At 54.5% G+C, this 57671-nt stretch carries 47 protein-coding genes (1 of these 47 cut by a window edge); 29 read left to right on the forward strand and 18 right to left on the reverse strand.

Annotated features, from left to right (window positions below):
- Positions 1-91 precede the first annotated feature (91 nt).
- Positions 92-691 (forward strand): L,D-transpeptidase, encoded by a 600-nt coding sequence (locus tag ACR0MQ_RS17915; RefSeq protein WP_010442519.1) that lies wholly within the window; start codon positions 92-94, stop codon positions 689-691.
- Positions 692-830: 139 nt separating this feature from the next.
- Positions 831-1013, forward strand: a complete 183-nt coding sequence (locus ACR0MQ_RS17920) for a hypothetical protein (protein WP_010442520.1) — start codon at positions 831-833, stop codon at positions 1011-1013.
- Between the two features lie 76 nt (positions 1014-1089).
- Here the strand turns inward: ACR0MQ_RS17920 and hemH are convergent, their stop codons facing one another.
- Positions 1090-2139, reverse strand: coding sequence for a ferrochelatase (hemH, locus tag ACR0MQ_RS17925; protein WP_170775875.1), 1050 nt, complete (start codon positions 2137-2139; stop codon positions 1090-1092).
- A 55-nt stretch (positions 2140-2194) separates the two neighbouring features.
- Positions 2195-3025, reverse strand: a complete 831-nt coding sequence (locus ACR0MQ_RS17930) for a methyltransferase domain-containing protein (protein ID WP_170775877.1) — start codon at positions 3023-3025, stop codon at positions 2195-2197.
- On the opposite strand from ACR0MQ_RS17930, the gene ACR0MQ_RS17935 reads away from it, so the two are divergent.
- Genes ACR0MQ_RS17935 through ACR0MQ_RS17950 form a run of 4 tightly spaced genes read left to right on the forward strand, consistent with a single transcriptional unit; the run spans position 3006 to position 5351 of the window.
- A complete protein-coding gene (locus tag ACR0MQ_RS17935; RefSeq protein WP_480609919.1) occupies positions 3006-3770 on the forward strand; it encodes a double zinc ribbon domain-containing protein in 765 nt (254 codons plus the stop codon). The two genes, ACR0MQ_RS17930 and ACR0MQ_RS17935, sit on opposite strands and share 20 nt — an antisense overlap.
- 37 nt (positions 3771-3807) lie before the next feature.
- Positions 3808-4065, forward strand: coding sequence for a glutaredoxin 3 (gene grxC, locus ACR0MQ_RS17940; RefSeq protein WP_010442524.1), 258 nt, complete (start codon positions 3808-3810; stop codon positions 4063-4065).
- Positions 4065-4895 (forward strand): carbon-nitrogen hydrolase family protein, encoded by an 831-nt coding sequence (locus ACR0MQ_RS17945; RefSeq protein ID WP_170777146.1) that lies wholly within the window; start codon positions 4065-4067, stop codon positions 4893-4895. The genes grxC and ACR0MQ_RS17945 overlap by 1 nt, the downstream gene beginning before the upstream one ends.
- A gap of 15 nt (positions 4896-4910) precedes the next feature.
- Entirely contained in the window at positions 4911-5351 is a 441-nt protein-coding gene (locus ACR0MQ_RS17950; protein ID WP_010442526.1) for a MarR family winged helix-turn-helix transcriptional regulator, read from the forward strand.
- A 261-nt stretch (positions 5352-5612) separates the two neighbouring features.
- Here the strand turns inward: ACR0MQ_RS17950 and ubiG are convergent, their stop codons facing one another.
- Positions 5613-6359, reverse strand: coding sequence for a bifunctional 2-polyprenyl-6-hydroxyphenol methylase/3-demethylubiquinol 3-O-methyltransferase UbiG (ubiG, locus tag ACR0MQ_RS17955; protein ID WP_170775881.1), 747 nt, complete (start codon positions 6357-6359; stop codon positions 5613-5615).
- A gap of 48 nt (positions 6360-6407) precedes the next feature.
- Here ubiG and pip point away from each other — a divergent pair, with 48 nt between their 5' ends.
- The 6 genes from pip (at position 6408) to infB (ending at position 13696) form a co-directional block, all read left to right on the forward strand.
- Positions 6408-7385 carry a prolyl aminopeptidase gene (gene pip, locus ACR0MQ_RS17960; RefSeq protein WP_170775883.1) on the forward strand — a complete coding sequence of 326 codons (978 nt, stop codon included), beginning with the start codon at positions 6408-6410 and terminating at the stop codon, positions 7383-7385.
- The gene (locus tag ACR0MQ_RS17965; protein WP_480609922.1) at positions 7382-8200 is read left to right on the forward strand and encodes an ABC transporter substrate-binding protein; all 819 of its coding nucleotides are present in this window, start codon (positions 7382-7384) and stop codon (positions 8198-8200) included. Before pip ends, ACR0MQ_RS17965 begins: the two co-directional genes overlap by 4 nt.
- Before the next feature lie 160 nt (positions 8201-8360).
- A complete protein-coding gene (gene rimP / locus ACR0MQ_RS17970) occupies positions 8361-8951 on the forward strand; it encodes a ribosome maturation factor RimP (protein WP_170775887.1) in 591 nt (196 codons plus the stop codon).
- On the forward strand, positions 8951-10564 hold the full coding sequence (gene nusA / locus ACR0MQ_RS17975) for a transcription termination factor NusA (protein ID WP_010442532.1): 1614 nt from the start codon (positions 8951-8953) through the stop codon (positions 10562-10564). Before rimP ends, nusA begins: the two co-directional genes overlap by 1 nt.
- Positions 10565-10586: 22 nt before the next feature.
- Entirely contained in the window at positions 10587-11210 is a 624-nt protein-coding gene (locus ACR0MQ_RS17980) for an RNA-binding protein (protein ID WP_170473632.1), read from the forward strand.
- Positions 11211-11218: 8 nt separating this feature from the next.
- Complete coding sequence (gene infB / locus ACR0MQ_RS17985; protein ID WP_010442534.1) at positions 11219-13696, forward strand: translation initiation factor IF-2; 2478 nt, start codon at positions 11219-11221, stop codon at positions 13694-13696.
- Positions 13697-13758: 62 nt separating this feature from the next.
- Here the strand turns inward: infB and ACR0MQ_RS17990 are convergent, their stop codons facing one another.
- From ACR0MQ_RS17990 to ACR0MQ_RS18010, 5 genes are all read right to left on the reverse strand, one after another.
- Complete coding sequence (locus ACR0MQ_RS17990) at positions 13759-14589, reverse strand: alpha/beta hydrolase (protein ID WP_480609925.1); 831 nt, start codon at positions 14587-14589, stop codon at positions 13759-13761.
- Between the two features lie 3 nt (positions 14590-14592).
- A complete protein-coding gene (locus tag ACR0MQ_RS17995) occupies positions 14593-15474 on the reverse strand; it encodes a tryptophan 2,3-dioxygenase (RefSeq protein ID WP_480609927.1) in 882 nt (293 codons plus the stop codon).
- A 63-nt stretch (positions 15475-15537) separates the two neighbouring features.
- On the reverse strand, positions 15538-16566 hold the full coding sequence (gene tdh, locus ACR0MQ_RS18000; RefSeq protein ID WP_480609969.1) for an L-threonine 3-dehydrogenase: 1029 nt from the start codon (positions 16564-16566) through the stop codon (positions 15538-15540).
- A gap of 14 nt (positions 16567-16580) precedes the next feature.
- Positions 16581-17765: a glycine C-acetyltransferase gene (locus ACR0MQ_RS18005; RefSeq protein WP_170775893.1), complete on the reverse strand. Its 1185-nt coding sequence runs from the start codon at positions 17763-17765 to the stop codon at positions 16581-16583.
- Positions 17766-17874: 109 nt separating this feature from the next.
- Positions 17875-18438, reverse strand: coding sequence for a helix-turn-helix domain-containing protein (locus ACR0MQ_RS18010; protein ID WP_170775895.1), 564 nt, complete (start codon positions 18436-18438; stop codon positions 17875-17877).
- A gap of 117 nt (positions 18439-18555) precedes the next feature.
- Between ACR0MQ_RS18010 and ACR0MQ_RS18015 the strand changes: the two genes are divergently transcribed.
- On the forward strand, positions 18556-19731 hold the full coding sequence (locus tag ACR0MQ_RS18015) for an acetyl-CoA C-acyltransferase family protein (RefSeq protein ID WP_480609930.1): 1176 nt from the start codon (positions 18556-18558) through the stop codon (positions 19729-19731).
- Positions 19732-19828: 97 nt separating this feature from the next.
- Here ACR0MQ_RS18015 and ubiB read toward each other — a convergent pair whose 3' ends face one another.
- Both ubiB and ubiE read right to left on the reverse strand, forming a co-directional pair.
- On the reverse strand, positions 19829-21358 hold the full coding sequence (gene ubiB, locus ACR0MQ_RS18020; RefSeq protein ID WP_480609932.1) for a 2-polyprenylphenol 6-hydroxylase: 1530 nt from the start codon (positions 21356-21358) through the stop codon (positions 19829-19831).
- On the reverse strand, positions 21359-22111 hold the full coding sequence (gene ubiE / locus ACR0MQ_RS18025) for a bifunctional demethylmenaquinone methyltransferase/2-methoxy-6-polyprenyl-1,4-benzoquinol methylase UbiE (protein ID WP_170473657.1): 753 nt from the start codon (positions 22109-22111) through the stop codon (positions 21359-21361).
- 86 nt (positions 22112-22197) lie between these two features.
- On the opposite strand from ubiE, the gene mutM reads away from it, so the two are divergent.
- From mutM to recF, 6 genes are all read left to right on the forward strand, one after another.
- Entirely contained in the window at positions 22198-23049 is an 852-nt protein-coding gene (gene mutM, locus ACR0MQ_RS18030) for a bifunctional DNA-formamidopyrimidine glycosylase/DNA-(apurinic or apyrimidinic site) lyase (protein WP_480609934.1), read from the forward strand.
- 66 nt (positions 23050-23115) lie between these two features.
- Entirely contained in the window at positions 23116-23892 is a 777-nt protein-coding gene (locus ACR0MQ_RS18035; protein ID WP_480609936.1) for an enoyl-CoA hydratase, read from the forward strand.
- 229 nt (positions 23893-24121) lie between these two features.
- A complete protein-coding gene (gene rpsT / locus ACR0MQ_RS18040; protein WP_010442545.1) occupies positions 24122-24385 on the forward strand; it encodes a 30S ribosomal protein S20 in 264 nt (87 codons plus the stop codon).
- A gap of 541 nt (positions 24386-24926) precedes the next feature.
- Positions 24927-26303: a chromosomal replication initiator protein DnaA gene (gene dnaA / locus ACR0MQ_RS18045; RefSeq protein WP_170473663.1), complete on the forward strand. Its 1377-nt coding sequence runs from the start codon at positions 24927-24929 to the stop codon at positions 26301-26303.
- Positions 26304-26525: 222 nt separating this feature from the next.
- Positions 26526-27647 (forward strand): DNA polymerase III subunit beta, encoded by a 1122-nt coding sequence (dnaN, locus tag ACR0MQ_RS18050; RefSeq protein ID WP_010442547.1) that lies wholly within the window; start codon positions 26526-26528, stop codon positions 27645-27647.
- Positions 27648-27686: 39 nt separating this feature from the next.
- Positions 27687-28784: a DNA replication/repair protein RecF gene (gene recF / locus ACR0MQ_RS18055; protein ID WP_170775904.1), complete on the forward strand. Its 1098-nt coding sequence runs from the start codon at positions 27687-27689 to the stop codon at positions 28782-28784.
- Here the strand turns inward: recF and ACR0MQ_RS18060 are convergent.
- Positions 28781-29347 carry a carboxymuconolactone decarboxylase family protein gene (locus tag ACR0MQ_RS18060; protein WP_170775906.1) on the reverse strand — a complete coding sequence of 189 codons (567 nt, stop codon included), beginning with the start codon at positions 29345-29347 and terminating at the stop codon, positions 28781-28783. The two genes, recF and ACR0MQ_RS18060, sit on opposite strands and share 4 nt — an antisense overlap.
- Before the next feature lie 98 nt (positions 29348-29445).
- On the opposite strand from ACR0MQ_RS18060, the gene ACR0MQ_RS18065 reads away from it, so the two are divergent.
- Both ACR0MQ_RS18065 and gyrB read left to right on the forward strand, forming a co-directional pair.
- Positions 29446-30018, forward strand: a complete 573-nt coding sequence (locus ACR0MQ_RS18065) for a TetR/AcrR family transcriptional regulator (RefSeq protein ID WP_170775908.1) — start codon at positions 29446-29448, stop codon at positions 30016-30018.
- A gap of 102 nt (positions 30019-30120) precedes the next feature.
- Positions 30121-32538 (forward strand): DNA topoisomerase (ATP-hydrolyzing) subunit B, encoded by a 2418-nt coding sequence (gene gyrB, locus ACR0MQ_RS18070; RefSeq protein ID WP_170473682.1) that lies wholly within the window; start codon positions 30121-30123, stop codon positions 32536-32538.
- 214 nt (positions 32539-32752) lie between these two features.
- Here the strand turns inward: gyrB and ACR0MQ_RS18075 are convergent, their stop codons facing one another.
- Genes ACR0MQ_RS18075 through ACR0MQ_RS18095 form a run of 5 tightly spaced genes read right to left on the reverse strand, consistent with a single transcriptional unit; the run spans position 32753 to position 42053 of the window.
- Entirely contained in the window at positions 32753-35710 is a 2958-nt protein-coding gene (locus ACR0MQ_RS18075) for a type I restriction endonuclease subunit R (RefSeq protein ID WP_480609939.1), read from the reverse strand.
- A 15-nt stretch (positions 35711-35725) separates the two neighbouring features.
- Entirely contained in the window at positions 35726-36997 is a 1272-nt protein-coding gene (locus ACR0MQ_RS18080) for a restriction endonuclease subunit S (protein ID WP_480609941.1), read from the reverse strand.
- Entirely contained in the window at positions 36997-38832 is a 1836-nt protein-coding gene (locus tag ACR0MQ_RS18085; protein WP_480609943.1) for a DUF262 domain-containing protein, read from the reverse strand. The genes ACR0MQ_RS18080 and ACR0MQ_RS18085 overlap by 1 nt, the downstream gene beginning before the upstream one ends.
- Before the next feature lie 3 nt (positions 38833-38835).
- The gene (locus tag ACR0MQ_RS18090) at positions 38836-41163 is read right to left on the reverse strand and encodes a type I restriction-modification system subunit M (RefSeq protein ID WP_480609945.1); all 2328 of its coding nucleotides are present in this window, start codon (positions 41161-41163) and stop codon (positions 38836-38838) included.
- A 47-nt stretch (positions 41164-41210) separates the two neighbouring features.
- The gene (locus ACR0MQ_RS18095; RefSeq protein ID WP_480609947.1) at positions 41211-42053 is read right to left on the reverse strand and encodes a hypothetical protein; all 843 of its coding nucleotides are present in this window, start codon (positions 42051-42053) and stop codon (positions 41211-41213) included.
- A gap of 59 nt (positions 42054-42112) precedes the next feature.
- On the opposite strand from ACR0MQ_RS18095, the gene ACR0MQ_RS18100 reads away from it, so the two are divergent.
- From ACR0MQ_RS18100 to ACR0MQ_RS18135, 8 genes are all read left to right on the forward strand, one after another.
- Positions 42113-42823 (forward strand): hypothetical protein, encoded by a 711-nt coding sequence (locus ACR0MQ_RS18100; RefSeq protein ID WP_480609949.1) that lies wholly within the window; start codon positions 42113-42115, stop codon positions 42821-42823.
- Positions 42820-44517: a Mu transposase C-terminal domain-containing protein gene (locus ACR0MQ_RS18105; protein ID WP_480609951.1), complete on the forward strand. Its 1698-nt coding sequence runs from the start codon at positions 42820-42822 to the stop codon at positions 44515-44517. Before ACR0MQ_RS18100 ends, ACR0MQ_RS18105 begins: the two co-directional genes overlap by 4 nt.
- Before the next feature lies 1 nt (position 44518).
- Entirely contained in the window at positions 44519-44773 is a 255-nt protein-coding gene (locus ACR0MQ_RS18110) for a hypothetical protein (RefSeq protein ID WP_480609953.1), read from the forward strand.
- 47 nt (positions 44774-44820) lie between these two features.
- The gene (locus tag ACR0MQ_RS18115; protein WP_480609971.1) at positions 44821-45744 is read left to right on the forward strand and encodes a TniB family NTP-binding protein; all 924 of its coding nucleotides are present in this window, start codon (positions 44821-44823) and stop codon (positions 45742-45744) included.
- Positions 45744-47606: a TniQ family protein gene (locus ACR0MQ_RS18120; RefSeq protein WP_480609955.1), complete on the forward strand. Its 1863-nt coding sequence runs from the start codon at positions 45744-45746 to the stop codon at positions 47604-47606. Before ACR0MQ_RS18115 ends, ACR0MQ_RS18120 begins: the two co-directional genes overlap by 1 nt.
- Positions 47607-47650: 44 nt before the next feature.
- Positions 47651-48136 carry a hypothetical protein gene (locus ACR0MQ_RS18125; protein WP_480609957.1) on the forward strand — a complete coding sequence of 162 codons (486 nt, stop codon included), beginning with the start codon at positions 47651-47653 and terminating at the stop codon, positions 48134-48136.
- 236 nt (positions 48137-48372) lie between these two features.
- On the forward strand, positions 48373-51240 hold the full coding sequence (locus tag ACR0MQ_RS18130; RefSeq protein WP_480609959.1) for an Hsp70 family protein: 2868 nt from the start codon (positions 48373-48375) through the stop codon (positions 51238-51240).
- Positions 51241-51327: 87 nt separating this feature from the next.
- On the forward strand, positions 51328-51597 hold the full coding sequence (locus tag ACR0MQ_RS18135; protein ID WP_480609961.1) for a hypothetical protein: 270 nt from the start codon (positions 51328-51330) through the stop codon (positions 51595-51597).
- An 11-nt stretch (positions 51598-51608) separates the two neighbouring features.
- On the opposite strand, the gene ACR0MQ_RS18140 is transcribed toward ACR0MQ_RS18135, so the two are convergent.
- Positions 51609-57518 carry a DEAD/DEAH box helicase gene (locus ACR0MQ_RS18140; RefSeq protein WP_480609963.1) on the reverse strand — a complete coding sequence of 1970 codons (5910 nt, stop codon included), beginning with the start codon at positions 57516-57518 and terminating at the stop codon, positions 51609-51611.
- A protein-coding gene (locus ACR0MQ_RS18145; protein ID WP_480609965.1) for a hypothetical protein crosses the window boundary here: on the reverse strand, positions 57515-57671 show its 3' portion. 2801 nt of this gene lie beyond the right edge of the window; 157 of the gene's 2958 nt are visible here — the last part of the coding sequence; the start codon falls outside the window, past its right edge; its stop codon occupies positions 57515-57517. Before ACR0MQ_RS18145 ends, ACR0MQ_RS18140 begins: the two co-directional genes overlap by 4 nt.

A 57671-nucleotide genomic window follows, 5' to 3' on the forward strand; every position in this document is an offset into this window, starting at 1 on the left:
CGTGATTCTGCCGGTTTGATTTGCGACTGAAGCATTCTGGCCATAAAATATCACAGAAATTGCATTTGCTCATAACAAAGGACCGCTCAACATGGTCAAGAAAACTCTTTTGTCTCCGACGCGTCGCGGCTTTCTGGCGGCTGCCACTGCCAGTTTGGCTTCGCCTGCGCTAGCCCAATACATTCCGGGTGATCCGTTGCGCCCTGCGCCCGAACCTGAGCCTCAGGTACGACGCAATGTATCCGGATTCAGGGCGCTGGATTGGCAGCCTTACTTTTCCAATACCAGAAACGGCGCCATTCTGGTCGATACGGTATCCCGAGCGCTGCATTATTGGTCAGATGATCAATCCGTATACAAACTGTACCCCTCGTCAGTGCCATTGACCGAAGAATTGACCCGTCGTGGGCGCACCAGTGTCATCCGCAAAGTCGAGGGTCCAAGTTGGTCACCGACGCCATCGATGAAAAAACGCAACCCCGAATGGCCTGATTATATCCCGCCGGGACCTGATAACCCATTGGGAACGCACGCTTTATATCTGAGTTGGAAATATTATCGCATTCACGGCACCCATGATACACGCAAAATCGGCCGTCGGTCTTCGAACGGATGCATTGGTTTGTTCAACGAAGATATCGCTGAGTTGTTCTCAATGGCCAAGGTCGGTACGCAAGTGTTGCTAATTTGACGACATTTTCGCGCACGAACCTGCCATTTACGTAAGTTGCAATTGCAATCCATGGGGATAGCTGATTAGAAAAACTCACGAGGTAAGTCTTAGATGTGCGGTTTCGCTATTGGGAATCGCGCAAATTCTGGAGGTTAATATGAAGAAACTCGTTCTCGCTGCTGCTCTGACTGCTGCTGCTTCGACCGCATATGCTGGCAACCTGGAAGAGCCGGTTGTTGAAGCACCTGTTGTTGTCGAAGAAACCCAAGGTTCGTCGCAGGGCATCATCCTGCCGCTGATCCTGCTGGTTGTAGTTGCCGCAGCTGTTGCAGCAAGCTAAGTCGACGAGACTTTATCAATTTAAAAAGGCGGTGGTGCAAACCACCGCCTTTTTTTGTGTTTGGTTAAGTGGGCCGTCATTCCAACCAGCCGCGCAAATTGTCTTGGATCACCTTGCTCAGTGCGGCGATATGCGAATCATCATCGTTGAGGCACGGGATATAGGTGAACGATTCGCCGCCCGCGTGTTCGAAGCTTTCCTTGATCTCTTCGTTGATCTCTTCCAGCGTTTCGATGCAGTCGGCAGAGAACGCTGGCGCGATAACGGCGATATTTTTCTTACCTGCCCGCGCAAGATCGGCCACATGATCGACGGTGTAGGGTTTCAGCCACTCTTCCGGCCCAAATCGCGATTGGAAGGTTGAGACAAGCTGGTCATCTGACCAACCCAAACGCTCTTTCAGAAGTCTTGAGGTTTTGACGCACTGGCAATGGTAGGGATCACCTTGCTGCAGATAGCGTTCCGGCATGCCGTGATACGAGCACACGAGGACATCCGGTTTGGTCTCCATCACTGCGTAGGCACGCTCGACCGAACTTGCCAGTGCGTCGATGTAAGAGGGTTCATCGAAATAGGCCGGCACAGTTCGGCTGGCCGGCTGCCAGGTTTCTTTCATCAAAGCACGGAAGAATTGATCGTTCGCTGTGGCGGTCGTAGCCCCGGCATATTGCGGGTAGAGCGGGAAGAAAAGTATGCGATCACAGCCTTCTTCCACCATCTGGCGCACCTTTGAAGGGGTCGAAGGATTACCGTAACGCATGCAGAATTCGACCATGACCTGATCGCCGTACTGTTCGTGCATCGCGTCGCGTATCTTGGCGGTCTGGTCCTTGGTGATCGTCATCAAAGGGCTTTCACCCTTGTCGTGATTCCAGATCGACTTGTACGCTTCGCCCGAACTGAAGGGGCGTTTGGTCAGGATGATGCTTTGCAGAATGGGCTGCCATTTCCAGGCCGGGTAGTCGATCACGCGCTTGTCTGACAAAAATTCGTTCAGATAACGCCGCATGGGCCAATAGCTATAATCATCAGGTGTGCCCAAGTTGGCCAGCAGGACACCGACACGTCCCGTTTTAACCTTGGGATGCTCTGCGGGCGCGTGGGTAGGACGAGTGGCATCAAACATGTGAAGCTTCCTGAATTTATGTGTCTGGCCTGAGATAACGGGAAAAGGCCGGTCGTCAATCGGGCAGTTTGCCCTCATCCGTGCCCAACGCATCAGCAAGGCGCATTTGGGCCGATCCCGGACGCAAAGGTTTGGGCTGACTGTCATCAGGGGACCAGCCTGTCAGGCAGACCAGTTCGTAAGTTCCCCTCAAACGGCCTTGGGAGGTTGCGAAATGAGCGGCATAGATTTCCTGCGCTTTCTCGAAAACAGCCCGCCGGGTCGGTTGCTTCAGACGATCTTGCAGCGCATTGGTTTCTCCCATAGCGCGCAAATCATGCATCAGATGGTTAAGGTCGCGATATTCGGCAGATAACGTTGCCTTGTCTGCAACGGGCAAAGCCAAACCAGCCCGTAGCAGCAACGCGCCCAGATCACGTAATTCTGCCATCGGTGCAATACGCGGGCTTAGACCGCCCGTAACCTCTATCTCCGCCTGACCCAGCGCCGCACGCAATTCCTGAAGGGTGTCACCTCCCAAGCAAACGACCAAGAGCAAACCATCGGGCTTCAACGCACGATGGCATTGGATTAATTGGCCAACCGGGTCGTTTGCCCAATGCAGCGCCATCGCGTGTATAACCAGGTCATGCGCGCTTGGCGTCAGGTCCAGAACCTCATCATCCGGGATGAACCGGGCCTCGGTCCATAATCCTTCCCAGATGTGTGGGAACGGGGTCACGACGACAGGCGCCTTAAAGGTTTTATTAACCATCGATAGACGATCCTGCACCTCGTCAACAGCGGCGCGGTGCAGAAACAGCGCCTCATCCTGCGCGCGGCTGCGGTGGAGCGCGAGGGCAGCGCGGTCAAACAGAGAGGGTGCAGTGTCGGACGGCAGTTTCATAAGCCGCAAGTATCGCATTCGTCGGGGGATTCAAACCGTTGTCGAGATGATCTATCCCCCGCGTTGCCTTTCATGCGGTGCGCTGACTGAATCCGACTTTGGCCTCTGCGGTCCATGCTGGCGAGACACACCATTTATCGGCGGCGCAGTTTGCGAAAGTTGCGGCGTGCCGGTCCCCGGCGCACGGGATGGGCATAGAATCGAATGCGACGACTGCCTCACAAAACCACGCGCTTGGCAGGACGGTCGGGCAGCTCTGATGTATCAAGGGGGTGCCAAATCGCTGATACTGGCGTTGAAACATGGGGATCGTACGGAATTGGCGCGCCCGGCTGCCCGCTGGATGGCACGAGCCGGATCCGAGGTGTTTCGCCCCAACATGTTGATCGCGCCAGTCCCGCTGCATTGGTCCCGAATGATCCGCAGGCGATATAACCAATCTGCATTGCTTGCGCATCATCTGGGCCAGGAAACGGGTCTGGCCGTATGCCCTGATCTCTTGGTTCGAACCAGACGCACGCCTTTCCTGGATGGCAAAACAGCGGTTGAACGCGCGGCAGCACTCGCCGACGCCATAGCTGTACATCCGAAACGGGAACGTATGACACAGGGCCGCGATATTCTTCTGGTCGATGACGTTATGACCTCGGGTGCGACACTGGAGGCCTGCGCGAGTGTCTGTCGTGCTTCAGGAGCAAATCATATTTTCGTGTTGGTACTGGCGCGCGTTGCCAAGGATGCCTAATTCGCCCAAGAATGTGCGAAACCCAAAGGGACGGAATATGAAGCCGGTAGAAATCTACACCTCGCCGCTGTGCGGCTTTTGCCACGCTGCCAAACGGCTGTTGAAGCAGAAAGGCGTCAAGTTCTCGGAAGTCGACGTGCTGATGCATCCCAAACGCAAACCCGAGATGATCCAGCGGGCGGGTGGGAAACGCACTGTCCCGCAGATTTTCATCGGCCAAACTCATGTTGGCGGTTGCGATGACCTCTACGAGCTTGAACGTCAGGGCAAGCTGGATCGCCTGCTCGCGGCCTGATGCAGACCGCTCTGCTGCAAATCACTTCGTCGGACGACCCGGTCCAGAATCTGGACATGGTGCGCGCCATGATGGCCGAGGCTGCAGAGCGGGGCGCGCGCTTTCTCCTGACGCCCGAGGTGACGAACTGCGTCTCGACCAGCACTACTCGGCAGCGCGAAGTTCTGCAGCATGAAGAGGATGACATCACCCTGGCTGGCCTGCGCAAGCAGGCCGCTGATTTGGGTGTTTGGCTACTGATCGGCTCTTTGGGGATCAAAACCCACGATGCAGATGGCCGCTTTGCCAACCGTAGCTTCATGATCGACCCGCAGGGGCAGATCGTGGCGCGATACGACAAGATCCACATGTTTGACGTGCAGGTCAGTGAGACCGAGACGTTCCGCGAATCGAAGAACTATCGCCCCGGCGAGAATGCCGTGATCGCAGATACAGATTTCGGGAAAGTTGGTATGACGATCTGCTATGATATCCGCTTTCCGCATCTTTATGCAGCGCTGGCGCAGGCTGGAGCACAGATTCTAACCGTCCCGGCAGCGTTTTCGCCGGTCACAGGTGCTGCACATTGGGAATCCCTGCTGCGCGCGCGGGCGATTGAAACCGGCTGCTGGGTGCTTGCCCCGGCGCAGACTGGCGCGCATCCAAAGACGCGCGGCAAGACCCGATATACCCATGGCCACAGCATGGTCGTGGCCCCTTGGGGAGAGGTCGTCATCGACGCAGGCACCGATCCGGGCATTCACTTTTTCGAATTGCATGATAGTTCTGTGTCCGAGGCGCGCCGGCGTGTGCCCTCATTGACTCATGTACGGCCTTTCAAAGGTCCCTGATCCAGAACCGGGCTTATGACGGACGAGAAAAATGCCCTGGCGGTCACGCTGTTCAGCGAAATACTGACCGCAGACCAGCTATTGCGCAACCGGCTGAGCCGGGTGCTTCCCAAGGGCATGGAAATCTCACATTTCTCGGTGCTGAACCATCTGGTCTTTGTCGGAGATGAACGCAGCCCGGCGCAGCTGGCCAACACGTTCCACGTCACGCGCGGAGCGATGACCAACACCTTGGCCAAGCTGGAATGGGCTGGATACATTCACATACGCCCCGACTGGGACGACGCCCGCCGCAAAATGGTCGCGATCAGCCCAGCCGGCCGCCGCGCGCGCGATCAGGCGATTTCCTCGATTGCCCCGCTGATCAACCGCGTGGTCGGAGAGCTGGGGCTGGAGCGGGTGCGGAGTACGTTGCCGGTACTGCGGGATTTGCGGTTGCAGTTGGAGGGGGAGTGAAGAGCGCAACTATTTGGTTTTCGAGACAACCGACTCTCAAAGATCTACAGCGCCCATATCTTCAAAGGTGTTCATACGATCAATGAGCCTTGTACCCAACTCTGTGGGGCTGCGTGTGAATATTGATGGGCACGTTTGAAAGCTGCTCTCGCCTGTAAATCGCGCCCCAATTGCGAAAGAGCGATGCCGCGCTCAAGTTCCATCTAAATAGCTTTTGAAGAGTTAATTTTTGTCAGCATTTGGATGGTGTTTACACCCATCCTATCCCGCCTTCACACTCGCCGTCACATAATTCACGCTCAAATCCCGGTCCGAGATCGACCAGCTCCACAGGATCGGGTTGAAGACAAAGCCCTTGCGGTCCACCGGCTCCAGTCCGGCCTGACGCAGCAGGTCGAACAGCTCATCCGGCGTGATGAACTTGTTCCACTCATGCGTGCCACGGGGCAGCCAGCGCATGACGACCTCGGCCCCGAAAATCGCCATGGCATAGGATTTCGGGTTGCGGTTGATGGTCGAGCAGATCAGCAGCCCGCCCGGTTTCAACAACTGCTGCGAGGCGGTCAGGAAACCCAGCGGATCGGCCACATGTTCGACCACTTCCATGTTCAGCACCACGTCGAACTGTTCGCCTGCGGCTGCCATATCCTCGGCGGTGGTGTGGCGATAATCGATTTGCAACCCCGATTGCTCGGCATGGATGCGGGCGACGGGCAGGTTGCCCTCGGCGGCATCGGCTCCGACCACTTCAGCCCCAAGGCGCGCCATCGGTTCGCTCAGCAAGCCGCCGCCGCATCCGATATCCAGCAGGCGCAGGCCCTCGAACGGACGCGGGTCCTTAAGATCCCGGTCAAACTCCCCAGCAATCTGTTGGGTGATATAGTCCAGACGGCACGGATTCAGCATGTGCAAAGGTTTGAATTTCCCATGTGGGTCCCACCATTCGGCGGCCATCGCCTCGAATTTTGCGATCTCGGACGGGTCGACCGTGTTCGGATGCGCTTGCATTCCTGTCTCCGTGTGCTCTTTTACGCTTAAGGACTATATAGGGCCGTAATGGATAAGTACCCGGACCAAAAGCGCGCAGTTCAATATCTTTACCCGCCGATCGATCCGTTCGATCAGCGCGTCGTTGATATGGGCGATGGGCACCGCATTTATGTGGAACAATGCGGTAATCCCAATGGGATACCGGTCGTGGTGCTGCATGGTGGGCCGGGTGGCGGTTGCAGCCCCGCGATGCGGCGCTATTTCGACCCGGATGTCTACCGGGTGATTCTCTTTGATCAGCGCGGTTGTGGCCGTTCAAGGCCCACGGCCTCGGTCGAAGACAATACGACCTGGCATTTGGTCGCGGATATCGAACGGTTGCGAACGCTGTTTGGTATCGAGGACTGGATTGTCTTTGGCGGCAGCTGGGGTGCAACACTGGCTTTGATTTACGCGCAGACACACCCGGATCGGGTCAACCGTTTGGTGTTGCGCGGCGTGTTTCTGGCGACACAGGCCGAGCTCGATTGGTTTTATGGTGGCGGTGCGGGCAAGTTTTGGCCGGAACAGTGGGCCAAGTTTGCATCCCTGCTGCCCGAGGCCGAACAGTCTGACGCGATCAATGCCTATCACAAGCGCCTCTTTTCGGGCGATCGTGCGACCGAGATCCTCTTTGCGCGCGCTTGGTCTCATTGGGAGAACGCTCTGGCCTCAATCCACACCAACGGATCGGTTGGGGAAAGCCCCGGGGAATACGCCCGTACCTTTGCACGGCTGGAAAATCATTATTTCAGGAACGGCGCGTTTCTCGAGTATGATGGCCAGATTCTGGACCAGATGGACCGTATCGCACATATTCCCGGCCATATCGTGCAGGGAAGGTATGATATGATCTGTCCACCGCAAGCGGCCTGGAACCTGGCGCAGCGATGGCCTGGCGTTGACTTGAAAATGGTGCGCCAGGCAGGGCACGCCTTGTCAGAACCGGGTATAAGCGTTGAGCTGGTCCGGATTATGGACCGCGTGGCGGAGGGTACGGCATGACCAGGATTGACCGTCGTGCATTGTTTGCCTCGGGTGCTGCCGCCGCCTTGCTGGCGGCGACGGGCGGGTCGCTGGCGGATACACCAAAGACAGGTGGCAAGCTGCGGCTTGCGGTTCCGCGCGATGAGAGTTTGGAAATATTAGCGCGCGGGGCCGTGTTCGACACCCTGACCGAAGTCGCATCAGATGGGACCTTGCGCGGCGAACTGGCAAAAGCTTGGCAGGCAGAAGAACACGCGCGTGTATGGAGCTTTGATCTACGCGACGACGCGATATTCCATGATGGATCCGCCATGCATGCAGACGATGTAGCGGCGGTATTTTCAGACATCGGACGCGCGGAGGCCCTAGCCCCTGATCGCGTTAGGTTTGAACTGGCCGCGCCCAATCCTGGTTTGCCCTTCTTGCTTGCCGACAGTCGGTTTGTCGTGACACGTGACGGGCAGGGAGTTACCCCATTGAACACGGCAACGGGCACGGGGTGCTATCGTGTAGAACGGGCCGAGGATTCTCGCCATTTCCTTGGGCGCAAGGTGGCGGGCCACTACAAAAATGGCCACGCGGGTTGGGCTGATGCGTTGGAAATCATTGTGATCCCTGATGCGCGTGTGCGGGCCGAGGCTTTGCGGGATGGCTATGTGGATATTGCTGCCCTGCCCGAAGGTGATGAGCTAAAGGATCAACGCGGCCTCAGATACCATCCAGGTAAGACCGACATGGCGCTGGCGGTGGCCGCGCATGTCGGCATGCCGCGTCAGATTGGCAAGGGGTCGCTGGACGATGGGCGCATCGCCGAGCGGTGGTGGCTGGCCTAAATCCGATCACGATTTTCGCCGGGGGTTGCAGACTCGGAAAAGCCTGCGTATATGCAAATACAACAGCGGCGCGTTGGACTTCTGGTCTGGGGCTCCACCGGAAATTTCGACGGGCCGCGCGCCCGTTTTTTTGTGCCCGATGACAGGGTAGAGAACCTGAATGACAAACGACCTGATAGCCAAAGCAGCCATTGACCGGCGACTGGCCGAGATCATCACACCCGTGATCGAGGATCTGGGGTATGAGCTGGTGCGCATCCGCCTGATGAGCGGTAAGACCACCACGATGCAGATTATGGCCGACAAGCCCGATGGCGGCATCGAAGTAGATGACTGCGCCGAGATTTCGAACGCAGTGAGTGCCACGCTTGACGTCGAGGACCCGATTCTTGATGCCTATACGCTTGAAGTGTCCAGCCCCGGCATCGACCGCCCTCTGACCCGTCTCAAGGATTTCCAGACTTTCGAAGGATACGAGGCCAAGATCGAGACCGCTGAACTGATCGACGGCCGCCGACGCTTTAAGGGTGAACTGGCCGGGATCGAAGGGGATGAGGTTCTGATCAACATCCCCGAAGGGGACGAGACGATCACCATCGGTCTGCAATTCGACTGGCTGAGCGACGCCAAGCTGGTCCTGACTGATGAACTGATCAAGGAAATGCTGCGCCAGCGCAAAGACGCCGGCGCCTTGAACGAAAACGCTTTCGACGAGATAGAGACCGAAGGGTCCGAAGAGGAGACGAACTGATGGCAATCACCTCAGCCAACCAGCTGGAGCTGCTGCAGACCGCCGAGGCCGTGGCCCGCGAAAAGATGATCGACCCCGGTCTGGTTGTCGAAGCGATGGAGGAATCGCTCGCACGTGCCGCCAAGAGCCGTTACGGCGCGGAAATGGATATCCGCGTGTCGATCGACCGCAAAACCGGTAAGGCGACCTTTACCCGCGTCCGTACCGTGGTTGAAGATGAAGAACTTGAGAACTATCAGGCTGAGTTCACCGTTGAGCAGGCCAAACAATATATGGAAAACCCTGAGGTCGGTGATGTCTTCGTTGAAGAGGTTCCGCCGGTTGAGATGGGCCGTATCGCGGCACAGTCCGCCAAGCAGGTGATCTTGCAGAAGGTCCGCGAAGCAGAGCGCGACCGTCAGTACGAAGAATTCAAGGATCGCGCGGGCACCATCATCAACGGTGCGGTCAAGCGCGAGGAATTCGGCAACGTCATCGTCGATCTGGGCGGTGCCGAAGCCGTTCTGCGCCGCAATGACAAGATCGGCCGCGAAAGCTATCGCCCGAATGACCGTGTGCGCGCCTATATCAAGGAAGTCCGCCGCGAGGTGCGTGGTCACCAGATCTTCCTGTCGCGCACCGCGCCGGAATTCATGGCTGAGCTGTTCAAGATGGAAGTGCCGGAAATCTATGATGGCATCATTGAGGTCAAGGCCGTGGCCCGTGACCCCGGCTCGCGCGCCAAGATCGCTGTGATCTCGTATGACGGCTCGATTGATCCCGTGGGTGCCTGCGTTGGTATGCGCGGCAGCCGCGTGCAGGCCGTTGTGAACGAGCTGCAGGGTGAAAAGATCGACATCATCCCGTGGAACGAAGATCAGCCGACCTTCTTGGTGAACGCACTGCAGCCTGCAGAGGTTTCTAAGGTGGTTCTGGACGAAGAAGCCGGTAAGATCGAAGTGGTTGTACCCGAAGAGCAGCTTTCGCTGGCCATCGGTCGCCGCGGTCAGAACGTGCGTCTGGCCAGCCAGCTGACCAACCTGGACATCGACATCATGACCGAAGCCGAAGAATCGGCCCGCCGTCAGAAAGAGTTCGAAGCCCGTACACAGCTGTTCATGGAAACGCTGGATTTGGACGAGTTCTTCGCGCAACTTCTGGTTTCGGAAGGATTTACCAACCTCGAAGAAGTGGCCTATGTCGAAATTGAGGAACTGCTGGTCATCGACGGTGTTGACGAAGGCACCGCGCAAGAACTGCAGACCCGTGCGCGCGAATTCCTAGAAGCACAAGCCAAGGCGGCGTTGGATGCGGCCCGTGCGCTGGGCGCCGAGGACAGCCTCATTGAATTCGAAGGCCTGACACCCCAGATGGTAGAGGCGCTGGCCAAGGACGATGTGAAGACGCTGGAAGACTTCGCAACCTGTGCCGACTGGGAACTGGCCGGTGGCTGGACCACAGTTGATGGTGAGCGCATCAAGGATGATGGTGTTCTGGAACCTTTCGGCGTGACGCTGGAAGAGGCTCAGGACTTGGTCATGACGGCGCGCATCATGTTGGGCTGGGTTGATCCGGCTGAATTGGAGCAGGCCGAAGAAGACGGCGAAGCAACCGATGAGGAGGTCGAGGCCTGATCTCAGGCCTCGGGTGGCTGACATGGGTCGCGGTGGCGTCCAAAAGGATCGGTCGGAAGGCCCTGAACGCAAGTGCATCGCCACTGGCGAGATTCAGCCTAAATATGGCTTGATCCGCTTTGTGGCAGGGCCGGACGGTCAGGTCTTTCCCGATGTTGCGGCTAAATTGCCGGGGCGCGGGGTCTATGTGGCGGCGGATCGCGCCGCGCTGGACAAAGCAGTGAGTAAGAAACTGTTCTCGCGTGGGTTCAAGGCGCAGGTGAGTGCGGCCAAGGATCTAACAGATGAGGTCGAAAAACAGGTGGCGCGCCGGGTGATCGAGCTGATCAGTTTGGCGCGCAAGTCCGGAGATGCGGTCGCCGGGTATGAAAAGGTCAAGTCGTGGCTGGACCGGGAAGAGGCCCAGGTGTTGATTCAAGCCTCGGACGGATCGGGGCGCGGTAAGTCGAAACTCAGCACGCCGCACTTTGGAAAATACATCGGCTGGCTGACTGCGGATGAGCTTGGGGCGGCATTTGGGCGCCAAACCGTGATTCATGCGGCCATGGCCTCTGGCGGACTCGCCAAACGTGTTGTAGAGGAAGCGCAGCGCCTGCGTGGCTTGCGCGAAAAGGATGACGGCGGCAAGGGCCGCTCGGAAGGGTAAGAAGCTTAATGAGCGATAGTGACGGCAAAAAGACATTGGGTCTTCGTGGCGGGGCACGCCCCGGAAATGTGAAACAGAGTTTCAGCCACGGACGTACCAAGAATGTCGTGGTGGAGACCAAACGCAAACGCGTGGTCGTACCCAAGCCGGGCGCGACCAAACCAAGTGGTGGTGCGGCACCTTCGGGTGATCCTTCGCGTCGTCCGGCGGGTATTTCCGATGCGGAAATGGCGCGCCGAATGAAGGCGTTGCAAGCTGCCAAAGCGCGCGAGGCTGAAGAGGCCGCTGCGCGCGAGGCACAAGAGAAGGCTCGTGAAGAAGAACGTGCGCGCCGCCGGGCCGAACAGGAAGCCAAGGAACGCGAACAGCGTGAGGCTGAAGAGCGTGCTCGTGCCAAGGCCGAGGAAGAAGAACGTAAGCGCAAAGAGGCGGAAGAAGCCGCCAAGCGCGCTGCCGCGGCACCCGCGCCCGAAGAACAACCGCGTACGGCACGCGGTCCGGCCAACAAACCGGCGCCAGCGGCTACACCCCGCAAGCAAGACCGCGAGCGCGAGCAGCGTGGCCGCGGCAAAGGCCGTGACGACAACCGCCGTTCGGGCAAGCTGACACTGGGTCAGGCCACCGGTGGTGAAGGTAATCGTCAGCGTTCAATGGCTGCGATGAAGCGCAAGCAGGAGCGTGCGCGCCAGAAAGCCATGGGCGGCCCGGTCGAGCGGGAAAAGGTGATCCGCGACGTTCAGTTGCCCGAGGCGATCATGGTCTCGGAACTGGCCAACCGTATGGCCGAGCGCGTGGCTGACGTTGTCAAATCGCTGATGCAGATGGGCATGATGGTAACGCAGAACCAGACCATCGACGCTGATACGGCTGAGCTGATCATCGAGGAGTTTGGGCACAAGGTGACCCGCGTCTCTGATTCGGATGTTGAAGACGTCATCAAAGAAGTCGAAGACAGCGATGACGATCTGCAGCCGCGTCCGCCGGTCATCACCATCATGGGCCACGTTGACCATGGTAAGACATCATTGCTGGATGCGATTCGTGACGCGCGCGTTGTGGCGGGCGAAGCCGGTGGCATTACCCAGCATATCGGCGCCTATCAGGTGAAAACCGATGGTGGCACCACGCTGACCTTCCTTGATACGCCGGGCCACGCGGCCTTTACTTCAATGCGGTCGCGCGGTGCTCAGGTCACAGATATCGTGGTTCTGGTTGTGGCTGCCGATGATGCGGTGATGCCGCAGACGATCGAGGCGATCAACCACGCCAAGGCGGCCGAAGTGCCGATGATCGTGGCGATCAACAAGGTCGATAAGCCGGATGCGAACCCGGACAAGGTGCGGACCGATCTGCTGCAGCACGAAGTCATCGTCGAAAAGATGTCAGGTGAGGTTCAGGACGTCGAAGTGTCCGCCATCACCGGTCAAGGTCTCGATGAACTGCTGGAAGCCATCGCGCTGCAGGCCGAGATTCTGGAACTGAAAGCCAACCCCGACCGCGCCGCCCAAGGTGCCGTGATCGAGGCGCAGCTTGATGTGGGCCGTGGTCCCGTTGCCACCGTTCTGGTTCAGAACGGCACTCTGCGTCAGGGTGATATCTTCGTCGTGGGTGAGCAGTATGGTAAGGTCCGCGCGTTGATCAACGACAAAGGCGACCGCGTCAAAGAAGCCGGCCCGTCGGTTCCCGTTGAGGTTCTTGGTCTGAACGGTACGCCTGAAGCGGGCGACGTTCTGAACGTGACCGAGACCGAAGCGCAGGCCCGTGAGATTGCTGCCTATCGTGAGCAAGCAGCCAAGGACAAGCGCGCCGCAGCTGGTGCCGCGACCACCCTTGAGCAGCTGATGCAGAAGGCCAAGGAAGACGAGAACGTCACCGAGCTGCCGATCTTGATGAAAGCTGACGTGCAGGGTTCTGCCGAAGCCATCGTTCAGGCGATGGAGAAGATCGGTAATGAGGAAGTGCGCGTGCGCGTTCTGCACTCGGGCGTTGGCGCGATTACCGAAACGGATGTCGGCCTGGCCGAAGCCTCGGGCGCTCCGATCTTTGGCTTCAACGTTCGTGCCAATGCGTCAGCGCGAAACACCGCGAACCAGAAAGGCGTCGAGATCCGGTATTATTCGGTGATCTATGACCTCGTGGATGACGTGAAAGCAGCCGCATCCGGCCTGCTGAGCGCCGAGATCCGCGAGAAGTTCATCGGTTACGCCGAGATCCGCGAAGTCTTCAAGGTTACCGGCGTTGGCAAAGTAGCCGGCTGTCTGGTCACCGAAGGCGTGGCGCGTCGTTCCGCAGGTGTTCGTCTGCTGCGCGACAACGTGGTGATTCACGAAGGCACGCTGAAGACGCTGAAGCGTTTCAAGGACGAAGTGACCGAAGTTCAGTCGGGTCAGGAATGCGGTATGGCGTTCGAAAACTACGACGACATCCGCGCAGGCGACGTGATCGAGATCTTCGAACGCGAAGAAGTGACCCGGACGCTCGACTGATCTGGCTTACCTCGAGAGATTTAAGACAGCGGCTCAATTGGGCCGCTGTTTTCTTTTTGGGGTTATTCGCTGCGCGACGACAAAAACGAGCCCGAGGGCATGATGATGTCGAAGTGATGTTTACCCTGTTGAAGGTCGAAACTGACCGAATGTCCTGCTTTTCGTAGCAAGTCCGCATAGTCACGGCTTTGTCGAACAAATTCTGGTGTATCTCTTTCAGCAACCGTTACCCTGTAGCGCGGCCCCGGCGCGGGCAGATTGAGGCAAGGGGAAAGATCGTGAATCTCGACCTTAGTCAGTTGCAATGGATCATTTACCGAAGTCAGGCTAATCGGCTCCAAATCGTAAACGCCACTGATCAGAATTACGTTACGCACTCTTAGACCCGCCTGCGCCAACGCGCTGGATGAGGTCGCCATGACCATCGCTACCAGATGCGCACCTGCGCTATGACCTGACAGGGTGATGTTTGATGGATCGAAGCCCAATAACTCGGCCTGTGATGCAAGCCACAGCAAGGCATCGCGACATTCTTCGACCATCTGCCCCAACCTAGCTTCAGGGGCGAGTGTGTAATTCAGGGTCGCAAAGGCCTGCCCGTTTTCGTGTAGCACCGGTGCCATCGGGGCGGATTCGCGCTGGCTGAGCGCCTGCCAATACCCTCCGTGAATGAACACATGCAAAGGTGCGTTTGCGTCTGAGGAGGGGAAGAAATCCAGAACCTGCGCCGGACTGTCGCCATAAGCAAGGTTTTCGCGCACATCCATCCGTGTCCGGGCCTGAGCGCTGAGCGCAACATAACTGTCCAGATATGGCGTCAGATCGCCACCAATCATCGAGCTGGGGGAGTATTCCTGTTCAAGTTGATCTTGGGTGTACCCGCGATAAAGCATGCCTCAGTCTCCCGAATACATCAGCTCGGTGCGCATATCGTAGAGGTCGTGGAAGAAGCGCAATTCCAGCGCCTTGCGCAGAAAGGCCACGCCGCTCGAGCCACCTGTTCCGGGTTGCATCCCGATGACCCGTTCGACTGCCGTAGCGTGGTCGAATCGCCAGCGCTGGAACAGCGATTCGACGTCCATCAGCTTTTCAGCCAGAGCATAAAGGTCCCAATACTTGCTGGTATCCTGGAAAATCTCGCACCAGATTTTCACGACGCGCGGGTCGCCGGAATAGGATTGTGAATAGTCACGTTCGATCAGGTCTTGCGGTACGTCAAACCCTTGCCGTGCCAGCATGTGCAGCACTTCGTCATAAAGGGACGGTTTGGTTAGCGCTGCGCTCAGCATCTCCATGACCTCCGGATCGTGTTCATGAACCTTGAGGGTCGAAGCATCCTTGTTGCCCAATATGAACTCGATCTGGCGATAACCGTAACTCTGAAAGCCTGACGAACTACCTAACGCATCGCGAAACGTCATGTAGTCGGCGGGCGTCATGGTCAGCAGCGTTTCCCAAGCGGTGATCAACTGCCGCTGGATCGCCTTGATCCGGTCGAGATTTTTCATCGCCGGGCCGAAATCGTCTTGCTGCAGGAAGCGCCGCACTTCGACCAGCTGGTGATGCATCAACTTCAGCCATAGCTCGCTGACCTGATGGATGATGATGAATAACATCTCATCGGGCTGAGCAGGATCCTGAAAAGTCTTTTGCAGATTCAACAGGGTTTTGAGTTGCAGAAAGTCGCCATAGCTTTTGCGATGCGTCTCAGCGAAATCGGTGACCAGAGAATCCTCGATTCCGCGTTCCAGCAGTCGATCATCTTTCGTGCTGCCCATCTTGCTCCTCCGGTTGGTTGCGCGATCCCTGTGTATGGGCCAGTTTTGCAACTATCCAGAGGGTCAGGTCCAGTCCAGAACAACTTTGCCGGACAGGCCCGACTTCATTGCTGCGAAACCTTCGGCAAAATCGTCAACACCAAACTGATGGGTGATCACGCGGCTTACGTCCAAACCGTTCTGCAGCATAGCAATCATCTTGTACCATGTCTCAAACATCTCACGGCCGTAGACGCCCTTGATGGTGATGGCTTTAAAGACAATGCGGCTCCAGTCGACCGGAGATTGGCCCGGCGGGATGCCCAGCAGGGCGATCTTTCCGCCCATGACCAGCGCTTCGACCATCTGATCCAAAGCTGCCTGCGAGCCCGACATCTCCAAACCCACGTCAAAGCCTTCTTTCATCCCCAGTTCGGTGATGACATCGGACAACTCTTCTATGGTTACATCGACCGTACGTATCGACGGCACCACATGTTCCGCCAGTTTCAGCCGATCTGCATTGATATCGGTGATTACGACGTTTCGCGCACCTGCATGGCGTGCGACAGCTGCTGCCATTATACCGATCGGGCCTGCGCCTGTTATCAGAACATCCTCGCCCAGCAGATCGAAGCTCAGCGCGGTGTGAACCGCATTGCCCAGCGGGTCGAGGATCGCGCCAATCTCATCCGGCACATCATCTGGCAAAGGTATCACGTTGAAGGCAGGCAGTTTCAAAAACTGGGCAAAGGCACCTTGTTCATTTACTCCGATGCCCCGCGTTCCGGGGTCCAGATGAAACTTGCCTGCACGGCTTTGGCGGCTGTCGGTTCCGATCAGATGCCCTTCGCCCGAGCAGCGCTGGCCGATCTCAAGCCCGGTAACATTACGACCAATCTCGACTATTTCGCCTGCGAACTCGTGGCCGGTGATCATCGGCACTGGTACTGTGGCTGCGGCCCAGTCATCCCAGTTCCAGATATGGATATCTGTGCCGCAGATGCCGGTTTTGTTTATGCGGATCAGTACCTCGTCCGGTTCAATCTCGGGGACTGGGGCCTGAACCATCCAAAGACCTTCCTCGGGCTTGGATTTTTCCAGTGCTTTCATCGTGTTGGGTCGCATCAAATCACCCCCAACTCTTTGCCGACTTTGCCAAAGGCCGCGAGCGCGCGATCCAATTCATCCTTTGTTAGAGCCGCATTCATCTGAGTTCTGATCCGCGCTTGACCACGCGGGACTACCGGGAAGAAGAAACCCGAAACATAGACGCCTTCATCAAACAACCGCGACGCCATGTCTTGCGCAAGCGTTGCGTCCTCCAGCATCACCGGGATGATTGGGTGCTCACCGGGCAGCAGATCAAACCCCAGCTTTTCCAGCCCTGCACGCCAGTATTTGGCGTTGCCGAACAGTTGCGCGCGCAGCATGTCGCCCTCTTCAACCAGACGGATTGCTTCCAGACCGGCAGCGACGATGGACGGCGGCAGCGAGTTTGAGAACAGATAGGGCCGCGCCCGCTGCCGCAGCAGGTCGATCACTGGCTGCGGCCCGGCAATGTAGCCGCCGATTGCCCCCCCAAGTGCCTTGCCCAGAGTTCCCGTCAGAATGTCCACGTCGACGCCGAAGTGATCCGGCGTGCCCGCACCGTTTGGCCCCATGAAGCCCGTGGCGTGGCAATCATCGACCATGACGATGGCGTCGTACTTGTCGGCCAGCTCGCGTATTTTTGGCAGATTGGCCAGATAGCCATCCATCGAAAAAACGCCGTCGGTGGCGATCATGATATGCCGCGCCCCGTCCTCGCGCGCCTGTTTCAACCAAGCCTCGAGGTCGTTCATGTCATTGTTTAGATAGCGATAGCGTTTGGCCTTGCAGAGCCTTACGCCATCGATGATTGACGCGTGGTTCAGACTATCCGAGATGATTGCGTCTTCAGGCCCTAACAAAGGCTCAAACAGCCCGCCATTGGCATCGAAACAGGCAGCGAACAGAATTGAATCATCTTTGTTCAGGAACTTGGCCAGCCGTTGCTCAAGCTCGCGGTGAATATCCTGCGTGCCGCAGATAAAGCGGACCGAGGCCATGCCGAACCCTTTTGGTTCCATGGCGTTCTTGGCGGCGTCGATCAGGGCGGGGTGATCGGCCAGGCCCAGATAGTTGTTGGCGCACAGGTTGATGACCTGCTTTCCGCCCACAGTAATCTCACCGCCCTGCGGCGAGGTGATCATTCGTTCACGCTTGTACAGACCTTCGGATTCGATCTGCTTAAGGGTGTCGGTGATGTGGGACAGGAATGCATCTGCCATGGCGATCTCCTTAGCTCTGAGTCGCGCTTCTAACATAACGGACGAATATCCCAAATAGGGGATTTACGAAATTACGGAAAAATATCCGTGAAGGCGGATTATTGCTGAATTAGGCGTTCTTTACGATTAGGAAAACACGCGCAGGGCTGTCGGCAGAAATGGAATGCGCAACGTCAGCGGCATATCGGGCTGTATCACCCTGCCTGAGTTCGCTCACTGCCGCGCCTGAAGTAACTCGAACTGACCCTTCCAACACGGTCAATTGTTCCCGTGCACCGCGCGCATGGGGTTGGCTGTTCAGGGCGCCGTTTTTGTCGAGCTGAATGTCATAGACCTCGTGACCGCCGGCCTCTTCTGGCGGTGAGAGGATCCGGATGCGGCAGTTCTCTCCCATGTTATCGATGCTGGGCACTTCGGAGTTTTTGAGAATCTCGATCTGGTCGGTTGTCTTCGTGTCTTCCAACAACCCGGCAAAATCCACCTGCAGAGCTCGGGTCAGGTTCCACAAGGTCGAAATTGTGGGGCTGCTTTCTCCCCTCTCGATCTGGCTGACCATGGATCGCGATACGCCGCTGAGATTCGCGACCGCTTCGAGCGAAAGGCCTTGGGCCCTACGCGCCTCTTTAAGGCGTGTCGGAAGGCGTGTCAGGATATCGTCTGTCTTGTCCGTCATGACGGAATTTCATGCGCCTTGAATCGATAGATGTCAATTCCGTCTGTGACGGGACGTCTCAGGCGACAGAGAGTTTCTGCGGGTGCATACTACGGCCAAACTCAGGAGGAGTGATCCATGACCGATATCGTTATTCTGGATGGCGCACGTACTGCCATCGGCACCTTTGGCGGTGCGCTGGCTTCGACCGCGCCGATTGATCTGGCGACCGTGGCGACCGAGGCCGCGCTTGAGCGGTCGGGTGTCGAAGGTGGGCAAATCGGGCATGTGGTTTTCGGTCATGTGATCAACACTGAACCCCGCGATATGTACCTGTCGCGGGTAGCAGCGATGCAGGCGGGCATTCCGAATGGGACTCCGGCGATGAACGTAAATCGTTTGTGTGGCTCCGGCGCGCAGGCGATTGTGTCAGCGGTACAGTCTCTGATACTGGGCGATGCCGATTTCGCTGTGGCTGGTGGAGCGGAGAGCATGTCACGCAGCCCCTACATCGTGCCTCAGGCCAGATGGGGCGCCAAGATGGGCGACGTCACCTCACTGGACATGATGTTGGGCGCGCTGAACTGTCCTTTCGGAACCGGTCATATGGGTGTGACGGCTGAGAATGTGGCCGACGAACATCAGATCAGTCGTGAACAGATGGACGAGTTTGCCATGACCAGCCAGACCCGTGCTGCGGCTGCGATTGAGGGCGGTTTTTTCGAAAGCCAGATCGCGCCTGTGCAGGTGAAAGTCAAACGCGAGATGGTTGACTTTAAGGTGGATGAGCATCCCAAGGCCACCACAGCTGAGGCACTGGCGGGCCTTCGTCCGGTATTTAAGAAAGAAGGACGCGTCACGGCGGGGAATGCATCGGGAATCAACGATGGGGCTGCGGCGATGGTTCTGGCGACGTCAGATGCTGCTGAGAAGGCCGGATTGAAACCAAAGGCAAGGATATTGGGATATGCACATGCTGGGGTGCGGCCCGAAGTAATGGGAATTGGGCCGGTTCCTGCAGTGCAGAACTTGTTCAAGAAGACTGGGCTGTCGGCGGGTGATTTCGATGTGGTCGAGAGTAACGAAGCTTTTGCCGCACAAGCCCTGGCCGTCAATCAAGAGCTTGGATTGGATGCCGCTAAGGTCAATCCGAATGGCGGTGCGATTGCGTTGGGGCACCCTGTGGGGGCAACTGGGGCGATTATCACCCTGAAAGCGCTGTATGAGTTGGAGCGTGTTGGTGGTTCCAAGGCGCTTATCACCATGTGTATTGGCGGTGGGCAGGGGATTGCCCTTGCTATCGAGCGGCTCTGATTGAGGTCGGGAGGGGGGCTGTCTGCCCCCCAATCGCGCAGGCGGCGCGATCCCCCCCCGAAGATATTTGTGGCCAGATGAAGCAGGCGGATTGTTGTCAGCTGAATGTCATCACGACAAGTGTGGCTGCGATTCCAACGGCTGCGCCAAGGGCGGCAGGTAGCAGCAAGGTTGTCTTGCCGGAATTTTGCTGGTCATCTTTCGTGGTCTGCGCAATCAGGGCGGTTTCAACCAGCGCAGGTAAGCGTGGGCCGAAACGGGCCAGCACCATTGCGGTCTTTGCAAAATCTCTCAGGGCGGCCCGGGGGCCGATGGAGCTTTTGATATAATCCTCGACGACCGGGCGCGCGACTTCCCAAATATTCATATGATCGTCGAGTGATCGGGCGACGCCTTCGACCACGACCATGGTGCGCTGCAGAAGAATCAGTTCGGTTCGTGTTTCCATGCCGAAGCGCTCGGTGACCTCAAACAAATAGCTGAGCAGTCGGCCCATTGAGATATGGGTCGCGTCCATGCCGAAGATGGGTTCCCCGACTGCGCGCAAGGCGCGGGCGAATTCGTCGACGTCCTGGTTGGCAGGGACATAGCCGGCCTCGAAATGGACTTCGGCTACGCGTTTGTAGTCGCGGCGGATGAAGCCGAAGAGGATTTCGGCATAGACCCGACGGGTGTATTCGTCGATATGCCCCATGATGCCGTAGTCATAGGCAATAATATCTCCATTCGCGGCGACCTTCAGGTTCCCTTGGTGCATATCCGCATGGAAATAGCCATCGCGAAGGGCGTGCAGCAGGAAAAGGCGCAACACACGTTCTGCCAGTTCGCTGCGATTGTGGCCTGCAGCGTCCAGCGCGTCATTGTCGCCCAGCGGGATTCCATCGGCCCAGCTGAGTGTCATCACCCGGCGTGCGGACAAGGACCAGACGACCGGAGGCAGCCAGAACCCGGAATCATCCTTGGTGTTGGCGGCGTATTCCGAAGCAGCAGCGCTTTCCAGGCGCAGGTCCAACTCGCCGCGGACAACTCCGTCAAAATGCTCGATCACCTCCATAGGGCGCAAGCGACGAGCACCGGGGGCAAACAGGTCGACAATTCGGGCGGCGAAATAAAAGGCGTCTACATCTTTACGGAAGGCGCGTTCAATTCCGGGGCGCAGGACTTTGACGGCAACATCTTCACCCGTGCTGGCCAGCTTAGCTTTGTGGACCTGAGCGATTGAGGCTGCGGCGATAGGCTCACTGAAATCGCTGAACATTTCTGAAAGGGGTTGGCCCAGCTCTTTCTCGACCTCGGCCATGGCTTCGGCCTTGGAGAATGGCGGAAGCTTATCCTGCAAGACACGCAGTTGTTCAGCCAGTTCATTTCCAACCACGTCGGGGCGGGTCGAAAGGACTTGTCCGAACTTGATATAGGCGGGTCCAAGAGCAGTTAGGGCGCGGGTTGCGGGCGGCATCTGGGGATCCCCTTTGTACCCCAGCCACTGAAATGGTTTGCCCAGAACATGTGCGAGAATGCGGATAGCCCGAGGAGCTTCGAACGCGTCTAATACCACGTTCATGGCACCCGTGCGCTCGAGCGTTGCGCCTGTGCGGATCAGGCGGATAATGTTGTGTGGGCCGCGCATCTAGATCTTCCAGCCGGAATGCAGTGCCGCGATACCCATGCTGAGATTGCGGTACTTGGCGTTTTCGAACCCGGCGGCGCGGACCATGCTCAGGAATGTCTCCTGATCCGGGAACTTGCGGATCGATTCCACCAGGTATTGATAGCTGTCGTAGTCATTGGCGATTAGTTTGCCCATGCGTGGAATGACGTTGAAGCTGTAGAGGTCATAAAGCTTTTGCAGTCCGTCATTGGGCAGTTGGCTGAATTCAAGCACCATCAGGCGGCCACCGGGTTTCAGCACGCGATAGGCCTCGTTCAATGCCTCTTGCGGGCGGGTAACATTCCGGATGCCGAAGGAAATTGTATAGACGTCGAACGTATTGTCCTCGAACGGCAGGGACATCGCATCGCCCACCACCCAGTTCAGGCTGTCGGACATCTGGTCGGCCTCGGCGCGCTGGCGGCCTTCGACCAGCATAGGCTCTGTCAGGTCCAGAACCGTGGCATGGCCGTGGCCCGCGCGTCTCAGGAAGCGAAAAGAGATATCTCCGGTCCCACCTGCAACGTCCAGCAACCGTTGACCGGGGCGCGGGGCAAGCCAATCCATCATTGCATCTTTCCAGACCCGGTGAATGCCCATCGACATGACATCGTTCATCACATCGTATTTCGAGGCGACCGAGTTGAACACGCCCTGTACGCGCCCGGCCTTGTCGGCCTCGCGCACGGTTTCAAACCCGAAATGAGTGGTCTTGTCGCTGTTGTTGGACATTTGCCTTGCCGTTCGTCGAATTTCGCCTCTGTTATAGGGCCATAAGAGGCGGGCACAATGCGGCCCTTTGGAATAGGAGCCATCTAATGCCCGAATTGCCCGAGGTCGAGACAGTAAGACGCGGTCTATCCCCGGCGATGGAAGGCGTCGTAATCCAAAGGGCGGACGTAAACCGCCCCGATTTGCGCTGGCCTTTCCCCGAGCGGATGGCTGAACGATTGACTGGGCAGCGCGTCGACCGATTGCGTAGACGATCGAAATACATTCTGGCCGATCTGAACAGTGGAGAAACACTGCTGATTCATCTTGGCATGTCCGGGCGTATGACCGTATCTGGTGATCCTCTAGGGCAATTTGCCCACAAACACCCGATGCCGGAAAAGCATGATCACGTAGTCTTTCATATGGCCAACGGCACCCGTATCACTTTTAACGATCCGCGTCGGTTCGGAGCCATGGACCTGCTGCCGACAGCCACGGCAGAGGATCACAAGCTGCTGTCAGTTCTGGGACCTGAACCATTGGGTAACGATTTCCACGAACAGCACCTCATTGAGGCGTTCAAAGGTAAGAATAGCCCGGTCAAATCCGCGTTGCTGGATCAGGGAATCGTTGCCGGATTGGGAAATATCTACGTCTGCGAAGCGCTTTATCGCGGCAAGGTGTCGCCACGTCGCAAAGCCGGACAGATTTCTGCGCTACGCGTTGCGGCCCTTGTGCCGATCATTCGGAAGGTGCTGCAGGACGCGATTGAAGCGGGCGGGTCATCGCTGCGCGATTTCCGCCAAGCCGATGGAGAACTTGGATATTTTCAGCACAGCTTCGACGTCTATGGCCGCGAAGGCGAGCCCTGCCGAACCAAAGGTTGTGGCGCTGAAATCAAGAGAATCACTCAGTCCGGTCGCTCATCCTTCTATTGCGCGCAATGCCAAAGATAACTTGATCCAGCGAAATCGCGTGGTAAGGAATCGTACCTGAACGGAACAACCGGAAGCTTACACCTCATGGCTTTTGAGACGATCATCGTCGAAATCGAAGACCACGTCGCCCTAATCAAGCTCAACAGACCAGATGCGATGAATGCGCTGAACACCCAGTTACTGGGTGAGTTGTGTGATGCGCTGGAAGAAGCAGACAGCAACGACAAGGTGCGCTGCGTCGTCATCACCGGTTCGGACAAAGCCTTTGCGGCTGGTGCGGACATCAAAGAGATGTCCGAGATGAGCTATGTCGATGTCTTCAACATCAACCTTTTTGCCGACGCGAATGACCGGGTTTCGGCGATCCGCAAACCGATCATTGCCGCTGTTGCGGGTTATGCGCTGGGCGGAGGTTGTGAGCTGGCAATGCTGTGTGATTTCATCATCGCGGCGGATACGGCCAAGTTCGGCCAACCCGAGATTAATCTGGGCGTCATCGCAGGACTCGGCGGCAGCCAGCGTTTGACACGATTTGTCGGCAAGTCCAAATCAATGGATATGAACTTGACCGGTCGGTTCATGGACGCGGAAGAGGCCGAGCGTGCGGGGCTGGTCAGCCGCGTCGTGCCTGCCAAGAAGCTGATCGAAGAAGCAACCGGTGCGGCGCAGAAGATCGCTGAGAAGTCGCAGATCACGGCAATCGCGGCCAAGGAAGCCGTGAACCGCAGCTATGAACTGCCACTGAGCGAGGGCATGCTGTTTGAGCGCCGTGTGTTCCATTCGATGTTTGCAACTGAAGATCAGAAAGAGGGCATGGCCGCGTTTCTGGAAAAACGTGCGGCTCAGTTCCGCGACAAGTAACGATAACGGACATTCAGTGAATTCAGGCGGGCTTGGTCCCGCCTTTTTGCTACTGAAGCTCTTGTGAAGAATCAGCTTGGCAAAACCTTTAAACTTGGGTAGAGACCGCCGTCATACATGCGCGTGCGGCCCGCTTGGCCCGACTCACACTCGTGATTTCTGATCCGGTGCGGATATGTCCGTGGCGCGCAACCCTAGATAACCGTACCGAACAAAAGGTCAGAGACACATGGCAAATTCGCCCCAGGCAAAGAAACGCGCTCGTCAGAACGAAAAGCGTTTTGCTGTAAACAAAGCACGCCGTTCGCGCATCCGCACACATCTGCGCAAAGTTGAAGAAGCAATCGCATCCGGTGACAAGGACGCGGCTACCGCTGCCCTGCGCGCCGCTCAGCCCGAGCTGATGCGCGGCGTCACCAAAGGCGTCTTCCACAAGAACACCGCAGCCCGCAAAATGTCGCGCCTGTCGGCACGCGTCAAAGCGCTGGGCTGATTCTTTGGGAAAACGCGTCAAGCGTTGATTTGCGAAAAAGGCGTCGCGCATAGCGGCGCCTTTTTCATTGTTGCCGGAAAGCCGCGTCTTCACGAAGTCGAGAGATTCTTTCGCCCTGAACCCCGAGTCAATATCAGAGTTTCGTTGCCCGGACCCATGGGCTCTTGCTACGACTGAGTCAGCGATTCACTCGCTTGGGGGGACAGGCTGTTCTGGGTATCTGACTGACGGGCATCAGTAGGAATCCGGAACGAATGTTCGAAAATCGGCTTCGGTCGATTGGACGATCTGCTCTGGGTCTCGGGTTTTCCGATGATCTTGGCCCTGTCGAAAAATTGGATTGTGACGCGCCACCCTGTTTTCGGGGTTGTACCGACCGTTGGACAATGCGGTATCGGATTGCGCTGAACGTCAAAATGACCCGCCAGACCTCGTGGCCTGGCGCAAGGGTATCCTTGTGGGTGGACGCAATAAACCGGTATACCGGACTATTTTGATAAGGCTGATAGGCCAATAAAGAATGGGATGCGTGAGGCGCCGAATGACACAAGAGAAATGGGGACAGTTGCGGAACAAGTTGATGAAGGCTGTTGGTAAGAACAACTTCACGACCTGGATCGAACCTTTAGAGTTTCAGGGATTGCAAGATGGCGTCGCAGTATTTTCTGTGCCGACCAACTTCATGGGAAACTACGTAAGTCAAAATTTTGCTGATCTAATTCTCTATGAACTGAACACGGCGGGCGAGCCTGTTCAGCGCCTTGCCTTCCGCACCGCCGCCAATTCTCCGACCCGTCCGGCGCAGGCCGAGACCCCAAAACCCCAAGCCGTTCCGCAGCCCGCAGTTGTTGAGGCCTCGCATGATGCGCTTGAGGCGTTACAGGCGGCACCGCTGGACGCGCGCTTTACCTTTGACAGTTTTGTTGTTGGTAAGCCGAATGAGCTGGCTCACGCCGCCGCGCGCCGCGTTTCCGAAGGCGGGCCCGTAACATTCAATCCGCTGGTGCTCTACGGGGGTGTCGGCCTTGGTAAGACGCACCTGATGCACGCCATTGCTTGGGAGCTGAAAACCAAGCATCCCGAACTAAACGTTCTGTACCTGTCGGCAGAACAGTTCATGTACCGTTTTGTGCAGGCCCTGCGTGAGCGCCGGATGATGGATTTCAAGCATCTGTTCCGCTCGGTTGACGTGCTTATGGTTGATGACGTGCAGTTCATCGCGGGTAAGGATTCGACGCAGGAAGAATTCTTTCATACCTTCAATGCGCTAGTGGACCAGAACAAGCAGATCATCATTTCGGCCGATCGCGCGCCGGGTGAGATCAAGGATCTTGAAGACCGGGTAAAGTCGCGCCTGCAATGCGGCCTTGTCGTCGATCTTCATCCCACAGACTACGAATTGCGTCTGGGAATCCTGCAGAACAAAGTGCAGCAATACAGTAGCACTTATCCCGATCTGACCATTGCTGATGGTGTATTGGAATTCCTTGCACACCGCATCTCGACCAATGTGCGCGTGCTGGAAGGGGCGCTGACCCGGCTCTTCGCGTTTGCCTCGCTGGTTGGGCGCGAGATCGACATGGAATTGACGCAGGATTGTCTGGCCGATGTGCTACGCGCATCCGAGCGCAAGATCACTGTCGAAGAGATTCAGCGCAAAGTCTCGGACTACTACAACATTCGCCTCAGCGACATCATTGGCCCCAAGCGTCTCCGGTCTTATGCTCGCCCGCGTCAGGTGGCGATGTATCTGTGTAAGCAACTGACCAGCCGGTCATTGCCGGAAATCGGCCGTCGTTTCGGTGGGCGCGACCACACCACAGTCATGCACGGCGTTAAGCGCATTGAAGAGCTGAAGCTGACCGATGGCCAGATCGCCGAAGACGTCGAGATGCTGCGCCGGGCTTTGGAAGCCTAATCTGCGACCGTACTGGAAATGCCCCGCGCCTGTCTGGCCGGGGTATTTTCATGTGCGCAATAATCCACGATTGCGCGCGAACTGGTGGTGGGATGGCCGGTTGGCCTTGACGGTTTGATCATTCCAACCCAGAAATTCACAAAAAATCCTTGTGCCTCAGGGCGGAACCGGTAACTTGCCAGTCCCGCCCATGTAAGCACTCAAGTCAGAGGAACTGAGGGTATGAAGATCAGCATCGAACGCGGCACCCTTCTAAAGGCCGTTTCGCAGGCCCAATCTGTTGTTGAACGTCGCAACACCATTCCGATCTTGGCCAATGTGCTGATCGAAGCCGAAGGGGATCAGGCGCTGTTCCGAGCGACTGATCTGGATATCGAGGTTGTCGACAAGGCTCCTGCGCAGGTTGAGAAAGCGGGCGCGACAACTGTCGCCGCCACAACGCTGCATGAGATTGTGCGCAAGCTGCCCGATGGGGCGCTGGTGACTTTAACCGCCGACAGTGCTGCTGGCCGATTGACGGTTGAGGCCGGTCGGTCGAACTTCTCGCTGGCGACGCTGCCGAAAGAGGATTTTCCGGTTATGGCGTCCTCGGAATACCAATCGAACTTTACGGCGTCGGCTGCGCTGCTGCGACGGTTGTTCGACAAATCGAAGTTCGCCATTTCTACCGAAGAGACCCGTTATTATCTGAACGGTGTCTACATGCATGTCGCGGATGGTTCTGAGGGCGGCAAGGTGCTGCGCTGCGTGGCGACCGATGGCCACCGTCTGGCGCGCATTGATGCGGACCTGCCGGACGGAGCGGCGGATATGCCGGGTGTAATTGTTCCCCGAAAGACCGTGGGTGAACTGCGCAAGCTGTTGGATGATGATGAAATGGACATCGCCGTCTCGGTCAGCGAAACCAAGGTGCGGTTTGCAACGCCAGACATCACGCTCACCTCGAAAGTGATTGATGGGACTTTCCCGGACTACACGCGCGTCATCCCTCAGGGCAACACGCGCAAGCTAGAGGTTGACGCTGCCGAATTCGCGCAGGCCGTGGATCGTGTGGCGACCGTTTCGTCCGAACGGTCACGAGCTGTAAAACTGCAACTGGATGCGGACAAGCTGGTTCTGTCAGTGAATGCACCCGACAGTGGTGCGGCTGAGGAAGAGTTGGCTGTCGCCTACGGGGATGAGCGTCTCGAAATTGGGTTCAATGCCAAGTATCTGCTGGAAATTGCGTCTCAGGTGGATCGCGAAAACGCTGTGTTCATGTTTAATTCCGCTGGTGATCCGACACTGATGCGCGAAGGCAACGACCAAAGCGCTGTTTACGTCGTAATGCCGATGCGCGTCTGATTGCCCCGACCGGGTGATCTCTAACGAAAGGGAGGGGTCATGGGATTGGCCCTGACCGAACTTACGGTTTCGCATTTTCGGTCTCACAAGCTGGCGCGGTTGTCCTTGGACGGGCGACCCGTGGCGATCCACGGGCCGAACGGGGCCGGCAAGACCAACATTCTGGAAGCAGTCTCGTTATTTTCACCCGGGCGCGGGATGCGACGGGCAAGTGCCGCCGAGATGACGCGGCGGCCCGAGGCATTGGGGTGGAAACTGTCTGGTTTGCTGGAAGCTCAGGGTCAGCGGTATGAGATTGAAACGTGGTCCGAAGGTGGCGCAGCACGTCAGGTTCGGATTGATGACAAGGCGGCCAGTCAGATTGATCTGGGCAAGTTGGCGCGCGTTGTTTGGTTGATCCCCTCGATGGATCGCTTGTGGATTGAGGGTGCCGAGGGTCGGCGGCGGTTTTTGGACCGGATTGCGCTGAGTTTTGATCCGTCTCATGCCGAAGCCTCACTGATCTATGAAAAGGCGATGCGCGAGCGGAACCGATTGCTGAAAGAGCAGGTTCGAGACGCCCATTGGTATGCGGCGCTGGAAGGACAGATGGCAGAGATGGGGCACCGTATCCACGCGGCACGAAGCGCGGCTCTGGAGCATTTGCGCGCGGCTCAGGATCAAGCGGAAACGGCGTTTCCTTCGGCGGAGTTGGAACTTGTTCAGACCGAAGGAGCGATGCCTGAAGCTACGGAAGATTTGCGCGAAGCGTTGAATGAAAGCCGGTTTCGGGATTTGGCAGCGGGCCGTACGTTGGTTGGGCCGCATCGTTCAGATCTTTATGGAGTGTTTGCGGCCAAGGGTGTGCCCGCCAAAGACTGTTCCACCGGAGAGCAAAAAGCGCTGTTGGTTTCGCTGATCCTATCGAACGCGCGGGCGTTGGCGGGCATGGTCGGGGCGCCACCGATTGTGCTGTTAGATGAGGTCGCTGCTCATCTGGACGCGGACCGTCGCGCCGCGCTTTACGATGAGATTTGTGCGCTGGGCGCTCAGGCCTGGATGACGGGCACCGGGCCTGAGCTATTTGCGGAATTGGGCGACCGGGCCCAAACATTGGTTGTAACCGAGGGCGACGAAGGCTCGGTTGTAACTGCTTAGGCAGGCTCGCTGACTTTACGCTCCCACAGGAAGCCGCGCATAACCTGGTCGACCGGTGTTTTTGCCATGTGATTCACGTAGTTCGACATGGTTTTCTGCGCCAGTCCCAGAACCACGTCCAAAACCGCGCGGTGGGAATAACCTGCTTCGAAGAACGCCTGCAGTTGTTCTTCGGTCGGGTTGCCACGGGTTTCCATCACCTGCAGGGTGAAAGTGCGCAGTGCCTCAAGCTTTTCCGAGGGAAGCGGAGTTTCGTTGCGCAGTGCCTCTGTGATCTCGTCCGAGACCTTCATCATCTTAGCGATTCCAGTGTGGGCAGGCACGCAGTAATGGCATTCGTTTTCTACGTTGATTGTCTGCCAGACAACGGTCTTTTCGTCATTGTCGAAGTCGGTCTGCAGGAACAGGCCGTGCAGAACCTGATAGCCTTCCAGGTGCTGTGGGCTTTCGGCCATTACTTTGTGCAGACCGGGCAGGCGCCCGAATGCAGCCTGAGATTTCTCAAGCAGCGGCTTGGATCCTTCTGGGGCAGATTCGAGGTCGTGGGACGGGAAATTGGCCATGTCAAACTCCTGTTTCTGGCGAGATGGGTCGTATTTAGGGTTTCTTGAGCGATCACTCAAGTATATATTTGAGCGAACGTTCAAGTATTGGTGAGACCATGCCCCGCAAGCCCTCATACGACCGAGACGCACTAATCGCGCAGGCACGTGATATTTTTTGGCGTCACGGCTGGGCAGGAACGTCACTGAAAGACCTTGAGCGCGAGCTGAAGCTGAAACCGGGCAGCTTCTACGCGGCGTTCGGGTCGAAAGATACGCTCTACGCCCTGGCGTTAGAGCGGTATGCGCAGGATGGGGTTGCCAGCATGAGGACCTTGGCCGAGGAACTGGGGCCGCTCGGCGCGCTCAAGGCGCAGCCACGTCGCGTAATCGAGGCATCAGAGCTGCCGACCAAAGCCTGCATGTTGGCGAAAACTTTTGCCGAGTTGCAGGCCAAGGATCACGATCTGGCCGCTCAGGCACGTACTCATATGGTTTCGATGAGGACTTGTTTTGCAGACCTGTTTCGCCGCGCGCAGGATGCCGGAGAAATCGCCCCTGATCATGACCCGGACCGCCTTGCCTCGCGCTATCAATCTGACCTTTTAGGGCTGCGATTATCGGCCGAACGCGACGATGTGAACGCAGCAGAGATCGCCGAAGATATTGCAGCAGACCTCGATCGGCTTTGATCTGCAAATAAAGCGGATCAGAACCACAAAATGTTGGGGGATCGCGTGACATTCCCCACCAGAAAACGTATAAGTTACCAAAATAATATAGGTACTAACGGCATGTCCGAAGACGCACAGGCACCCCAGGAATACGGCGCAGATTCCATCAAAGTTCTCAAAGGCTTAGAGGCGGTTCGCAAGCGCCCAGGCATGTATATCGGGGACACGGATGATGGCTCGGGTCTGCACCACATGGTATACGAGGTCGTGGACAACGGAATTGACGAGGCGTTGGCCGGTCATGCCGACCATGTGACCGTGAAAATCCACGCCGATTCCAGCGTTTCGGTCAGCGACAACGGTCGCGGTATTCCGGTCGATATTCACCCCGAAGAAGGCGTTTCGGCTGCCGAGGTCATCATGACCCAGCTGCACGCGGGCGGTAAGTTCGACAGCAACTCGTACAAAGTGTCGGGTGGTCTGCACGGTGTGGGTGTATCGGTGGTGAACGCACTATCCGATTGGCTGGAACTGCGCATCTGGCGCGCTGGCAAGGAGCATGTGGCGCGGTTTGAAGGTGGTGAGACTGCAGAACATTTGAAAGTTGTGGATGAGTGCGGCGATCGCACTGGAACCGAGGTGCGCTTTCTGGCCTCGACCAATACGTTTTCGAATCTCGAGTATTCATTCGAGACGCTGGAAAAACGTCTTCGCGAACTGGCGTTCCTGAATTCGGGCGTGCGGATCATCCTGATCGACGAGCGCCCGGCAGAGCGGTTGGAAACCGAGCTGTTCTATGAAGGCGGTGTCAAAGAGTTCGTTAAGTACCTTGACCGGTCGAAAACTCCGGCCATGCCCGAGCCGATTTACATCAAGGGCGAGCGCGACGATATTGGCGTCGAAATCGCGATGTGGTGGAATGACAGCTATCACGAGACGGTTCTGCCCTTCACCAACAACATCCCGCAGCGCGATGGCGGCACCCATGTGGCGGGCTTTCGGGGCGCGCTAACTCGGACGATCAACAACTATGCCCAGTCCAGCGGCATCGCGAAGAAGGAAAAGGTCAGCTTTACCGGCGATGATGCGCGTGAAGGTCTGACCTGTGTGCTGTCGGTGAAAGTACCTGACCCCAAATTCTCATCCCAGACCAAAGATAAGCTGGTGTCGTCCGAAGTGCGCCCAGCGGTCGAGGGTCTGATGAACGAAAAGCTGTCCGAGTGGTTCGAAGAAAACCCGAACGAGGCAAAGGGCATCGTCGGCAAGATCATCGAGGCTGCCTTGGCCCGAGAAGCCGCCCGTAAGGCGCGCGAACTGACCCGCCGCAAGACGGCGATGGATGTGAATTATCTGGCCGGAAAGTTGAAAGACTGTTCCGAGAAAGACCCATCCAAGACCGAAGTTTTTCTGGTAGAGGGGGACTCGGCTGGTGGTTCTGCTCAGACGGGTAGGGATCGCCTGACGCAGGCGGTACTGCCCCTGCGCGGTAAAATCCTGAACGTCGAGCGCGCACGATTTGACCGGATGCTGTCGTCACAGGAGATCGGTAACCTTGTGATGGCGCTAGGCACCGGCATTGGTCGCGATGAGTTCAACATCGAAAAGCTGCGCTACCACAAAATTGTCATTATGACCGATGCGGATGTCGATGGTGCGCACATCCGGACCCTGCTGCTGACGTTCTTCTATCGACAGATGCCGGAATTGATCGAAGGGGGGTATCTCTATATCGCGCAACCGCCACTCTATAAAGTTTCTCGAGGTAAATCTGAGGTTTACCTGAAGGACCAGGCTGCGCTTGATGAATATCTGGTTAATCAAGGTGTCGAAGGTGCGGTTCTAAAGCTTGGTTCCGGTGAAGAATTAGTTGGCCAGGACCTGACCCGCGTCGTCGATGAAGCGCGTCAACTGAAACGTGTACTGGATGCGTTCCCAACCCATTACCCGCGTCATATCCTTGAGCAAGCCGCCGTCGCCGGTGCTTTTGTGCCAGGTGCGGTGGATGCTGACCTGCAAGGCGTGGCCGACAAGGTTGCGGCCCGTTTGGATTTGATCGCACTGGAATATGAACGCGGCTGGCAAGGCAGGATCACACAAGATCACGGCATCCGCCTGGCCCGTATCCTGCGCGGCGTGGAAGAGGTTCGCACCCTGGACGGCCCCATGCTCCGCTCGGGCGAGGCGCGCAAGACCGGCAGCTTCACCCAAAGCCTGCAAGAGGTTTATAACACTCCGGCGACCCTGATCCGCCGCGATCGGTCTCAAATCATCCACGGCCCGCTGGATTTGCTGCGCGCGATTCTGGAAGAGGGCGAAAAGGGCCTGTCGCTGCAACGCTATAAGGGTCTGGGTGAGATGAATCCGGACCAATTGTGGGAAACCACACTCGATCCAGATGCTCGGACACTATTACAGGTTCGAGTTGACGATATGGTTGAGGCCGATGACCTGTTCACCAAGCTTATGGGCGACGTTGTGGAACCACGCCGAGAGTTCATTCAGAAGAATGCGCTAAGCGTCGAGAATCTGGATTTCTGATCTAGTTGTAGGGACGCGCACAAACCTGCACGAACCCCATAAGTCTGCATGATTTGCGCATTAGTTTGCGCGATTTCAACTCAGAAGTGCAGAATGCCGATGCCATTTCTGCTATTGGGTGAGCCTCGAGTTCTAGACTTAAGGCAAGGATAGAGTTGCAGGTGTGTGCTTCCGCTGGGTTTTGCGCATTGGTGAGCTCAACAAACCACTAGGTTTACTCTACGGGTCTGTGGTCTCCTGACTTTAGAACTTGTTCCATCATGCGCATGAGAGCTTCGTGAAGACCTGATTTGAAATCGTCATCTGAGGCGTACTTCTTGTAAAGGTCGATTTCTCGCCGACGTTCGTTGCGCATTGCTTTTTCAAATAGTGCTTCACTGGCGATGCGTCGATTTTGTTCGTCAGGGTTGGATACAACCTTGTTCTGAAATGCAGGGTCGCTCATTGCGTGGTTGAGGATATTGATCAGCTTGATTCTTTGCTCCTCCGGTGTCGCATCCCAACCATTGAAATAGCGTTCGTTGAAGGCGGCTACGATCATGTCTAAAGGGTCTTTTTCTGGGTCATCGTGACCACCTCGGGGGTTTGGATTTGGCGGATCAATCTCACTGCCAGAGTCATCCAGGCCGATAGTATGACCAATCTTCACCCGTTCCAGACCGTAGGTAGTTAGATCGACACTCTCCATGAGACCATCAATTTCATCCTGATCTTTGTCTTTGACCTTCATTTCAGGGATGAGGAACTTCAGGAACCAGTGCAACATCTCCCAGTCCGCATTTTCAAACGGGATGATGCAGGCCACCTGGGCGTAGATTTTCACGAACTGTTTGGCCTTGATCTTGATGTCGATCTTCTCGTCATCTTCAAGTTCATCAAACCGGCCAGCCGCAGTATCAAGGATCGGCGATAACTGATCCGCCTCGACACCATCAAAGAACAATTCATTGAACTGAACCACTTCGTCCCACTCATAGATGCCCGTGTCATCAAGGTGATCCTTCAGATCATGCAGGACGTTCACGTCGGTCGGCTGGCTCAAGGCCGTTGAGGTGTAGAACGGATCGAACGCATCCTTGATGTCCTCAACCGTGTTGTGGAAATCGAGGATGAAGGTCTCTTCTTTTCCGAGCTTTTTGTTGGACCGGTTGAGCCGTGACAGGGCCTGTACCGCCAATACGCCCTGCAATTTCTTGTCCACATACATGGTGGTGAGCATCGGCTCATCGAAGCCGGTGAGGAATTTGTTGGCCACGACAAGGATACGGTATTCGTCGTCTTTGAACTTCTTGGCTATATCGTTTCCTGGGAAGCCATTCAGGCTGTCCTCAGTGTGCTCCACGCCATCGACAAGTTTCTTGCCGGTAAAGGCTACCAAGGCCTTGTACGGGCTCCCTGCCGCGTTCAGGGCCTCTCTGATGGCCAGGAAATACCGAATGGCAGACTCGATGTTGCGGGTGACCACCATGGCCCGTGCCTTGCCCTTCAGCTTCTTGGGGCGAACCACGTTGTCACGAAAGTGATCGAGCATGATGGCAGCTTTGGTCTTGATCGTGTCTGGATGTGCCTCGACATAGGCCCGCAGCTTGCCCTGGGCCTTCTTGGTATTGAACTCGGGGTTGTCTTCGATGGATTTCTGAAGCTCGTAGTAGCTCTTGTAGGTGGTATAGTTCTTCAGCACATCGAGGATGAACTGTTCCTCAATCGCTTGCTTCATTGAATAGAGATGGAACGGCACGAACTTGCCTTCAGCGTTCTGCCGACCAAAGCGTTCCAGCGTGGTGTTCTTCGGTGTGGCGGTGAAAGCAAAGAACGAGGCGTTGTTACCCATCTTCCTGCGGGCCATAGCGGCCAAGATTTTGTCTTGCAGGTCTTCTGGCTCTTCCTCGTCACCACCACCGCTGATGGCTTCGTTCATCTTGTCGGCGGCACTGCCGGATTGCGAGGAATGGGCCTCATCAATAATCACTGCGAACTTCCGGTCGGACAGGTCGGAGATACCATCCAAAATCCATGGGAACTTCTGGATCGTGGTGATGATCAGTTTCTTGCCGTTCTCTAGCGCTTTTTTCAACTCAGCCGAGTCGTAGGCGTGGGCGACGACGTTCTTCACCTCTGAGAACGCCCGGATGTTATCCTTCAACTGCTTGTCCAGCACCCGCCGGTCTGTGACGACAATTACGCTATCAAAGATGTTGGCTGTACCTTCGGCATTGTAGGTTTCGATCAACTGATACCCGAGCCATGTGATGGAGTTCGACTTACCAGACCCCGCAGAGTGCTGGATCAGATACCGCTGACCAACGCCATTGGATTTCACATCGTTCAGCACTTGCCGCACCACGTCCAACTGGTGGTAACGAGGGAAGAACAAGGTCTTGGTTTTCTTGCCCGTCTCCTTGTTCTCTTCCTCCACCATCTTGGCAAAGTGTTCGATGATGTTGGTCAAGGACCGCTTCTCCAGCACCTCTTCCCACAGATACGCGGTCTTGTGGCCCACCGGGTTGATCGGGTTGCCCTTGCCGTGGCCATCGCCTTTGTTGAACGGCAGGAAGAATGTGCTCTTCCCGGCCAGTTTGGTGGCCATAGACACCTCATGGGTATCCACGGCGAAATGCACTAGACAGCGGCCAAATTCGAACAGCGGCTCACGGTGGTTCCGGTCTTGGTACTGCTTGCGGGCGTGGTGGACGTTCTGTCCCTTCCACGGCTGCTTTAGCTCCATGGTCACGATGGGAAGGCCGTTGATGAACAGCACCATATCGACCGAGTCCATCGGGGTGACGTTGGAGAAATGAACCTGCCGAGTGACCGAGAAGATGTTCGCGTCAAACAGCCGCTCTACCTCGGGGTTCAGGTTGTTGTAGGGCAGACGGTAGAGCAGCTTGAGATGAGCACTCTCGACGCTCAGGCCCTTCTTCAAGACAGTAAGGATACCATCCTTCTTGATCTTGTTGTTGAGCCGGTTCAGGACGCGGGCCTGCCAATCGGCATAGGGCCGCAGCTTGTCGAGTTCGTCAGACTGTGTTGCCTCAAGGAAAGCCCAAAACTGTTTGGTGTCCAGGGCCAGGTCTGCATCGAAGTCTTTGTTGCTACCCTGGGCATAACCAGCCGACAGAAACGCCGCTTCGATCAAATCCTCTAAGGCTTTCTCGCTCGTCTCACTGACCATGCCCAATACCCCTGCTTAAATCTTGATTTTACCCGTGACCGCGTTGGCGATCAGAGTTTGTTTGAATTCGTTGAGTGCCGTGATTTCACGTTCAATTGTGTCAACAAGCTCACTGAATTCGCGGTCTAATGACCTGCATCGGACAACAATTTTCTCCTGCTCCCCAACCGGCGGAGTGATGCAAGGAATGTCATAAAAGTCGTTTGTATAAAGAGGCGACATTCCTTCAACCACGCCGTAAACCGTGGCGGCAAAGGTTTGTATGTACGCCTTTGTATGAAACAGACGCTCAAAATATAACGATACAGCGGCACTTAAAGATCGAAAAACTGTATAGTTGTTAGTTATGATACCACGAGATGTTGCCGCCCAAAAAACACCTAAGTGGGCCTTGTACTTGTTGAGCACCATGTCACCGGGGTGGCAAAGCTGGAACTCGTCAAAACTCATGGCTTGAGTTGAATTTTCTTCCATCTCGGAGGTGGGAACGAGCCCGCGTCTCTGGGTCACTGATAGCTTGACCTCTGTCCCGTCTCTGTCTCGCCGAGTGACTGAACGAAACAAAAACCTTGCCCGTTTCAAATCCCAATGAGCCGGTATCTCGCCAATCCAGTCTACGCCGCTGTCTTTCATGGGGGCGTCGGGATTGAAGCCCTTGGTCACGGCGCGGTTGATCAGGATGGCCTTTTGTTCGTTCAGCAGATCAATCAACCGCCGCTTCTTGGCAATCGCCGCATCAATCTCAGCGGTTTTTTCGTCAAGAAAACTCACGATACGGTTCTGGGTGCCGAGATCGGGTAGCGGTGTCTTGATCGACATAAACGTGTCGATTTTGATCACATTCCGCAGCCCTGTGTAGAGCGGGCTAAGTCGTTTGTCGTAGTCCAGAGACAGATAGAAATAATTCAGGAAGCGAGGGGAAATTCCGGGCCGTGGTCGCAACACGGTATAGGCTCCGGTTATCATGCCTGCTTCTTCGGCCCGCCCAACCGCTCTGGGCGTCTCAGCAACATCGAACAGGCAGAATATCAGATCATCGGGTTCCACGATCTTGTAGGTGTCAAATTCAGCAGGGAACTTGCCCTTTGGGTTTTCCATATCCCGAGGGATCACACCGCCAAGGGTGAGCGACAACAATTTGTACTCAGATGCACGTTTGCCGACAGCAGCAGTCTTCTCCGTGAAGATCGCTTTGTTGCGAACCAACTTCCAATCCGATGGATACCTACCGACCCATGACTGTCCACTCTCTTGGTAGTCTTCATAATCGTGTTCTTGATCCAACATCACGCAGCCTCCCCATCCAGAAGGCGATCAGGCGACCAGATCAGTGCAGCCAGTTGGCAATAGAGGCGTGAGCGTTCCTCAAGGTCGGCCTTGGCAAAGCTATCATGAGAATGGAACGGCAGGTCGTGCTTGGTAATGGTCTGCCGGAACCCGGGGTTGTTGCTGTAAAATTCCTCGTGCAGCGACTGGGCCAGAGCGTTCTGTTTCAGGTAATGTGGCAGCTTCTCATCATAGGTCATATCGTTGAGGCTGGCGTTGATCTTCTTGGGCAACAGCAACAGTCCGCCAATGCGATTGCGATGCTGATCAAAGTCGTTCTGTTGGTCGAATTCTTCAGTGAAGCGGTCGTAGTGGTTCGCCCAGATATGCTCGACCTCATAGGCGTTCTTACCTGATCGGACGACGTAATCCTCGTAGTGCCCAGGTTCACCTGATTGCTGCTCCAACCAATCTGTGAAACGGGCCAGTTGTCTGTGGATCGTCTTACCGTTGGTCTTGTGCATGCCAAAGACCGATGTAAATTCAAGCGTCTCCATTTCACGGGTAAGTCGAGCGTGAAGAATGGTTCGGACTTCTTGCAAATCCTTGCGGCGAATTTCCTTCATGAAATTGAAGATTGTGTACTGCACTGTCGAATAATCGTTCGACTTGTAGTTCCACTGCCGCATGTTGAGCCAACTGTCAAGAAAGTCTGAGACCACCCCCACCTTGGCTGTCGCGGTCACGGTATCATCTGCCGGGCTGATCGCTGCCATTGACACATGGTGCTGCAATGTGAAGCCAGCATCAGCGTTATACTTTACGCTCTCCAGCCCCTTAGTTCGTGTGGCGGCTGCCTCCAGAAGCCGCAAAAACAGGTCTGCAAAGATCCGCATTTCATTGATTACGAACCCATAGAAATCATCACTGTTATTGAGACCGAGAACTTTTTCGTTGTGCCGAACCCAGCGGTGGTATTCCGTGCCGATCTTGTCGAAATCCTCTGGCTTGGCGTCCTTCTTCCTGGCCCTGATATCCCTGGCGTATTGTGATCTGAGCCAAGCCTTGAAGAAGTCCGCTTCAGTCTCTTTGCCATACTCTGCGAACTTGCCCAGGTACTTTTTGATGAGCGTGTCTGCTTCCAGCCGCTTAGCCGGGTCTTCGATGTTGGCCAGCAGATAGCCCTTCAGCATGTCTGTTGGTGAAAGTGACAGGCCACGGTCGTTCATCGTCTCGAAGATCGTGTAAGCATCACCGTCATCATGAGCGGTAATCTCGATCAGCTTCACGTTGCGGATGATCCACCAAATGAACATGTGGAGGGCATCGTCATTCATGTCCTTGGGGAAAATTTCACCAAGGTCTTCGTAACGTTCGACTAGATTTCGGACGGAGTCTGACTTGCCTTCGGGGTTGTACCCTTCGCCGTTCAGTAGAGCCGACATACAGTCATTGCGTTCCGGTATGTCGAGCTTGAACTTGTAGCCGCCGGGGTCCTCGTCAAATACCAAAGACTCGATCTTTTTGACCTTCTTGGCCATGTCGTTTTGGAGGTGGTTCAGATAGATCAGCAACAGCGTAAGCGTGGTAATGCGTTGTTGACCATCAACGATGTTACGCACATCGCCTGCTTTACTGATGACTATGGAACCAAGGAAGTATCGGGATTGCTCTTCCAAGGGCGTGTCAGGTTTGTTTGGATTCCAGGTTTGGAGAAACTGTCCGTGTAGGTCGTCCACCAGTTCCTGAAGCTGTTTGCGTTCCCAACGGTATTCGCGTTGGTAATAGTCGATGCCGAATGCAGCACCTGACAGCAGGACTTCGAGTGTTTTATCATCGCCTTCAATATTCTGCATTGATCAAGCCTCCTCACCAGTGAGGCTGACCAGCCGCTTCAGCAGACCTTCGGTTTCCTTTTCAAGCTCCAGAATATCCTGGGCGACCTCGTTCAGATCACGCAGCGGCTTGTGTTGATAGAAATAGCGGTTGAAGCTGATTTCATAGCCGATCTTGACCGACGAGACATCCAGCCATGCGTCGTCCACATGAGGACGAACCTCCCGCAGGAAGTAGGCGTGGATGTCATCTTTCAGCGGCACATTCTCACTGTCACGCAGATCGCTGTCGGCCTCGTACTCAATGTATTCACCGGCGTTACCAGTGGGCCAGTATCCGTGATCGGGCAACTCTTCTGAGGTGGCATCGAGTTTTGTCAGCAAGTCATCCAGCTTGGAGCCGGTGAGTTTATGCACCTTCTTGATGACCTTGGCAGCATCTTCATCCCGCCAAGATGCCGCATTCAATATTTGGTTTTTTTGTGCGGCGGCAAGCTTCACCTTGCGGGCTTTGAGATCAGCATCGACCTTGGCCTTGAAGATGTTGAAATCATCAAAGAGTTCCTGCCCGATTGAGGCCATCAGCCGGTCGGCCTCTTCCATTAGGTCACGCTGAGCAATCCAAGTCTTGTGGTCAAGCAACGCTTTGCGGTTCTTCGGCGACAGGGTGATCTCTTCCCGCTCCAGATAGTCCTGGATGGCCTGATTGTGGTCTTTGAGGTTAGTGTAAACATCGTCACCGTGCTTGTCATAGACCCAGCCCATGACCTCCTGCATACCGCTGGTGAAGCGGAGGGTGGCGATACGTTCTGGTGTGAACTGAGCTTTCTTTCGCAGGGGGCGTTCGACGGTGACCTTGTAGTAACCGAAGTCGGCATTATCGAAGACCTTGGACACTCCCTCATCGGCCAGCGACATGTAAAGATCGGTGATCGTTTCGATGTGATCGTCACTCAGATCACAGTTCTTCTCGCCCAGGTTCTTGCGTCGTTTGGTATACATCTCAGACGCATTGATTAGTTGGACTTTACCCTTGCGATGTGCGGTTTTGTTGTTGGTCACGACCCAGATGTAGGTGGTGATGCCGGTGTTGTAGAAGAGGTTGTTGGGAAGCTGGATGATCGCCTCAACCATATCCTTTTCAATCAGGTGGCGGCGGATGTTGCTTTCACCGCCACCAGCATCACCAGTGAACAGAGATGATCCGTTGTGGACCGATGCGATCCGCGATCCTTGGGGATTGTTGGCCAGCTTTCGCATCTTGTCGGCCATCTCCATCAGGAACAGAAGCTGGCCATCAGATGAGCGTGGCGTGGCATCACAGGTTTCGATCTCGCCATCATAGTTGGCAAGATCGACCTGGAAGCGGGGGTCCAGAACATCCTTACCATCCTTGATGTATTTCTGGTCGGTCTTCCACGATTTTCCGTATGGCGGGTTCGATAGCATGAAGTCGAACTTCATGGTTGAGAAGTCGTTGGTGGCGAGGGTGGAGCCTAGTTTGATGTTCTCTGGGTTGTTGCCCTTGATCATCATATCCGACTTACAGATGGCGAAGGTCTCTGGGTTCACCTCCTTGCCGTAGATGTAGACATCGGCGGTGGATTTGATCCCGCCATCGGGATCGGTGATGAAGTTCTGTGCCTCGGTCAGCATACCACCAGAGCCGCAGGCAGGGTCATAGACGGTCAATACCGGTGGCAGTTCGTCTTTGACCGGATCGAATAACAGATGGGTCATCAGCTTGATCACCTCACGTGGGGTAAAGTGCTCACCGGCCTCTTCGTTGTTCTCTTCGTTGAACTTGCGGATCAGTTCCTCAAACACATAACCCATGCCCAGGTTGGTCAGGGCAGGCTGAACTCGACCATCAGGGCCACGTTTGTCGTGGGGTGTAAGGTTGATGTCTTCCGAGACATATTTCTCGATCACGTCGAAGAGTACATCAGAGGCGATCATCTTGCGGACCTGCGTTCGCAGATCAAAATTGACGATAATTTCTTTCACGTTGTCGCTGAAGCCATTGAGATATGCATCTATGTTGGCTTCGAGTTGGGACGGATTTCCCAACAGCGATTTCAATGTCCATTCCGACGTGTTGTAGAACACGTAGCCAGAGGCTTCCCGAAGGCCTACCGAGTCCAGCTCCGTCAGACCAGCGTCCTCGGTCTGGAATTTTAGCTCATCGCGGACTTCTTGTTTTGTCGGCTCCAACAAGCAATCCAGTCTACGCAATACAAACATCGGGAGGATCACGTCGCGATATTTTCCGCGCACGAAAACATCCCGCAGGCAATCATCCGCAATTGACCAAATAAAGCTCACGATTTTGTTGTGTGCTGTGTGATCCACAGTAGGTTTGTCCTCTAATAGTTTTTGGCTGAGATCTGCTGCTCAACTCATTCGAAAAGCTTAAGGTCGCCTTCGCTTTCCGCCCTTTTCTCGGGCAGAGTTGCGAAGCGAATACCCTTTAAGGAGAGCTTGTCGCGCAGGTCGTTCATCCTATGCAAGTCATATGCGCTTCCTTCGGGCACAATCATGAGAATTTCTGGCACAAGTTTTTGAATTAGTGCCAAATACCCAAGTGTTGTTATGAACTGATGCCGGTCTACCCGGTTTCGGTAAGATTTTACTTCTACCGCAACACGCTCTCCAGAACTCAGGTTCACAACAAGGTCCGGGCTTATAGGATCGATAATTCTTCCGGGTTGGATAGATACGCTGTCCGATTCAAAGAATTCAGCCCCAAAGCGCTTAAGGTAGTCGTCAACAAAGTCGTAAAATCGTTGTGCTCTTTGAGGCGCGGAAAGCTCTATACTTCCGGTCGTTATGGAAGGATCGCTTTTTCTTTCTCTAAGGTCGTCGAAGATAGCCTTGAGCTCGATCTGCTTCATCTGACCTTCAAAAACTTTCGGCGTTATCTTTTTTGCTTCGGCGGCATCCAACTCTTCTATTTTCATCAAATACATAACCAGCGTCATACCCAGCCAGGCCGGTTTGGCTTCGTAAACCTCAGGATGTTTCTCTTTTAACCATCTGCTTACATAGAGTGGGTTCTTGAGGCTGTGAGGTCTTCTTCCGGTTAAATCTGAAATGTTTTTAAGGACTTCGTTGGATGTTCGAAGTCCATAGGCGCTCGGGTTGTCCATGGCGTCGGACAAAGCACCTCCAAATTCTATCCAGTTTTCTCTTTTTGCCACGCTCTCGAGGCTGTTGCCTTGTTGCACCATAAATTTATCCATTATTGGCAGTGCCAATATTGTATTGATATTGGAGATGCCAATATTGTAGACATCTATTCATGAAAAAAGACCCCAAATCACACCCAACATCCCGCATCGTAAGAAAAGCGGGGCAAAAAAAGAGAGCAAATTACGTCAGTGCTCCGAAATGTGCTGGATACATCCAATTGGAGAGCACATTGGAGGCCACGACTGCTTTTGCGTTGGCGTTGGATCCGCGTGTAGCCAGTTTCCGGCCCCAACCTTGCACATATGATCTTCTATCGGGAAGGTCTTTTGCGAAAAAAGAGAATCTTTTCGATGAGTTTGTCGGAAAGCGCTATCGCCCCAAGCCTTACACTCCCGACTTCCTCGTCAGAATGCGGGATGGTCGAACAGCTTTCGTTGAAACCAAAGCTGAAAGTCGCGTCAAAGAGGACCTCCATCGGGATTTTTTGCCAAAGTTTTTCAAATCTGTTGGCCATCATTGGACACTGACTACAGACGAAACGCCGACGGAAGTTGTGGCTCATAACGTCCGTACGCTGAAAGCTGTTATCGACAGGCCACCAACTGAGAAAACTCTAGAGATCCTTGCTCAAGTGCCAAAGGATACTGTCCTTGTTGGCCAGCTGATTTCCGAGTTTGGACTTGGTTCGGACGAACTCCTTTGCGCTATCCTTGCTGGATTTCTTGCGGTGGATCTTCGCGAGCATCGTCTTGGCCCCGCTTCGTTTGCGTCTTTGTCGCCAACTCCCAAAACAAATCATCTGGAGATCATCGAGCTATGACCCACGTTCAGCGACAGTATATTGGCTGGCATGTTCTAATCGAAGAACAGACCTTCACCGTAGAAGAAATTGGAGTGCGCGACGGATCAGTCTCCTTGTCTGACAAGGACGGTGTTTATTCGCAAATCAGCTTTGAGAGATTCAGAGAACTCATTCATTCCGAGATGGCGTTCGATCCGAACGCAGATGCCAGGTCACTGCGCCGAATGCTTAGCGCTTCTGAGCAGAAAGAACTAAGCTTCAAAAAACGTGTCATCACAGCGATCAGAGTGCATCGAGGAGGTGGTCTCACTTGGCAGGCAGCCTACAATCGACTTGTACTAGACTTCTTGGATGACAAATACACGTCTGTCCGAGCTAATGGTTTTCCCTCACTAAGGACAGTTCAATCCTGGGATAAGCTGGACCGTTCAAACGGCGATGCAGGGCTTCGACCCAAACACACGAACAAAGGCAACCGAGCGCCCAGATACGACTTCTTGTTTGAAGAAATCACTTACGATCTGCTCGAAGAGCGGTTTCTGACTTCGGATCGCATGACGGTTACGTCGCTCGCAAAGCTTGCCAAAGCAAAGTATCAGAAAAAATGCGAGGAACTGGATCTCAAGCCCGGGCCATGCGGTAGCAAATGCGTAAACGCAATTATTCAGCTATTGCCACATGCAGATGTTGTGAAACTTAGGCTCGGCAGTGCGGAAGCAAGAAAACAATACTTGCTCGCGATGAATCTCCAAAAAGTTGAAGTTCCGTTCGCGCGTCTCGAGACGGACTCCACCACTTTGGACTTGTGGTGCGTGGATGATGACGGAGATCCAGTAGGGCGTCCAACAGTGAGTGCGGTCATCGATTGCGCAACGGGCCTCATTCTGGGCCTTCAAGTGTCCTGGGGCGCTCCATCATCCAGTCTGACTGCGAGAACCATGAAGGAGGTTTTCGTACCTAAAACGGATGCGTTCTTTGATCGCTACAAAATCCAAAATAGGTTTCAGGCTGTCGGTACGCCACAATTGACGGTATCAGACCAAGGCTCAGAAAACTCTGGCGATATTATTGGGTCAGTCCTGTCGGCCTCGGCACAAGACTGGTTGAAGTGCGTTCCAGGCCAGCCAGATAAGAAGCCATTCATTGAGAGGTTTTTCCGAGAACTAAGTCGATTTATTACCCAGTTTCAGGGGGCCTCCCAAACTTCAGAAATTGGCGCGAAAAAACGCACAAAAATCGCGGAAGCAGAAGCTGTCTATACCATTCGTGAAGTCGAAGAAATGCTTCAAAGGTGGCGGTATGACACTTACGCTCAAAAGCAAAGACGGCGGGTGCAAAACATCCTGCGGACCAACGAGTCTCCCATTGCCGCATGGAACAGACTGAGTAGACGCCACTTTATTCCCCCCGCGCCATCTCCGATTCAAATCAGAGAAATGTTTATGGTTGAAGACGCAGTTCGTGTCGCTGAACGAGATGGTATCATGTTCAAGAACATTCGGTACGCTTCGTACGAGCTGAAGAACTATCTTGAGCGCGTTGGAGTAAGAAACAAGGTTCAGATCCGATACGACCCAAATGACATCCGAGAAATCGCTGTCTGGGACGAACTGGCTCACGAACATTTTTTTTGTTCCTACGAAGAGAGAAAACTGCCCCGCGTTGTCATTTGCCCAGTTGGATGCCGCACGAAAAGCGTTGCGCACGCCTGACGTGGAGGAAATCGAAACGCAGGCAATTCTAGCCGAGCTGCAAATCTATGAAGACTTCAAAGACAAGGCCGACAAACTTACGTCAAAAAAGCGCCGGGCAAAGCAGATCGCAGCGACCCGCAACAAAGAGCTAATTGAACGTTCGGATCGCCTACCCGGTGAAGATCCCACCAACTCAGCCAAACGCAAACGGATCAAGCCGACAGTTAGCTTGCCCGGGAACATGCCAAAGAAATCAACCCGGAGGCACAGTTGAGTCACCAGAACTACAGTCACGTCCTGAAACAAGCCGTCTATCACGCCTTGTATCAACAAACGCGCAGTGAACTGATTGAAGCCATTAGCCTTGCACAGCGGCTCGGTGGGTCAATCGTGCCCTTCCTCGGGCCAACAAGATGCGGAAAAAGCCGGATGCTTGAGGATCTGCGGGATACTATCGGTAAGCCAACAACTGAATACCAGGGATGGGTCTATGACAGCGATTTTGTCATCGGTTCCATCCCCAACAAGCCAAATGATAAAATGCTTGTTCGATCCATGCTGGCTTCGCTGGAGCTGAGCGGTAAGAGAGGGTCATCTGCGTCAGAGATCGAGGCACAGCTATACAAGGAAATCACGAGCAAGGGCATTCGTGTCATTGCGATGGACGAGTGCAATCACTGCGCCGAACGTGGTGAACGGCTGTCAAAGCGTGGCGTTACCGACCATTTCAAACGCCTCGTGGACAACACAGGTGTGACGCTGGTCCTCTGCGGGTTGCCCAAGTTTCAGAGAATTCTGGATGAGAACGAACAGTGCCGTGATCGGGCAATGAAATCCACCTACATGTTGCCTTATTCCTGGTCCGTTGAAGAGGAAAAAACCAACTTCGCTGGCGCTATCGCAACGCCACTCAACAGCTTACAAGAAGCCGGTCTGGAGTTTGACTTTGACCCCCATGACATTGTGGTGCGCCTTTACGGAGTGTCTGGCGGCCGCGTTGGGATCGTCATGCGCGTCTTGCACGGGGCAATCGCCTACATCGAGAATAACGTGTTGAGCTACGCCAGCATCGCCAAGGCAGCGAACTCCGTTCTCCAAGCCCAACACCGTCCAGATTTTTTCTTTGAATCTGATGATATCGAAGAGCTGGATTTGGTCCGTTCGTTCGTAAACGTCATGAAGGAAGCTGACCTTGAGCTCGCACCTTCCACGACGGAAGAGTTTTCAGTGTTGGAACACTATTGATGCTGGCCAGAACAACAAATCCAAAACCTGATGAAAGCCTGCTCGGATTTCTTCGCCGATTGTCTGCTTTCAACGCGTTCATCGACACCGGGGATTTTTTCTCGGAGCTTGGTATCAGGTACGGACGCCCTCTGATCGAGAGCATTGGCGACTTGGAGCGCAAATGTGGATTACCTGCGGGCCAGCTCGCGGCAATCGCACCGGAAGCCAAGCCAAAAGACGCATGCCGCGAGTGGCAATATGACCGGCGCGGGTCTGACCCAGTGTGCCCAATGTGTATCGCAGACGGTAAGGTCTATCACCAAAGCTGGCGTCACACGTTGGTAACTGCGTGCCCTGAGCACATGTGCAGATTGGAAGATACCTGCCCGCGATGCTCTGAGCCTCTTACGCCCGTAAATGGAGGGCACGGAAAATGTTCTTGCGGAACGGATTTGTCGAGTGTTCCGGTTCAGACAGCGCCGCGACATGAGGTTCTAATCTCGCAGTTGATTTCGGGCATTCCATCAAGTGAAGCCTCGGGTCTTCCGACGCAGTTGGTGTCCAGTCCTCCAGCAGATATCGGCCGTTTTGTTCATTTCCTAGCCTCGTCCTTCTCAACAAACCGAACGGGCAAGGCTCTTAAGACCAAATTGCCAAAAACAGTAGAGGAGGCTGTTGTGCTGCTTGAGCCGGTCGCTTCGCTTTTGGAAAATTGGCCAAACGGTTTTGAAGATCACGTTCGCGAACGTCTGTTAAAAACTGACCCGGCATTGAACTCCGCACCAGCGAGATTGGGAAATTGGTATCAGCGGTTCATGCAATTCAAAGATCCTGCGTATGAGCCATTTCACAAGGCTTTGGGTAGAGTTGTTTCGAAGGAGTTCAGCGGAACCTATCTCGGTTCATTGCAAGTCGATGAGTCAAGAGAATGGGTGTCTGCCAAGGAAGCTGCCCAAGAGATTGGGATCACGTCACAGAGACTGGTTGAGGCGGTTCATAAGGAACAGATTGCCGGCAAACAAAGCCGGAGCGGATATGGGCACACTCATACTGTTATTCCTCGGCTGGAAGTTCATAACATCGTCGCTGATCGAGAAAGATACTGCGATGGCACTACAATCCGAAACCTACTTGGAGTTTCACGGAAACAGCTTGATCTCTTGCGTGAAGCCGCCGTGGTCAGCGAAATTGCTTTGGAAGATCGTCCCCCGCTGATTGACGGTGGCTTTGACAGAATTGCCCTTGCAGATCGGCTGGCTCGTATCAGTGCCTCTGCGGTCCAACGGGATGGTGAGACGATCAGTTTTGCGGATCTAAATCTTCGCAGAACAACGGATCGTTCGGTGCTTATCCGAATTTTTCAGCGCATCTTTGATTGTGAAATCGTGCCTGTAAACACTAATAGCGAAGTCTTGTTAGGTAAGTTCCAGTATCTGAAAAGCGATGTGGAAAGAGAGCTGAGTAAAGGGCGTTTCTCAAAAGACTGGACAGCTCAGGATGTTGCCAGGATCACTGGTTGGAAACCTCAATCAGTCGTGCACTGGTGTAGGCTCGGGCTGCTCGAATCTCGCGAAGTTTCGCATGGTCCGAACAAGGGTTATTTGATCTCGCCGGAACAGCTGGCGCGGTTCCAATCTACTTTCGTGCCTGTCGCAGTACTTGCTGGGTCATGCCGCACAACATCGCGCCGCTTGCTCGGCCTTCTCGCGAAAAGCCAGATCGAGACTTATGGCGCACAAAAGGAAGCCCAAACAAGCAGAGGCCATCTAGTACGCCTGTCAGACCTCATGACTTTAGCCAATTCCGGAGGACTTCCATCTCTGGATGCCGAAAGCTGTACGGCAAGTCTGAGAAGCCATGAGGCGAAGATTTGCTCGTAGCCGGGTCCACCCCAACTAACCTCCCTATCAAAAAGGAACATCTGATGAGTAAACATCTCAGACATAACGAACTTTTCACTGGAGATACGCGCAACCAAGGGTGCCAAGACCGTTTTTCCTTCACGCTTTTCAATAAATCGGAGCGTGTAGTCCTCGATGTCTTTGCCGCAAAATACTCAGGAGAGGTTATCGCGTCGATTTCTCCGTCTTCGAGCTTTCGCTCTGCTAGTTCTTTCCTGGAGAACTGTGTTCTTCCAGTTTACGAGGTTAGGAACATCAGGCTTCAGTCAATTCATACTGACCTGGGGAAGGAATTCGCGGCAAACGAGTATAGGGACTTGTTGAACCGTGAGAAGATTACTCAAGCACATTTTCTTTGGAACGGGGTCAATGAATGTGAAGATTTTGCTGACGCGTTCCATTCGGAATTCTGCAAGATGGGTACGATCAATTCCTTTTATCGCTCCGCGATGGATCTCAAAGGAGACTTTGCTAATTGGCTCAACTTGTACAATCGTCAGCGTCGGTAGGCCCATTTACTGAATTAGGCTTTAAGCCTCGCAATGATATCTCCCAGTAAGGTCGTGCTGGAACGCGCAAAGTCCACACTATCGCGGCTTCAGCACGACAAATTTCAATAACTCGACTTCACTATCTCACTCCGAATGGCTCTCGCGTTCAGAAGCGACCGAAGCGAAAACTACGGGTCATGATGCAAGTTCGACACGGCTTATTCGCTGTTTCGGACAACAGCAAAGAGTCTCATTTGGATACACTTGGCAAAGCTGATGATTACTGTTCTAGTCGCCAAGCCAAGGGAAACAAATCGGTTCTCAACGCAACCAAAGGATTTTTGCGTCGTCGTAGAAACTACACTGAACTCAAACAAACTACTGAAAACGAAAGTGAAATGAAGAAGAAGCTCCTCGTAAACCAAATAAAAGTTGCTCCAATACAAGGCGCAAATACAGTCCCAACGAAAATCGCATACGAAGGTAAATCCCACCGCATTGGAGATCAAACCGAAGCGTTGGAACACCAAGGCAATCGGGTTTTCGAGAACTTTAAAGTGGAGCTGGGTCGGCAGTCGAAGGAGAAGCTTCGCACATCCAAGCAAGTGGTTTCAAAAGGCCATACTAGGTCTGTGATGGGCATAACTAAAGATTTTTTGGAAGACGTTTGCGAAGAGATTTTCCAGGAAGCTGACAGACTGGGTCATGCAAAGCCAGCGAAGGTCTTGGTTGCGGAGCCAATTACTCTGGAGGAAGAAGGCAAAACGTTAGGGGAATGGTTATCTAATTACCGTTTTGCGGTTCGAACCGCTCTATCATCGAAATTTGATGAGATAGATTTCCTTCCTGAGCCTTTCGCGGTTTTTCAGTTTTACCGATACGGCTATCGCCACCCGCTTTTGAGCGAGCAGGGAAAACACATCGCATTGGTCATGGATTTCGGTGGTGGCACGTTCGACGTCTCTGTCATCGAAACTACAAAAGACGGTGACATCAGCCATAGCGGCCGAAATTCGCGACCCCTCGCCTCGAAATCTATTCCTGTTGGTGGGTATTTTGTTAACCGCATGATCGCCGAAGACCTTCTTTTCGAAAACATAAAAGACAAGAAGAAAAAGAAAGCCGCGAGAGAAATGCTCAGGCGTATCCATAGTTTCCAGGGACTTTCGGACAACGAAGCAGGGTTCGCAACCGATCAAGAGAAAGATTTTGCCAAAAACTTTAGGGCGCTTCTTCGAGATGTTGAAGGAGCAAAAGTAAGAATTTGTAAGTCACTTTCAAACTGGAATTTGAACGCGGATCTGAGCCGCGCCATCTCGCACCTTGTTCCTCTTCGGGAAGACCCATTCGATGCAAATTCCAAGGTGTACGAAATTAGTCTTACTGCTGATCGGATGCGCAGGGTTTTTGTTGAACGCGTTTGGAACGACAGACTGCGTGATGCGATAATTAAGGCTGTAAGCCGTGCTAAGACCGAACTGCAAAACAAGCCGATCTCCGTGGTTTTGCTGTCGGGAGGCTCTACCAACATCGGCTGGACTAAAGAGCTAATAGAGAGAGACCTTGGAAACGAACTTGGAAATGCACAGATCCTTGAAATTGGTGAAAACTATCAAGAAGTTGTAGCCAAAGGGTTAGCAGTTGAGTGTGCGAGGCAATACTATACGGAAGGAGATGGGGACTTCGGAGCCGTCACATACAATACACTCAACCTCGCTCTCAGATCTGACGAGAAACCTGCGGAACTTCGCAAATTTCAGCCCAGGAACCCTGGATTACCTCTGTCGGATATAGAGGGGACACTTCTCGGTTCAGCTGCTTCGCTTAGAGCCTATATTGGGCAAAAGATCTCATGGCGTGTCAGGTTGAACTCTGCGCCGAAACATGCGCTTGATTATCACTACCTAAAGTCTTCGTTTGATCCGACTGATCTGGAAAATGTGCATAACGTGGTGGATCATCGCATCCACATAACACGACCTGTTCACGGCCAATCGATTGATGTCGAATTGGAGGTACGTGAAGATGGCACTGCTATTCCCTCCTTTTTGTTCAGTCGAGATAAATCCAGTGAACAACGTGTGGAAGGAGTACCATTCTTTCTAGACATGACATACGCGGGTGAACTAGCGCCCGCAGAATCGTACCTGGGATTAGATTTTGGAACAGCAACTTCAGCTGGGTCTCTAGTTTTTCAGAATGACATCAAAGCGTATCGCGAAAGAGAGAAAGACGCATCGTGGGCTGAACTAAGTGACTTAATTGAGGTGTTGCCGTACAGCATTTCCCACCCGCTCGCAAATTACGTTGCTCAAACAGAAACGCACCTGCTGGAAAAGTTTGGCAAACGCACGCTTGAAGCGATGGTCACGTTTATTGTCTTTGCAGGTTACTCAGATATTTCGAGTGCTCAATTGGGGGAGAAAATACAAGTTTCACCAAGCTTCAATCGAAGCTTGGGGCCCTTGAAGGATCTGGGAGCTCGGTTGGCCAAACAAAACCTAGAAGAAACTTTGGTTGCGAAGAACCTGTTGTCTGTTTTCGAAGGAGATTTCGTCAAAGAGCTGAACAATGCCATAGCTGAGATCAACAACATTAAGCACGACAGAGCTGTAAACCTAGATTTCAATTACCTTTTAGGATTCTTAGGAAACCACATAAAGAGCGCTTTGAGCGGTTGCGTTGTTGGCAGGTTTATTTCCACAAGGCGCAAAACGTTTGGAGGGGGCTATGAAGGCACTTTTAGAGCGCTTGTTGGGCCAAATGAACCTTTTGTAAAACTGTACGATTTTCTAGGTCCCAATGACTTTTCGTTGGATGACCTGTACATCGTACACATTGCATCCAGTGTCGCGATCAGTTTGTCTCCGTTCTACTACAGCGGTGCTGTCGCTGAGACAGGTTCCGACTCCAAATGCCCATTAGTCTTTATAGACAGCGTGCATGGGAAATTTGAAAACGTCTCATACATACCCGTTCGCGAAGGTGACCGCTTAGATGTTGGCGAAAGACCTGATCTGAGTGATCTTCTTGAGTATTGTAAGCAATACCTAGCGGGCGCAAGCGCGAGTGATGTTTTTAGAGAAGTAAGGTTGACCGACCGAACTTCTGAGTATGCCTAATAGTACGCGTCAGCAGGAAAGACGATTCTGGAGTTAACACTCCAGAATTGTTTGTATAGCGACCGACCAAAAACAAGATTAGATAAAATGGCTTCCGAAGCCGTTTTCCTTGGTGCTCGCCCTCACCATCCGAAAAGAACACTACTAAATGCGCTGTCCAATTGTGGGTTCGTGGTCACGTTAAACCTGATCGGATTCCTCTATAGCGCGGGCCATCTTCTCATGGATCTCAGCGACCGCCTGATAGTCGTTCTCGAGCTTATCCAGGGTAGCTTGAAGCGCAATGTATCCCTTGGGGAGATCCCCAAAACGGACGAGGCAACCATGGTGTTAGCCCTTTTCGGTGACATCAAATAATAGCGGCAGACCTAACTTTTCTCGATGAAAAGGCTGCATTCCTTCTGGTAGGACATAAGGTTGTCGATCCCTGAAGTCACATCGACGCGCCACTTCTCGCCTGTCTCTGCAATCAATATATGCACAATTCTATCATGGAAGTGTTGGCCTCGCGATGGCACCCACGGATCAAGCTCAACTTCACCAGCAAAACTTGTGCCAGCGGCGGATCTCAAACCTTCACTTTGAAGAACAACGGGATCGTGTCCGGATCGCGGATTCCAAACCAGCTTCAGTTTGTCGATGCTTACTTCTGCATCACAAATAGCCTTTAAGAAATCTGCCAGCTTATTGCGGTTACGAGATTGTGCTCCGATCCACGGATCCTGAATTTCCAAGCTTATGTGCTTCCCCTTCAAACCGGAGAAAACCGCAGGTATGTCTCGAGGTCTCCCTGCAAGGTAACGATGAACGACCATACGCTCCAACAATGTGGCAAAGACATCGGACTTGGGAGCTTTCAATACACTCTGAACGTGTTTCGCAATCCACAGAGTGCCCAGGTCTTCAACGCCATGGCGCCCAAAACAAATGCCGGCACCTAAGCCGGACAATAGCTTTGCACGCGGTGTATCGTCATAAAGCTCTTCGTTAGTTATGCCTCCGAACAGTGTCAGGCGGGGTGCAGCTTCCAGCTTGTCAGGCGGCAACTGAACGAACGTCAAACGACCGGCATCCTCTGCTGAACGAAGTAACTCTGCGATCTGACGATCCACACCAGTCGGATCGCTTTCTTCCTCACCCGAGGTAACCATCCAAACACGACGTTCTCTATCGTCTTCCAGCCAGTCCCGCAGAGCGCGAGCGCTACCCAAAGAAGCCTCTGGATCTTCGCCGCCCCAAATACCTGAGCCAACAGCAATGGCTTGCTTGTGTCCTTTCAGGTTAGCTCCGAGGGCAAATCCCACGGGTGCAAGGCAAGGTATGGCATCGACTGGTACGTGGCCGGGACGCGCAATTGATCGTGACACAACACTTTCCAGCCAATCTTTGGATATGTGCCTGTCCATGCGGTCCCACCAGATCTGGTTTGAATAGTCGTTCAGACAATGAACGCACGTGGACTGGCACTTCTTTTCGCAGTCGAGCTTGTCGAGGGCTTCCAGCAATAGTTTTCTAGCAGAGAACCTGCTTTCCTCTACCAGCCTGCGTGCATAACCTGCACCACCTGGGGTCGCATCTGCCAACACGATATCGAAGCCGCCCGAAGGAGCTACTTCAAAAGTCGCTCGCAGATCCCGCGGATCAGTGCCCAGCACGTCGGCAGCTGCAAGCCTTATGGCTTCTGCGGCTCCCCTGAGGACGTCCTCTTGCCAAACCCTGCCATCGGTCACCGATGACGGGATATCAATTGGCACGTTAATACGGAGAATTCGTATATCCGTTGAGTAAATGTGGGCCAAATCCACAGCGCCCTTGAGCTCCTCTACAGGGCAAGGCTCTCCGTTACGGGGATCTCGATGCTTTGTCTTAACTGGAGAAAAACCAAAATAATTCTTGGGTGCTGGTTCGGAATGCTCACACCTTGGGCAGCGCAAATAACCGGTGGCATTGGGACCACGGTTTACAACGATCATCTTACCTTCTGGCATATCGCCGCGGCCAAGCGCGGAAGCGAAATAGGTGCTGACGTCACGAACCTCGGTCAGCTCCATTTGATCAGATGGAGCTTTCGTCAAAAGTCGTGCCTCATCCACGGCGCGGGGTCGCAAGCGGGATGATCCCGGTTCTCCGCCCGCACGGTCTTTATAGCTGGTCAAAAAACCTACAGGTTCCACAAATCGCCTTGGAGGTTCCAAGTTCGCACCGCAGGAGGGGCAGGCCGTAAGCGGTTCACTGTCTTTTGGCAGCCGTTCCACATTTCGGCACGTTCGGCAGATTTGCAGCTGTCCTTCGTCCATCCACACGTCATTTGCGGTGTGCGAACTGCGCCGGGAAATTCCGGCGCTCTGCCAGACTCGACCTGCCGCGATTGTCTCAGCACCTGGTGCGAATTCCGAAATCGCAAGTGCAGCATCTCTCGCAAGCTCGATATCTTCAGTACCTCGACCGTGCCCTCTATCTCGCACAACTTCTAGAGTCAGTGAGCTTACGGGAAAGCTATAAGTCGGGATAATTCCCAATCGTGAAAGACTTTCCGTTACCAACCGACCAAGAAAGAGTTGTTTCTCACGGCCTGTATTCAATACTCGCCAGTCGGCTTTCCGCTTTTCTTCTTCACTTGAAGCAGATGCGGCCTGCGCTTCCGCAGCTTGATACCGGTCTTCTATGGATTGCCACGAGTCGGATACGTCGTTTAGCCATCGGGAGAAAGCTTCGTCTCGAACATGTCGAATGAGTTCTTGGCCTTGCAGCGCTACGCCACTTGGCATTCCCGTCGCCATCGCTTCAGCTGTTTCTAGAGCCACCTTGCCATCGACTGATTGCAACCAAATGGAGAAGTTCTCTTGCAGCGCCTTTTGCGATGGCGCGTCTAGCCGATCTCCCAATACGTCCTTCAATCTCGGAGATCCAGTTCTTGAACTTGTGGCGAGGCGCTCGGTCAACCAACCTGAGAGCACGCATGAGACCTGGTGCCGATGAAAGAAGCGGGGGTTCTCCAAATTAATGTATGGCACGTTAGGCAGAGCCTTGAGGTATTCATCGAAACGCCTGAACGACGCTTGATCGTACCGGCTCCCTCGCGCGACGGTGAGTGCCACGGGTGCGACTTGCGCGCGGCGCCCGGCGCGCCCGGCTCTCTGTTGATAGTTCGCGATACCTGGGGGGACATTCCTACAAATGACGGCTTCGAGGTCGCCCAGATCGACACCCATTTCCATGGTTGTCGTGCAGCTTAGGACATTAACGTCGCCTGTTCTGAACTTGCCTTCGATTTCGTTTCTGAGACCTGAACCGATTGCTGCCGTATGTTCGCGAGCAATGGCAGCTCCGGGCTTTGTGAGCCATCTCTTTACATAGTAGTTTTCGATGACCGCACTGTCCGTCTTGGAATTTGGTAGCTTGGCAACTGACCCATTGCAACGATTTGCAAGGCAAACGCCACCAAGATCGAAGGACGCGATCCGGCCGCACGAGTTGCAGCGGTATCGATCTGATGATTGGCCAAGGCGGATCTTGTCGAGGTCAATAACCATCGCCAAACTGCCCTTTTTCAGAACGCCGGTTCGGGGCCGAACCATCTCTTTCCAACATTCTTCAGCGAGAAGTTCGGCATCAGCACGCGCTAGGCCAAGACGGTCGCACAGCACCCAAAGCAGCCGTGTTTTGTCTCCTGGGCGCGTGGGCAGCAACCTTCTGATCCGGGTCGCGTTACTTTCTTTTCTGAGCTCCCAAGATATCAGTTCGGAACCAAGCCCACGACCCCAAACCGCTTCATCAGAGAGGTCCAACCGCCCATCGAGATCTGAGATCGCGCGACTTTGCCGCATCATCATTAGAATGAACCTAATGACGCCGGAAGCATATTCCGCGAGACCCTCCTTTCCCTGATCACTCAATTCGGCTTCAACTCGACGCTCGATTTTTTTGAGCCCCTCATGATCGACCGATAGAAGACCATAGGCCTCCAGTGAGGCCCTTCCTCTGCCTCCAAGAGTGACTTCGGCGGTAACCAGTGCCGCCATTCGATCTTTTAATTCCATGCCGCGCAATGGTGTCGACTGATCTCCGCGGTCATAGACACGAAATCTATGTTTTTTTAGACGAGCGTTCGCCTCACTCGAAAGCTCGCTGATCGAAAGCAGTTCATCTTCTGTGCGAACCGCGTCGATTATGGCACCGCGAAGTGCTTCGACTCGAGATACACGTTCCAAGAATGGTGCGAAAAAGGCCGCATCCTGACGATTGTCCGAAAAAGCCAATAGAGAACGTCCGAACATAGGCGCTTCAGAGACGGGCTTGGGTGGCAGCGCTTCCAGAAGTGTTTGGGTTGCCATTGCAGAGGTGGACTCATCCCCTGCATAGATCGTGGTCAAAGGCTCTGCAAAGGCCCCTTTTTTTTCACCACACGCCAAACAAGCTTTTACGTACTTTTTTCGATCATGGTCGTCATCGACACATTCTGCGACTTGAAGCGATAGTATGCCATCTCCAGGATCATCCTCAATCTCTCCGGTCTTCGGATCGAAATGCACCCATTCAATATCTTCGTCCTCATCAAACTCCTCGTCGGTCGCCGCGGGAGTGGCGTCCACGAGTCTCAAGACGGTTCGCTCTGCATTCCCGTTTCTGGGAGGAATTGCGGCAATATTAATGCCGTCGTCCCAACATTCGATATAGGGCTCTCCACACGCACGGCAGACCATCAGCGGCCAGGCAGGTTTTGAGCCCTCCTCAAAATCGCGTCCTACCTTTCCGGGTAAAACACGTTCCCATCTCTCGGGATTTTCTGATGAAAGTTCGACAAGAGCGCCCTCAATCGTAGTGGCCGCGACATGATACCGTGCTGGGAGCAAAGGGAACCCGGCGCTTGATTTGGGAACTGCGAGCACCGCAGTGTTCACCAAGGCTATCAAGGCACGTTCGGCTAAGCTCTCGCCGACACCGGAAAAAATCTCCGATGCCAATTGTTCGAGAAGCATCAGCCCTGAGGATCTGTTGTGTAGCTCTCTGGCGACACGACGCACCTCACTGTTGTTGGCAAGTGCGTTCAAGAGTGCTTGACCAAAGTCCTTTCCCTCAAGCGGCAGTATAGAACCCAGTTCGTCGTTCCAGTTTTCCACATGAAAACGTGCTTCTTCAGGATCAAGGGCACCGCTAGATCGTAGGCCAGCCAGGCCTTCGCCAATCTGGATCCAGGTTTCGGGGGAGATCGAAGTTGTTGTCGTCTCTTTCCTAATCTGAGGATGCAGTTCGCGTTTACCTGTAATCACAGAGGCATCGCCTGACCCGAAAGGTTCATCAAACAGGTCTTCAGCAAATCTGGTGAGATCATCTTTTCGATCAGGATCCAAACTCGCAGATGTCCCAACACACCTCAGATGTCCTGTCTCCATACCCAGATTGGCTTTCAGCTTGCGTAGAAGAAAAGCGACCTCAATCGCTTGAGCCCCGGCGTAGGTGTGTAATTCGTCGAGTATCAACCAGCGAAGGTTGGCGTCTTTCAGAAGCGCTCGATTGCGAGGCAACAGTAAGACATGTTCTAGCATCGCATAGTTTGTGATCAGAATGTCGGGAGGCGACTCCAGCATTTCGTTTCTTGAGAGTTGCCAACCGTTTGGCACCCGGTGCGCATCAGGAAACGCATCTTCGAAGCTTGGTGACGAGAGAACATCCTGTTCGATCTCGCTTCGGTTGGCCCCTGCTGTGGTTTGACCCGTGTAACGCCCCAGCGTCAGTCCGGGATCACCAAGCTCGCGGAAAAGCAAACGCGCAATGCGGAACATTTGATCGGTAGCCAAGGCGTTCAAAGGATAAACCAAGATGGCTTTAACGCCCGGCCTGCCAACACCACGGCGCATGAGATCATCAATCATTGGGAATAAGAAAGACTCGGTTTTGCCCGAGCCCGTTCCGGTCGCCACAATGTAATTCTCATCGCGTCCTATGGCGGCTTGCTGGTGACGGTGAAGCGGCCGGTTCCAAAGAGACGGAGCATTACTTTCCATACCCCTCCACTGTTCGCACAACACCCCGTCCGCCACCAACTCTTTGATAGAATGCCCTTTTTCAAAGTCTGGTAAGCTCTCTAAGAAAGGCCCACGTACGAGCACTTCTTTCTCGATCATATCGTTTACTGCGCGCTCCAAGCCCGGTGCGACTACCGGAGACACCGCCGCTGCGGCGGTCGTGAAGCTTCTCAAACGGTGCTCTAGAATGCTCCGAAAACGTAGCGGGTCCAAATCCGAAATACTGGTTTCGTCGGTGCGAATACTTCTCATGATTTACTTCTCAACTCGAGCTCTGTAGCTATCAAATGAAACGAAAAAAGCTCCCTTCCCAGCCGGATCATCTCTCCAATCGAGGCGAGAACAATTTCCTCTTTTTCCCCGAGCCTCGTCGAAACAGATTGCAAAATACGACTAACAGCGTCA

This window comes from Ruegeria sp. AN6 (assembly GCF_056540425.1).

Coding starts and splice junctions, on each gene's coding strand:
- ACR0MQ_RS17915 (WP_010442519.1), top strand. CDS start 92: ATGGTCAAGAAAACTCTTTTGTCTCCGACGCGTCGCGGCTTTCTGGCG.
- ACR0MQ_RS17920 (WP_010442520.1), top strand. CDS start 831: ATGAAGAAACTCGTTCTCGCTGCTGCTCTGACTGCTGCTGCTTCGACC.
- hemH (WP_170775875.1), bottom strand. CDS start 2,139: ATGTTTGATGCCACTCGTCCTACCCACGCGCCCGCAGAGCATCCCAAG.
- ACR0MQ_RS17930 (WP_170775877.1), bottom strand. CDS start 3,025: ATGAAACTGCCGTCCGACACTGCACCCTCTCTGTTTGACCGCGCTGCC.
- grxC (WP_010442524.1), top strand. CDS start 3,808: ATGAAGCCGGTAGAAATCTACACCTCGCCGCTGTGCGGCTTTTGCCAC.
- ACR0MQ_RS17945 (WP_170777146.1), top strand. CDS start 4,065: ATGCAGACCGCTCTGCTGCAAATCACTTCGTCGGACGACCCGGTCCAG.
- ACR0MQ_RS17950 (WP_010442526.1), top strand. CDS start 4,911: ATGACGGACGAGAAAAATGCCCTGGCGGTCACGCTGTTCAGCGAAATA.
- ubiG (WP_170775881.1), bottom strand. CDS start 6,359: ATGCAAGCGCATCCGAACACGGTCGACCCGTCCGAGATCGCAAAATTC.
- pip (WP_170775883.1), top strand. CDS start 6,408: ATGGATAAGTACCCGGACCAAAAGCGCGCAGTTCAATATCTTTACCCG.
- ACR0MQ_RS17965 (WP_480609922.1), top strand. CDS start 7,382: ATGACCAGGATTGACCGTCGTGCATTGTTTGCCTCGGGTGCTGCCGCC.
- rimP (WP_170775887.1), top strand. CDS start 8,361: ATGACAAACGACCTGATAGCCAAAGCAGCCATTGACCGGCGACTGGCC.
- nusA (WP_010442532.1), top strand. CDS start 8,951: ATGGCAATCACCTCAGCCAACCAGCTGGAGCTGCTGCAGACCGCCGAG.
- ACR0MQ_RS17980 (WP_170473632.1), top strand. CDS start 10,587: ATGGGTCGCGGTGGCGTCCAAAAGGATCGGTCGGAAGGCCCTGAACGC.
- infB (WP_010442534.1), top strand. CDS start 11,219: ATGAGCGATAGTGACGGCAAAAAGACATTGGGTCTTCGTGGCGGGGCA.
- ACR0MQ_RS17990 (WP_480609925.1), bottom strand. CDS start 14,589: ATGCTTTATCGCGGGTACACCCAAGATCAACTTGAACAGGAATACTCC.
- ACR0MQ_RS17995 (WP_480609927.1), bottom strand. CDS start 15,474: ATGGGCAGCACGAAAGATGATCGACTGCTGGAACGCGGAATCGAGGAT.
- tdh (WP_480609969.1), bottom strand. CDS start 16,566: ATGAAAGCACTGGAAAAATCCAAGCCCGAGGAAGGTCTTTGGATGGTT.
- ACR0MQ_RS18005 (WP_170775893.1), bottom strand. CDS start 17,765: ATGGCAGATGCATTCCTGTCCCACATCACCGACACCCTTAAGCAGATC.
- ACR0MQ_RS18010 (WP_170775895.1), bottom strand. CDS start 18,438: ATGACGGACAAGACAGACGATATCCTGACACGCCTTCCGACACGCCTT.
- ACR0MQ_RS18015 (WP_480609930.1), top strand. CDS start 18,556: ATGACCGATATCGTTATTCTGGATGGCGCACGTACTGCCATCGGCACC.
- ubiB (WP_480609932.1), bottom strand. CDS start 21,358: ATGCGCGGCCCACACAACATTATCCGCCTGATCCGCACAGGCGCAACG.
- ubiE (WP_170473657.1), bottom strand. CDS start 22,111: ATGTCCAACAACAGCGACAAGACCACTCATTTCGGGTTTGAAACCGTG.
- mutM (WP_480609934.1), top strand. CDS start 22,198: ATGCCCGAATTGCCCGAGGTCGAGACAGTAAGACGCGGTCTATCCCCG.
- ACR0MQ_RS18035 (WP_480609936.1), top strand. CDS start 23,116: ATGGCTTTTGAGACGATCATCGTCGAAATCGAAGACCACGTCGCCCTA.
- rpsT (WP_010442545.1), top strand. CDS start 24,122: ATGGCAAATTCGCCCCAGGCAAAGAAACGCGCTCGTCAGAACGAAAAG.
- dnaA (WP_170473663.1), top strand. CDS start 24,927: ATGACACAAGAGAAATGGGGACAGTTGCGGAACAAGTTGATGAAGGCT.
- dnaN (WP_010442547.1), top strand. CDS start 26,526: ATGAAGATCAGCATCGAACGCGGCACCCTTCTAAAGGCCGTTTCGCAG.
- recF (WP_170775904.1), top strand. CDS start 27,687: ATGGGATTGGCCCTGACCGAACTTACGGTTTCGCATTTTCGGTCTCAC.
- ACR0MQ_RS18060 (WP_170775906.1), bottom strand. CDS start 29,347: ATGGCCAATTTCCCGTCCCACGACCTCGAATCTGCCCCAGAAGGATCC.
- ACR0MQ_RS18065 (WP_170775908.1), top strand. CDS start 29,446: ATGCCCCGCAAGCCCTCATACGACCGAGACGCACTAATCGCGCAGGCA.
- gyrB (WP_170473682.1), top strand. CDS start 30,121: ATGTCCGAAGACGCACAGGCACCCCAGGAATACGGCGCAGATTCCATC.
- ACR0MQ_RS18075 (WP_480609939.1), bottom strand. CDS start 35,710: ATGGTCAGTGAGACGAGCGAGAAAGCCTTAGAGGATTTGATCGAAGCG.
- ACR0MQ_RS18080 (WP_480609941.1), bottom strand. CDS start 36,997: ATGTTGGATCAAGAACACGATTATGAAGACTACCAAGAGAGTGGACAG.
- ACR0MQ_RS18085 (WP_480609943.1), bottom strand. CDS start 38,832: ATGCAGAATATTGAAGGCGATGATAAAACACTCGAAGTCCTGCTGTCA.
- ACR0MQ_RS18095 (WP_480609947.1), bottom strand. CDS start 42,053: ATGGATAAATTTATGGTGCAACAAGGCAACAGCCTCGAGAGCGTGGCA.
- ACR0MQ_RS18100 (WP_480609949.1), top strand. CDS start 42,113: ATGAAAAAAGACCCCAAATCACACCCAACATCCCGCATCGTAAGAAAA.
- ACR0MQ_RS18105 (WP_480609951.1), top strand. CDS start 42,820: ATGACCCACGTTCAGCGACAGTATATTGGCTGGCATGTTCTAATCGAA.
- ACR0MQ_RS18120 (WP_480609955.1), top strand. CDS start 45,744: ATGCTGGCCAGAACAACAAATCCAAAACCTGATGAAAGCCTGCTCGGA.
- ACR0MQ_RS18125 (WP_480609957.1), top strand. CDS start 47,651: ATGAGTAAACATCTCAGACATAACGAACTTTTCACTGGAGATACGCGC.
- ACR0MQ_RS18135 (WP_480609961.1), top strand. CDS start 51,328: ATGGCTTCCGAAGCCGTTTTCCTTGGTGCTCGCCCTCACCATCCGAAA.
- ACR0MQ_RS18140 (WP_480609963.1), bottom strand. CDS start 57,518: ATGAGAAGTATTCGCACCGACGAAACCAGTATTTCGGATTTGGACCCG.